This window comes from Labilithrix sp., assembly GCA_019637155.1.
Taxonomy (GTDB): domain Bacteria; phylum Myxococcota_A; class Polyangia; order Polyangiales; family Polyangiaceae; genus Labilithrix.
In genome coordinates, this window is sequence record JAHBWE010000023.1 from 114,148 (window position 1) to 170,854 (window position 56,707).

49 protein-coding genes (1 of these 49 cut by a window edge) are annotated in these 56,707 nt (G+C 70.8%); 18 read left to right on the forward strand and 31 right to left on the reverse strand.

Annotated elements, in window-relative coordinates; genetic code table 11:
* Together KF837_38235 and KF837_38240 are read left to right on the forward strand one after the other, a co-directional pair.
* Nucleotides 1-1,120: the final stretch of a tetratricopeptide repeat protein gene (locus tag KF837_38235; protein ID MBX3233226.1), read on the forward strand. 2,567 nt of this gene lie to the left of the window's left edge; only the last 1,120 of its 3,687 coding nucleotides appear in the window; its start codon lies beyond the left edge, outside the window; the stop codon is at nucleotides 1,118-1,120.
* A gap of 7 nt (nucleotides 1,121-1,127) precedes the next feature.
* Entirely contained in the window at nucleotides 1,128-1,910 is a 783-nt protein-coding gene (locus KF837_38240; protein MBX3233227.1) for a Nif3-like dinuclear metal center hexameric protein, read from the forward strand.
* Nucleotides 1,911-2,032: 122 nt separating this feature from the next.
* Here the strand turns inward: KF837_38240 and KF837_38245 are convergent, their stop codons facing one another.
* On the reverse strand, nucleotides 2,033-2,809 hold the full coding sequence (locus KF837_38245; GenBank protein MBX3233228.1) for a nucleotidyltransferase family protein: 777 nt from the start codon (nucleotides 2,807-2,809) through the stop codon (nucleotides 2,033-2,035).
* Nucleotides 2,810-2,963: 154 nt separating this feature from the next.
* Between KF837_38245 and KF837_38250 the strand changes: the two genes are divergently transcribed.
* The 4 genes from KF837_38250 (at nucleotide 2,964) to KF837_38265 (ending at nucleotide 7,859) form a co-directional block, all read left to right on the forward strand.
* Nucleotides 2,964-3,695: a metallophosphoesterase gene (locus tag KF837_38250; protein MBX3233229.1), complete on the forward strand. Its 732-nt coding sequence runs from the start codon at nucleotides 2,964-2,966 to the stop codon at nucleotides 3,693-3,695.
* Nucleotides 3,696-3,861: 166 nt separating this feature from the next.
* Nucleotides 3,862-4,683 (forward strand): WecB/TagA/CpsF family glycosyltransferase, encoded by an 822-nt coding sequence (locus KF837_38255; GenBank protein MBX3233230.1) that lies wholly within the window; start codon nucleotides 3,862-3,864, stop codon nucleotides 4,681-4,683.
* 12 nt (nucleotides 4,684-4,695) lie between these two features.
* The gene (locus KF837_38260) at nucleotides 4,696-6,777 is read left to right on the forward strand and encodes an Ig-like domain repeat protein (protein MBX3233231.1); all 2,082 of its coding nucleotides are present in this window, start codon (nucleotides 4,696-4,698) and stop codon (nucleotides 6,775-6,777) included.
* A gap of 29 nt (nucleotides 6,778-6,806) precedes the next feature.
* On the forward strand, nucleotides 6,807-7,859 hold the full coding sequence (locus tag KF837_38265; GenBank protein MBX3233232.1) for an ATP-dependent DNA ligase: 1,053 nt from the start codon (nucleotides 6,807-6,809) through the stop codon (nucleotides 7,857-7,859).
* Between the two features lie 37 nt (nucleotides 7,860-7,896).
* Here KF837_38265 and KF837_38270 read toward each other — a convergent pair whose 3' ends face one another.
* The 4 genes from KF837_38270 to KF837_38285 are packed head-to-tail and all read right to left on the reverse strand — an operon-like array spanning nucleotide 7,897 to nucleotide 12,552.
* Complete coding sequence (locus KF837_38270) at nucleotides 7,897-8,364, reverse strand: hypothetical protein (protein MBX3233233.1); 468 nt, start codon at nucleotides 8,362-8,364, stop codon at nucleotides 7,897-7,899.
* Nucleotides 8,349-9,647: a DNA primase gene (locus KF837_38275; GenBank protein ID MBX3233234.1), complete on the reverse strand. Its 1,299-nt coding sequence runs from the start codon at nucleotides 9,645-9,647 to the stop codon at nucleotides 8,349-8,351. Before KF837_38275 ends, KF837_38270 begins: the two co-directional genes overlap by 16 nt.
* Nucleotides 9,647-11,413, reverse strand: a complete 1,767-nt coding sequence (locus tag KF837_38280; protein ID MBX3233235.1) for a glycoside hydrolase family 15 protein — start codon at nucleotides 11,411-11,413, stop codon at nucleotides 9,647-9,649. Before KF837_38280 ends, KF837_38275 begins: the two co-directional genes overlap by 1 nt.
* A gap of 20 nt (nucleotides 11,414-11,433) precedes the next feature.
* On the reverse strand, nucleotides 11,434-12,552 hold the full coding sequence (locus KF837_38285; protein ID MBX3233236.1) for a hypothetical protein: 1,119 nt from the start codon (nucleotides 12,550-12,552) through the stop codon (nucleotides 11,434-11,436).
* Nucleotides 12,553-12,581: 29 nt separating this feature from the next.
* Here KF837_38285 and KF837_38290 point away from each other — a divergent pair, with 29 nt between their 5' ends.
* A complete protein-coding gene (locus KF837_38290) occupies nucleotides 12,582-14,570 on the forward strand; it encodes a hypothetical protein (protein ID MBX3233237.1) in 1,989 nt (662 codons plus the stop codon).
* 121 nt (nucleotides 14,571-14,691) lie between these two features.
* Here the strand turns inward: KF837_38290 and KF837_38295 are convergent, their stop codons facing one another.
* The 3 genes from KF837_38295 to KF837_38305 all read right to left on the reverse strand — a co-directional run bounded on the left by KF837_38295 (nucleotide 14,692) and on the right by KF837_38305 (nucleotide 19,137).
* Complete coding sequence (locus KF837_38295; protein ID MBX3233238.1) at nucleotides 14,692-16,035, reverse strand: hypothetical protein; 1,344 nt, start codon at nucleotides 16,033-16,035, stop codon at nucleotides 14,692-14,694.
* A 160-nt stretch (nucleotides 16,036-16,195) separates the two neighbouring features.
* Complete coding sequence (locus KF837_38300; GenBank protein ID MBX3233239.1) at nucleotides 16,196-17,335, reverse strand: hypothetical protein; 1,140 nt, start codon at nucleotides 17,333-17,335, stop codon at nucleotides 16,196-16,198.
* A 17-nt stretch (nucleotides 17,336-17,352) separates the two neighbouring features.
* Nucleotides 17,353-19,137: a DUF4173 domain-containing protein gene (locus KF837_38305; protein ID MBX3233240.1), complete on the reverse strand. Its 1,785-nt coding sequence runs from the start codon at nucleotides 19,135-19,137 to the stop codon at nucleotides 17,353-17,355.
* A gap of 144 nt (nucleotides 19,138-19,281) precedes the next feature.
* On the opposite strand from KF837_38305, the gene KF837_38310 reads away from it, so the two are divergent.
* Nucleotides 19,282-21,672 carry a DEAD/DEAH box helicase gene (locus KF837_38310; protein ID MBX3233241.1) on the forward strand — a complete coding sequence of 797 codons (2,391 nt, stop codon included), beginning with the start codon at nucleotides 19,282-19,284 and terminating at the stop codon, nucleotides 21,670-21,672.
* A 323-nt stretch (nucleotides 21,673-21,995) separates the two neighbouring features.
* Here the strand turns inward: KF837_38310 and KF837_38315 are convergent, their stop codons facing one another.
* Both KF837_38315 and KF837_38320 read right to left on the reverse strand, forming a co-directional pair.
* Complete coding sequence (locus KF837_38315) at nucleotides 21,996-22,508, reverse strand: hypothetical protein (protein MBX3233242.1); 513 nt, start codon at nucleotides 22,506-22,508, stop codon at nucleotides 21,996-21,998.
* A gap of 757 nt (nucleotides 22,509-23,265) precedes the next feature.
* On the reverse strand, nucleotides 23,266-24,024 hold the full coding sequence (locus tag KF837_38320; GenBank protein ID MBX3233243.1) for a hypothetical protein: 759 nt from the start codon (nucleotides 24,022-24,024) through the stop codon (nucleotides 23,266-23,268).
* A gap of 56 nt (nucleotides 24,025-24,080) precedes the next feature.
* Between KF837_38320 and KF837_38325 the strand changes: the two genes are divergently transcribed.
* Nucleotides 24,081-25,919: a radical SAM protein gene (locus KF837_38325; GenBank protein MBX3233244.1), complete on the forward strand. Its 1,839-nt coding sequence runs from the start codon at nucleotides 24,081-24,083 to the stop codon at nucleotides 25,917-25,919.
* A 6-nt stretch (nucleotides 25,920-25,925) separates the two neighbouring features.
* Here KF837_38325 and KF837_38330 read toward each other — a convergent pair whose 3' ends face one another.
* A complete protein-coding gene (locus KF837_38330; GenBank protein ID MBX3233245.1) occupies nucleotides 25,926-27,521 on the reverse strand; it encodes a TolC family protein in 1,596 nt (531 codons plus the stop codon).
* Nucleotides 27,522-27,726: 205 nt separating this feature from the next.
* Here KF837_38330 and KF837_38335 point away from each other — a divergent pair, with 205 nt between their 5' ends.
* Nucleotides 27,727-28,485, forward strand: coding sequence for a hypothetical protein (locus KF837_38335; protein MBX3233246.1), 759 nt, complete (start codon nucleotides 27,727-27,729; stop codon nucleotides 28,483-28,485).
* A 156-nt stretch (nucleotides 28,486-28,641) separates the two neighbouring features.
* Nucleotides 28,642-29,958 (forward strand): hypothetical protein, encoded by a 1,317-nt coding sequence (locus tag KF837_38340; GenBank protein ID MBX3233247.1) that lies wholly within the window; start codon nucleotides 28,642-28,644, stop codon nucleotides 29,956-29,958.
* 72 nt (nucleotides 29,959-30,030) lie between these two features.
* On the opposite strand, the gene KF837_38345 is transcribed toward KF837_38340, so the two are convergent.
* Together KF837_38345 and KF837_38350 are read right to left on the reverse strand one after the other, a co-directional pair.
* A complete protein-coding gene (locus KF837_38345; protein MBX3233248.1) occupies nucleotides 30,031-30,300 on the reverse strand; it encodes a hypothetical protein in 270 nt (89 codons plus the stop codon).
* A gap of 190 nt (nucleotides 30,301-30,490) precedes the next feature.
* Entirely contained in the window at nucleotides 30,491-31,369 is an 879-nt protein-coding gene (locus KF837_38350; GenBank protein MBX3233249.1) for a phytanoyl-CoA dioxygenase family protein, read from the reverse strand.
* Nucleotides 31,370-31,559: 190 nt separating this feature from the next.
* Between KF837_38350 and KF837_38355 the strand changes: the two genes are divergently transcribed.
* From KF837_38355 to KF837_38375, 5 genes are all read left to right on the forward strand, one after another.
* Nucleotides 31,560-33,044, forward strand: a complete 1,485-nt coding sequence (locus KF837_38355; protein ID MBX3233250.1) for an asparagine synthase — start codon at nucleotides 31,560-31,562, stop codon at nucleotides 33,042-33,044.
* 350 nt (nucleotides 33,045-33,394) lie between these two features.
* The gene (locus tag KF837_38360) at nucleotides 33,395-33,844 is read left to right on the forward strand and encodes a hypothetical protein (GenBank protein MBX3233251.1); all 450 of its coding nucleotides are present in this window, start codon (nucleotides 33,395-33,397) and stop codon (nucleotides 33,842-33,844) included.
* A complete protein-coding gene (locus KF837_38365) occupies nucleotides 33,841-34,131 on the forward strand; it encodes a PqqD family protein (GenBank protein ID MBX3233252.1) in 291 nt (96 codons plus the stop codon). Before KF837_38360 ends, KF837_38365 begins: the two co-directional genes overlap by 4 nt.
* Nucleotides 34,132-34,228: 97 nt before the next feature.
* Nucleotides 34,229-35,200, forward strand: coding sequence for a hypothetical protein (locus KF837_38370; GenBank protein MBX3233253.1), 972 nt, complete (start codon nucleotides 34,229-34,231; stop codon nucleotides 35,198-35,200).
* Between the two features lie 48 nt (nucleotides 35,201-35,248).
* Nucleotides 35,249-36,220 carry a nucleotidyltransferase family protein gene (locus KF837_38375; protein MBX3233254.1) on the forward strand — a complete coding sequence of 324 codons (972 nt, stop codon included), beginning with the start codon at nucleotides 35,249-35,251 and terminating at the stop codon, nucleotides 36,218-36,220.
* On the opposite strand, the gene KF837_38380 is transcribed toward KF837_38375, so the two are convergent.
* Together KF837_38380 and KF837_38385 are read right to left on the reverse strand one after the other, a co-directional pair.
* Nucleotides 36,201-37,292: a 50S ribosomal protein L11 methyltransferase gene (locus tag KF837_38380; protein ID MBX3233255.1), complete on the reverse strand. Its 1,092-nt coding sequence runs from the start codon at nucleotides 37,290-37,292 to the stop codon at nucleotides 36,201-36,203. The two genes, KF837_38375 and KF837_38380, sit on opposite strands and share 20 nt — an antisense overlap.
* 190 nt (nucleotides 37,293-37,482) lie before the next feature.
* Complete coding sequence (locus KF837_38385; protein ID MBX3233256.1) at nucleotides 37,483-37,656, reverse strand: hypothetical protein; 174 nt, start codon at nucleotides 37,654-37,656, stop codon at nucleotides 37,483-37,485.
* A gap of 51 nt (nucleotides 37,657-37,707) precedes the next feature.
* Here KF837_38385 and KF837_38390 point away from each other — a divergent pair, with 51 nt between their 5' ends.
* The gene (locus KF837_38390) at nucleotides 37,708-38,982 is read left to right on the forward strand and encodes an ABC transporter ATP-binding protein (GenBank protein MBX3233257.1); all 1,275 of its coding nucleotides are present in this window, start codon (nucleotides 37,708-37,710) and stop codon (nucleotides 38,980-38,982) included.
* Nucleotides 38,983-39,160: 178 nt separating this feature from the next.
* Entirely contained in the window at nucleotides 39,161-40,030 is an 870-nt protein-coding gene (locus KF837_38395) for a glycosyltransferase family 2 protein (GenBank protein MBX3233258.1), read from the forward strand.
* 6 nt (nucleotides 40,031-40,036) lie between these two features.
* Here KF837_38395 and KF837_38400 read toward each other — a convergent pair whose 3' ends face one another.
* The 16 genes from KF837_38400 to KF837_38475 form a co-directional block, all read right to left on the reverse strand.
* Nucleotides 40,037-41,545, reverse strand: coding sequence for a hypothetical protein (locus KF837_38400; protein ID MBX3233259.1), 1,509 nt, complete (start codon nucleotides 41,543-41,545; stop codon nucleotides 40,037-40,039).
* A gap of 15 nt (nucleotides 41,546-41,560) precedes the next feature.
* Nucleotides 41,561-42,031 carry a preprotein translocase subunit SecG gene (secG, locus tag KF837_38405; protein ID MBX3233260.1) on the reverse strand — a complete coding sequence of 157 codons (471 nt, stop codon included), beginning with the start codon at nucleotides 42,029-42,031 and terminating at the stop codon, nucleotides 41,561-41,563.
* Between the two features lie 46 nt (nucleotides 42,032-42,077).
* Nucleotides 42,078-42,851, reverse strand: a complete 774-nt coding sequence (gene tpiA, locus KF837_38410) for a triose-phosphate isomerase (GenBank protein MBX3233261.1) — start codon at nucleotides 42,849-42,851, stop codon at nucleotides 42,078-42,080.
* A complete protein-coding gene (locus KF837_38415; GenBank protein MBX3233262.1) occupies nucleotides 42,848-44,065 on the reverse strand; it encodes a phosphoglycerate kinase in 1,218 nt (405 codons plus the stop codon). The genes tpiA and KF837_38415 overlap by 4 nt, the downstream gene beginning before the upstream one ends.
* A 15-nt stretch (nucleotides 44,066-44,080) precedes the next feature.
* Entirely contained in the window at nucleotides 44,081-45,097 is a 1,017-nt protein-coding gene (gene gap / locus KF837_38420) for a type I glyceraldehyde-3-phosphate dehydrogenase (GenBank protein MBX3233263.1), read from the reverse strand.
* A gap of 72 nt (nucleotides 45,098-45,169) precedes the next feature.
* The gene (locus KF837_38425; GenBank protein MBX3233264.1) at nucleotides 45,170-46,066 is read right to left on the reverse strand and encodes a hypothetical protein; all 897 of its coding nucleotides are present in this window, start codon (nucleotides 46,064-46,066) and stop codon (nucleotides 45,170-45,172) included.
* A gap of 27 nt (nucleotides 46,067-46,093) precedes the next feature.
* Nucleotides 46,094-46,798: a hypothetical protein gene (locus tag KF837_38430; GenBank protein MBX3233265.1), complete on the reverse strand. Its 705-nt coding sequence runs from the start codon at nucleotides 46,796-46,798 to the stop codon at nucleotides 46,094-46,096.
* A gap of 345 nt (nucleotides 46,799-47,143) precedes the next feature.
* Nucleotides 47,144-47,395: a hypothetical protein gene (locus tag KF837_38435; GenBank protein MBX3233266.1), complete on the reverse strand. Its 252-nt coding sequence runs from the start codon at nucleotides 47,393-47,395 to the stop codon at nucleotides 47,144-47,146.
* A 965-nt stretch (nucleotides 47,396-48,360) separates the two neighbouring features.
* Nucleotides 48,361-48,963: a sigma-70 family RNA polymerase sigma factor gene (locus KF837_38440; GenBank protein MBX3233267.1), complete on the reverse strand. Its 603-nt coding sequence runs from the start codon at nucleotides 48,961-48,963 to the stop codon at nucleotides 48,361-48,363.
* A gap of 9 nt (nucleotides 48,964-48,972) precedes the next feature.
* Entirely contained in the window at nucleotides 48,973-49,905 is a 933-nt protein-coding gene (locus KF837_38445; GenBank protein MBX3233268.1) for a hypothetical protein, read from the reverse strand.
* A gap of 118 nt (nucleotides 49,906-50,023) precedes the next feature.
* Complete coding sequence (locus tag KF837_38450; GenBank protein MBX3233269.1) at nucleotides 50,024-50,647, reverse strand: DUF99 family protein; 624 nt, start codon at nucleotides 50,645-50,647, stop codon at nucleotides 50,024-50,026.
* Nucleotides 50,644-52,533, reverse strand: coding sequence for an ATP-dependent zinc metalloprotease FtsH (ftsH, locus tag KF837_38455; GenBank protein MBX3233270.1), 1,890 nt, complete (start codon nucleotides 52,531-52,533; stop codon nucleotides 50,644-50,646). Before ftsH ends, KF837_38450 begins: the two co-directional genes overlap by 4 nt.
* Nucleotides 52,534-52,648: 115 nt before the next feature.
* Nucleotides 52,649-53,389, reverse strand: a complete 741-nt coding sequence (gene tilS / locus KF837_38460) for a tRNA lysidine(34) synthetase TilS (protein ID MBX3233271.1) — start codon at nucleotides 53,387-53,389, stop codon at nucleotides 52,649-52,651.
* 101 nt (nucleotides 53,390-53,490) lie between these two features.
* Nucleotides 53,491-54,756, reverse strand: coding sequence for a class I SAM-dependent RNA methyltransferase (locus tag KF837_38465; GenBank protein ID MBX3233272.1), 1,266 nt, complete (start codon nucleotides 54,754-54,756; stop codon nucleotides 53,491-53,493).
* On the reverse strand, nucleotides 54,744-56,432 hold the full coding sequence (locus KF837_38470) for a hypothetical protein (protein MBX3233273.1): 1,689 nt from the start codon (nucleotides 56,430-56,432) through the stop codon (nucleotides 54,744-54,746). The genes KF837_38465 and KF837_38470 overlap by 13 nt, the downstream gene beginning before the upstream one ends.
* A 33-nt stretch (nucleotides 56,433-56,465) precedes the next feature.
* Nucleotides 56,466-56,707, reverse strand: a 242-nt coding sequence (locus KF837_38475; protein ID MBX3233274.1) for a hypothetical protein, incomplete at its 5' end; no start/stop codon positions are given.

Genomic DNA, 56,707 nt, shown 5'->3' on the forward strand with positions numbered 1-56,707 from the left:
GATCATCCTCCGCGATCGCGTCGGCGACGCGCAGGGAGCGATCGAGGCGATCCGCGCCGCGACGAAGCTCGTGCCGGAGGACGACGAGTCGCAGGCTATCCTGCGCGAGCTGCTCTCGCACACGGGCCAGGCGCAAGGCGCGGTCGCGATCACGCTCGAGCGCGTGCTGAAGGAGCCGCTCGACCCGCGGCCGTACCCCGCGCTCTTCGATCTGCTCCTCACGCAGGGCCAGCGCGACCGCGCGCTCTGCGTCGCGAGCGCGATGACCTTCCTCGACGTGAACCATCCGAGCGCGACGGCGTGGCGCCAGACCTACGCCCCGCCGCCGATCGAGGCGATCGTCCGCGAGCTCGGCCCCGAGGGCTACCGCTACCTCCTCCACCCCGAGCTCGATCCCACCCTCACCGAGATCCTCCAGATCTGCGCGCCGGCCGTGATCGACATCGCGCTCTCCCGCCTCTCGCTCCGCGAGCGCATGAGCCACCCCGGCTCGGCGCTGAAGGGGCAGGACTGGCTCGGGAAGGTCGTCGCCCGCGCGGCGCAGATCCTCGGCGTGCCGGCGCCGCCGAAGCTCTTCGCGCGCAAGACGCCCGGCCCCGCGATCGCCGCCGCGCCGACGAAGCCGCCGAGCCTCCTCGTCTACACCCAGTCGCTCGCGGGCGTGAGCCGCGAGGCGCTCGCGTTCATGATCGGCAAGCGGGTGATGGAGCTGACGCCCCCGCTCCTCGCGCGCGCGCTGTGCCCCTCCATCACCGAGCTCAAGGCGCTCGCGTCGTCGGCGGCGCGCATCGCGACGGAGCAGATCGAGCCCGGCGACCAGCCGCTCCGCGAACGCCTCAAGCGCGACGACGTCGCGCGCATCGGCGCAGCCGTGCGGCGCTCGATGATGGGCGGCGGCCGGATCGACGTCGTGCGCTGGTCCCAGCTCGCGGACGTCTCGGTCTCGTGCGCGGGCCTGCTCCTCGCCGGCGATCTCGAGGCCGCGCGCGCCGCGATCGCGATCGAGCCGCAGGCCCCGGGCGACCTCAGCCCGCGCGACAAGATGCGCGAGCTCGTCGCCTGGTACCTCGGCGACGCGTGCGCTCGGCTTCGCCAAGGTCTGGGGCTCGCGATCCTATGAGGTGCTCATGAAGCTCGACGCGTTGTTGAAGGTCCTCGATGAGCTCGCGCCGCTGCGGTACGCGGAGGGCTGGGACAACGTCGGGCTCCTCGTCGGCGATCCCGACGCCGACGTGACGCGCGTGCTCGTCACGGTGGACTACTCGAAGGAGGTCGCGGAGGAGGCGCGCGCGAAGGGGGTACAGCTCGTCGTCGCGTACCACCCGCCGATGTTCGCAGCGGTGAAGCGCGCGCCGCACGCCGCGCTCTGGGTCGACGCGGTCCGCCGCGGCATCGCGCTCTACAGCATGCACACCGCCCTCGACGTCGCCGCGCAGGGGACGAACGAATTCCTCGCCCGCGTCGCCGGCGTCGACCTCGCGTCGATGAAGCCGCTCCGTCCCTTCGTCGGGAAGCCGGGGCGGCCCGAGCCGGAGGGGATCGGGCTCGGACGTGTCGGCGACGTCGCGCCGGCGCCGCTCGGCGATCTGGTCGCGCGCCTCAAGACCGCGCTGACGCTCGAGCGCGTGCTCGTCGCAGGATCGCTCGATCGCGTCGTGCGCCGCGTCGCGGTCGCGGCCGGCGCCGGCGGCGAGCTCCTCGGCGACGCGATCCGCGAGCGCGCGGACGTCTTCGTCACCGGCGAGCTCCGCCACCACGACGCGATGCGCGGCTGCAGCGTCGTCGCGACGCTCCACTCGAACAGCGAGCGCGCGGCGGTGAAGGAGCTCGCCGGCCGCATCGCGGCCGCGCTCGCCGGCGTCGAGGTGACGTTCAGCGAGCGCGACGCGGACCCGTTCGCGTTCGTCTGAGTCTCTCAGGTTCGAGAGGGGCCAGCCCCTCTCGAGCTCTCCCCGCCGGGGCCTCTCCGCGCGCGGGGCGCGCTGCGCCGCCCCGGGCCCCCGAGAGGGCGACCCGCAGCGTCTGCTCTGACCTAGGGGCGCCGGCCGATCGCGTCGGTCCAGATCTCGAGGTCCTTCGGCGCGACGTTGCCATGCGGCGCGACGCGCGCGTCGGCGTAGCCGCGCTCGCGGAGGTCGACGAGGTACTGCTCGCGCGAGAGGAGCGTGCCGCGGCAGACCTCGACGTCCTCGGGGCGGTGCTCCGCCTTCGCGCGCTCGAGCAGCGCGTTCATCACGTGCCTCGGGACGCAGTGGCGCTTCTGCGGGTACACGAACGAGAAGAAGACGAGGTGCCCGAGGAGGACGCGCCAGTGCTCGCCGAAGTGGGAGAGGAGGCGGCTCCAGTCGAGGTCGGGGCCGCACGCCTCGAGGAGGTGATAGATGTCCGCGCCGTCGAAGCGCTCGCGCTCCATGACGAAGCACTTGCTCGCGATCATCTCCTCCGCCCCGGAGACGAGGACGGGGACGCCCCACAGCGTGCACCCTGCAGCGTGCTCGAACCAGCGATCGTCGACCGCGCAGAGGCCGTTCGCCGACGCGTAGATGAAGTCGACGAAGTGCGGGCCCGACCACGCCTTCGCGAGCCAGTGCGGGAAGCACTTCTCGACCTCGAAGCCCTCGTCGGCGAGGACCTCGAGCGCGCGGTCGACGTCGCGCGCGCGGAGGAAGATGTCGAGGTCCTTCGTGTCGCGTGCGATCCCCGCGAAGTGCTTGAGCGCGAGCGCGCCGCCGACGAGGAAGGGAACGCGGCGGCGGACCAAGGTCCGCAGCGTGTCCTCGTAGAACTGCCGCGCGACGGGGCGCACCATTCGACGAGTGCTGAGAGGCTCATGCGTACGGTGCGAGGGATGGGCGGCCATGCGATCGAGATCGCCTGCGAGCGGCGGGCCACCGGGCGGTACGTGCGTTGCTCTGCTCGCGCTCATGACCGACTCCGCCGTCCCCGCGCCGCGCCCGCTCCGCATCGCCGCCGTCGGCGATCTCCACTGCACGAAGGAGTCGAGCGGGCTCTTCCGTCCGCTGTTTCAGCAGGTCGAGACGCATGCGGACGTGCTGCTCCTCTGCGGCGATCTCACCGACTACGGCACGGCGGAAGAGGCGCACGTGCTCGCGAGAGAGCTCGCGGTGGTGAAGCACCCGATCATCGCCGTGCTCGGCAATCACGACTTCGAGTCGGGCACGCCGGAGAAGGTGAGCGAGATCCTGCACGACGCCGGAGTCCGCGTGCTCGACGGCGACAGCGTCGTGGTCGGCGACGTCGGCTTCGCGGGGGTGAAGGGCTTCTGCGGCGGTTTTGGTCGAGGCACGTTGGGACCTTGGGGCGAGGCTGCGGTGAAGGCCTTCGTCAAAGAAGCGCTCGACGAGGCGCTCAAGCTCGAGTCTGCGCTCGCGCGTCTCCGCACGCCGCAGCGCGTCGCGCTCCTCCACTATTCTCCCGTCGCCGACACCGTCGCGGGCGAGCCGGAGCAGATCTACGCGTTCCTCGGCTGCAGCCGCCTCGAAGATCCGCTCGAACGCTACCCGGTGACGGCGTGTTTCCACGGCCACGCCCACCGCGGCACCATGACCGGAAAGACGCGCGCGGGGATCCCCGTCTACAACGTCGCGCTGCCGCTGCTCCGCCGCGAGCTCGGGAACGATCTTCCGCTCCGCATCGTCGAGCTCGACGTGGACGTGCTCGTCGCGGCGGAGTAGTCGCCGCCGCATCCCGGTCCACGCGTCAGGCTCGACGCCCGTACCATGATGCCGTCGAGGGGCAGGATGCCACGGAGCGCGAGCGCGCGAGCAGCGCGCAAAGCGAGCCACGCGCGCGTCAGGATTGTGAGGCACGCGCCTCGCAATGGCCGAGCGCGAGACAACCATGGCTGCCACCGCACAGATCCTTTCGCTTCCGTCCCGCGTCTCCGTCGATGACCTCACGTTCGATCGCGTCACGATGAAGGACGCCGTCCGCCGCATCGTGCGGATGGCGAGACGTCACGACAAGGCGCGCTACGTCTGCACCGGGAACCTCGATCACCTCGTCCTCGCCGAGCGCGATCCCGAGTTCCGCGCCGCGTACAAGAAGGCCGACCTCGTCGTCGCCGACGGCGCGCCCGTCGTCTGGCTCTCGAAGCTCGCCGCGCGCGCGGCGGCCGGCGTCCTCCCCGAGCGCGTCGCGGGGAGCGACCTCTTCTGGGAGCTCGCGAAGGTCTCCGGCGAGGCGAACCTCCGCCTCTTCTTCCTCGGCGGGGTCGAGGGCGCGGCGGCGAAGGCGGCGGAGGAGGTGCTCCGCCGCCACCCGCGCGCGCGCATCGCCGGCACGTATTGCCCGCCGCACGCGACGTTCGCGACGTCGGAGGAGCAGGCGCGCATCAAGCGCATCGTGCGTCAGGCCGCGCCCGACGTCTTGCTCGTCGCGTTCGGCGCGCCGAAGCAGGAGAAATGGATCGCCGCGCACAAGGACGCGCTCGGCGTGCCGGTGTCGATCGGCGTCGGCGGCTCCTTCGAGATGGCGTCGGGCATGCTGAAGCGCGCGCCGCGCTGGATCCAGGACATCGGCCTCGAGTGGCTCTACCGCTTCACGCAGCAGCCGAAGCGCCTCTTCCAGCGCTACTTCGTGGACGATCTCCCGTACCTCGCCGGCGCCGCGACGCGCGCGCTCGTGCACCGGTTCAAAGGTCCGGCGCGTCTCGCGGGCTGATACCATCGCCGCGTGCTCGGGGCCTCACGACCGCTCTCCCTCTTCTTCGTCGCGCTCGTCGCCACGACGACGTCGTCGATCGCGGGGTCGAGCGCGAGCGCCTCGGCGGTGGGGGAGCCCGTCACCTTCACCGTCCTCGTGTCCGGCGAGGAGACGAGCGGCGCGGTCGCGCTGCACGAGGGGACGACCACGCTCGTCGATCCGTGCACGCCGCGCGCGCCGGGGACGTGGACGTGCACGACGAGCTTCACGACGCCCGGACCGCACGAGCTCACCGCGGTCCATGGGACGTCGACGTCCGCCGTCTTCACGCACACGGTCGAGGAGGAGGCGGCCGGCGGGTCGATCGCGTTCGTCGCGCCCGCCGCGCCGAGCGCGACCCTCGGCGAGGCGGTCACGTTCACGGTGCGCGTGAGCGGCGGAGATCCGCGGCCGAGCGGCACCGTCGCGTGGTCGCTCGTCTCGCAGCCCGCCGGCTCGCCGGAGGTGACGCTCCCCGCGCCGGCGCCCGCGCTCCCGGAGGCGGGGCCGAACGAGGTCTCGCTCACGGTCCCCCCCACCGAGCTCCGCGCCGGCGCGTACGTGCTCCGCGCGACGTACTCCGGCGACGCGAGCTACCCATCGACGCCGTCGGCCACGTTCACGAAGACGATCCTGAGGGCGCCGAGCAGCTTCGTCGTCACGCGCTCGCCGGCCGGCGCGCTCCACTACGGCGACGCCGTGACCTTCACCGCGACGTCCGGCGCGCACGCCTCCGGCGTCGTGCCCGCGGGCGGCACGGTCACGTTCACCGACGCGATCGACGGGGTCCTCGGCTCCGCCGCCGTCGACGCCGCCGGCGTCGCCGCCGTCACGCCGGCGCAGCGCCTCAGCGTCGGCGACGGGCACGTCGTGACCGCGACGTACGACGCGACGAACGATCCGAACCTCGGCCCCGGCGCCGCGGAGCTCGGGCCGTTCGCGGTCGCGCCCGCGGAGCTCGCGGTGACGCTGCTGCCCGCGAGCGTGAGCCCCTCGCGGCCCGGCCACGCGGTGACGTTCAGCGTCGCCGCGGTCCCGACCAAAGGCCACGGCCAGCCGAACGGCGTCGCGACGATCGTCGACACCTTCGACGGAACGGCGACGACGCTCTGCGGCGGCGGCGGCGCGCCTGCGTGCACGCGCACCGTGACCGGCGCCGACGACGGCGCGCTGTACTCCGTCACGACGAGCGCGCTCGCGCTCGGCACGCACGCGATCAGCGCGACGTACGACGTCGCGAACGATCCGCGCTTCGCGTTCGCCGGCGCCGTCGCCGAGAGCCCGCGCACGCACGCGGTCGATCCGACCGTGCCGTCGATCGTGATCACCTCGTCGGTGAACCCATCCGTCATCCGGCAGAGCGTCACGTTCCGCGCGATCGTGTCGGTCACGAGCGGGCCGCTCGCGACCGGCGACGTCACGTTCCAGGACGGCACCACCGTCCTCGGCGCCGCGCCGCTGACGCCGGAGTCCGCCGCGTCGTCGGCGAGCTTCAGCACGACCGCGCTCGGCGCAGGACAGCACGGCATCACCGCGCGCTTCGGCGGCGCGACCGCGACGATCGCTCATCTCGTCGTGAAGGCCTCCACGAAGACGGACCTCGTCGCGGCGCCGGACCCCGCGCCGCTCGGCGAGCCCGTCGTCCTGACCGCGCGCGTGACGTCGGGCCTCGCGGAGGCGATCGGCGGGACGGTGACGTTCAAGGACGGCGCCGTCATGATCGCGACCACGAACGTCGGCGCGGACGGCGTCGCGAGCTACGTCGCGCCGAGCCTCGCCGCCGGCGAGCACGCGCTCACGGCCGAGTACGGCGGCGACGCGGTCTTCGCGTCGAGCGCGGGCGCGCTCGCGCTCACCGTCGGAGCGACCGCGCCGCCGCCGCCGACCGTCACGCCGCCGGAGGAGCCGGTCGTCCCGAGCGACGCCGGTCCCGCGAGCGCGCCGTCGACGTCGAGCGGTGGCTGCTCCGCGGCGCCGGGGCGCGCGGGCGCGGGTCCGTCGGCGCTCGCTGCCGCCGTCGCGATCGCCGTCGCCCGCCGCCGGCGAAGGCGCGGTGCTAACCTGCGCGCGTGACGCTTCCTTTCAAGCCTCCGGTCCCGCCGATGCTGGCGAAGCTGGAGAACGAGATCCCGGAAGGGGACGAGTGGCTCTACGAGCCGAAGTGGGACGGGTTCCGCGCGATCGTCTTCAAGGACGGCGACACGGTCCAGACGCAGAGCCGTGACCTGAAGCCGCTCGATCGCTATTTCCCCGAGCTGGCGAAGCCGTTCGCGGAGCAGCTGCCGGAGCGCTGCGTGCTCGACGGCGAGATCGTCATCGCGACGGACGACCACCTCGACTTCGACGCGCTCCTCCTCCGCATCCACCCCGCCGCGTCGCGCGTCGCGATGCTCGCGGAAGAGAAGCCGGCGTCGTTCGTCGCGTGGGACCTCCTCGCGCTCGGCGACGAGGACCTCCGTGCGCTCCCGCAGCTCGAGCGCCGCGAGCGCCTCGAGGAGGTGCTCGCGCACGTGAAGGCGCCGCTCCACGTGACGCCCGCGACGCGCGACAAGGCGATCGCGCAGGACTGGTTCTCGCGCTTCGAAGGCGCGGGCCTCGACGGCGTGATGGCGAAGCCGGTCGGCGCGCCGTACCAGCCGAACAAGCGCGCGATGGTGAAGGTGAAGCACGCGCGCACCGCCGACTGCGTCGTCGCAGGCTTCCGCTGGTACAAGGAAGGGAAGGGCACACTCGTCGGCTCGCTCCTCCTCGGCCTCTACGACGGCGAGGGCGTGCTCCATCACGTCGGCATCTGCGGCTCCTTCACCCGCGCCCGCCGCGCCGAGCTCGCGCAGGAGCTCGCGCCGCTCCGCGAGGGCGCGCGCGAGGGCCACCCGTGGCAGAAGTGGGCCGAGTGGCAGGACTCCCACCACGAGGGCGGGCAGCGCCGCCCGGGCGCGACGAGCCGCTGGAACCGCGGCAAAGACCTCTCCTGGGAGCCGCTCCGCATCGAGCGCGTCGCGGAGGTGGGCTACGATCACTTGCAAGGTACACGCTTCCGCCACGCGACCCACTTCAAGCGCTGGCGCCCCGACAAGCCGACCGCCGAGTGCCGCTACGACCAGCTCGACGCGACGCCGGCGATCGAGATCCGGAAGATCTTCGGCCGCGACTGACCCAGGCCGCGTCGCGCAGGAGGAGCGCCTCCTCGATTCAGTCGCGCGGGACCGCTCGGCGCGCGTGCTCCGCGAGGAGCGCGCCGGCGAGCTCGAAGAGCGCGATCGCCGCTGAATATGCGTCGGGCGGGGCCTTCGCTGCGAGCTCCGGCGCGCTCGCGACGAGCTTCGCCACCTGATCGCTTCGCATCTCGTTCGTCCAGAGGCTCTTCGTGCCGCTCGTCTGGCCGACCGTCCACGTGAGCCGCGCCTGGTGGTTCGTCGTGGAGCGGCTTCCGTTCGGGACCTCCGGCCGGAGCGCCGCTTCGACGACGCGCGCGACGATCGCGCGCGCCTCGGCCGACGAACGCGGGAGCTCGTGCCCGCCGGCGGAGATCGATGCCTCCTCGTTCGACCAGCGCACGACGATGGTGCGCGCCGCGCCGCTGAAGCAGGCGCCGACCTCGACTTCGAGGCGGAGCTCGCCCGCGGGCGCGGTGGGGAGATCCTCTAGCCGTGCTGCCATTCCTGGATCGGATCGTAGTCCGGATCGGGCGCTTCTTCCGCGGGGCGGAGCTCCTCGGGGACGTTCTTCAGGTTCACGCGGACGCGGTACCACGCCGACGAGCGGCCGCGCATCGCGTCGACGAGGTACGCCTCGGGCGGGAGGTACTCGAGGATGGCGGCGTGCTTCGCCTTCCAGCGCTCGAGGCCCGCGAGGCCCTCCGGCTTGTGCTTCGCCTTCGCGATCGTGATGACGGGCAGCTTCGGACGCGGCGGCGGCTTCGCGCCCTTCGCGCCCTTCGCTCCTTTCGCGCGGGAGGGCGCGACGCGCGGCGCTTCGCCCGGCGCCTTGCCGAAGTGCGGCGGCCACGGCGCGTCGCCCTGGCCCTCGGTCTCGAAGCGCTCCGCGAGCTGCAAGAGCGGCTCGATCGAGTAGCTCCGCGCGTCGATCGCCGCGTGCGCGTCGCCGCGCTCGGCGAAGATCGCGGGCACCGTGCGGAGCGTGAACGACGCGGGATCGGCCGTCTTCAGGTCCTCCCACGAGAGCGGCATCGACACGCGCGCGTCCTGCGTCGGCCGCACCGAGTACGCGTTCGAGGTCGTGCGATCGCGCGCGTTCTGGTTGTAGTCGATGAAGACGCCGTGCCGCTCCTCCTTCCACCACTTGCTCGTCGCGATCTTCGGCGCGCGCCGCTCGATCTCGCGCGCGAGGCCGATCGCGGCGCGGCGCACGACCTCGAACGGCCACCGCTGCTCGATGCGCACCCAGACGTGCACGCCGCGCGAGCCGCTCGTCTTCGGCCAGCCGACGAGGCCGACGTCGGCGAGGACCTCGCGCGCCACCATCGCCACGTCGATGATCTGGCTCCACGGCACCCCCGGCACCGGGTCGAGATCGACCCGCAGCTCGTCGGGGTGGTCCATGTCCTCCGCGCGGACGGGGTGCGCGTTGAGGTCGATGCAGCCGAGGTTGATGACCCACGCGAGCTGGGCGACGTCGCGGACGACGAGCTCGTCGGCGTGACGGCCGGACGGGAACGTGAACGTCGCGACTTCCGTCCAATCCGGACGTTTCGGGGGAGCCCGCTTCTGGAAGAACGGCTCCTGATCGACGCCGTTCGGGAAGCGCTTCAGCAACATCGGGCGGCCGTAGACGCCGCGCACGGCGCCCTCCGCCACCGCGACGTAGTACTGCACGAGGTCGAGCTTCGTGATCCCGAGCTTCGGCCAGAAGAGCTTCGTCGGGTTCGTGATCGTGACCTCGCGCCCCGCGAGCTCGAGGACGGCGGGCTTCGGCGCCGCCACTACAACGCCGCGAGGTTGACGGCGGAGTGCACGAGCGCGACGTGCGACAGCGCCTGGGGGAAGTTGCCGAGCATGCGCTTCGCGGCAGGGTCGTACTCCTCGGCGAGGAGGCCCACGTCGTTGACGAGCGCCATCAGGCGATCGAAGTGCGCGCGCGCCTCCTCGTGACGGCCGAGGAGCGTGAGCACGTCGACGTACCAGAACGAGCACGCGAGGAACGCGCCCTCGCCCGGCGGCAGGCCGTCGACGCCGGGACGCGTGACGTAGCGCGCGACGAAGCCGCCGGAGAGGAGCCGCCGCTCGACGTCGAGGACGGTGCGGATGATGCGCGGATCGGTCGGCGGCAGGAAGCCGACGATCGGCAAGAAGAGGAGGCTCGCGTCGGGATCATTCGCGCCGTAGTACTGCGCGAAGCCTCCCGTCTGCGGGTTATAGCCTTGCGCGCAGACCTCGGCGTGGATCTCGTCGCGGACGGCGCGCCACCGATCGAGCGGTCCCTCGAAGCCCCAGCGCTCGATCGACTTCACCGCGCGGTCGAAGGCGACCCAGCACATGACCTTCGAGTGCACGAAGTGGCGCTTCGGTCCGCGCACCTCCCAGATGCCGTGATCGGGCTCGCGCCAGGCCTTCTCGAGGTGGAGGAGGAGCTGCCGCTCGAGCGCCCAGCCCGCTTCGTTCGGCGTCGCGGCGAGGCCGCCGAGGCGCGCCTCGTAGAGGGTGGCCGCGACCTCGCCGTAGACGTCGAGCTGCGTCTGCTCGCTCGCGAGGTTGCCGACCCGCACCGGCGCGCTCCCTTCGTAGCCGGAGAGCCACGGCAGCTCGACCTCGGTGAGCCGCCGCTCGCCCGCGATGCCGTAGAGGATCTGCAGTTGATCGGGCGCGCCCGCCGCCGCGCGGAGGAGCCAGTCGCGCCACGCGCGCGCCTCCTCGAGGTAACCGGCGCGCAGGAGCGCGTAGAGCGTGAACGTCGCGTCGCGCAGCCAGCAGAAGCGGTAGTCCCAGTTGCGGACGCCGCCGATGAGCTCCGGGAGCGAGCTCGTCGCCGCCGCGACGATGCCGCCGGTCGGCGCGAACGTGAGCGCCTTCAGCGTGATGAGCGATCGCTTCACGATCGCGGCATGCGGACCGTCGAGCGCGCAGCGGCTGCTCCACTCCTGCCAGATCGCGTCGCAGCGCGCGAGCGCGGCCTCGGGATCGAGCGTGGGGATCGGGTGCGACGCGTACGACGGGCTCCAGCGCAGCACGAAATGCGCGCGCTCGCCGGGGCGCACGACGAAGTCGGCGACGGTGCGGAGGTTCTCGCCGTGCATCGGCACGCTGGCCCACACCCGCACGAGGTCGGGGCCGGCGACGGCCTCGACCGCGCCGTCCTTGCGCGTGACCCACGGCACCGTCTTGCCGTAGTTGAAGCGCAGCGCGAGCTCCGAGCACATCGGGACCTCGCCTTCGATCCCGCTGACGATGCGGACGAGCCCCGGGCCGTCGCCGCCGACGGGCATGAAGTCGGTGAGGAGGATCCGCCCCTCCGCGCAGGTGAGCTCCGTCTCGATCGTGAGCGTGCCGTCGCGGTACGAACGACGCGCCGCGGTCGTCGGCGTCGCCGGCGCGATCTTCCAGAAGCCGTTGTCCTCGCTCCCGAGGAGCGCGGCGAAGCAGGCCTCCGAGTCGAAGCGCGGGATGCAGGCCCAGTCGATCGATCCGTCGATGCCGACGAGGGCGGCCCCTCGGCAATCGCCGAGGAGGGCGTATTCCTCGATCCGTCGCATGTGCGGTAGAGCCTAGCGCGCTACCTCGCGTCCGCGCAGCAACGGAAGCCGGTCGAATAGTCGTGGTAGTCGTGCGCGTGCGCCTTCGTGCGGTACTTGCAGCCATCGCCGTTGATGCTCGTGTCGAGGTAGTAGCCGCCCGCGAACGTGCCGTGCGCCGCCGAGGCCGGCGTGCGCACCCACTCGTGGAGGTTGCCCATCATGTCGAGCGCGCCGTACGTGTTCGTGCAGTCCTCGTGCGCGCCCGTCTTCGCGAGCGCGCCGTCGACCTGCCCGAGGCGAGGATCGTTGAGCTGATGCCAGACGCTCGCCTCGACCGACGACGGCCGCGTGCTCGCCTTCGCCGCCGCCGGCGGCTTGCCTTTGGTCTTCGGCTTCGGCTTCGGTTTCGTCGTCGCCTTCTTCGTCGTCGGCTTCGACTTCGACGTGGCCTTCTTCGCGATCGTCGCGGTCGGCTTGCCCTTCGTCTTCTTGTCCGCCTTCGCGCCCTTCTTGGCCGGCGCCGCCGCGACGCGCGCCGGATGCGGTTGCGGCGGCGCGCTCGCGAGCGCCTTCAGCCCGAACACCGCGCCGACCGCGCTGCGGCCGCTGTCGTGGCAGGCGGTCGGCCGGCGCGCGTCGCCGTACGGGAACGTCGTCTTGTCCGGGCCCACGCACGCGGTCATCCACTCGACCTCGGTGCAGAGCCGCTTGTGCGACGCGGCGCACGCGTCCTCCGCTTGGACCTCGCTGATGTAGCCCTGCGGGTACACGTCGGGCACGCTCACCGCGCGCACGGTGTGGCCGTCGACCGGGAGCCAGTGCGGGTACGGCTTCTCGTTGCCGTCGGCGTCGACCTCGACGAGCGACGCCTCCCAGCGATCGACGCACACGCGCACGTCGTCGCTCTCGACGAGGACCATCTCGGCGGGGCAGGGGCCTTCGTCGTCGGTCCCGAGCGCGATCTCGCCGGAGGTCCCCGCGTCGTCGGCCTCGTCGTCGCCCTCGTCGTCGCCGTCGCCGCCGTCCGGCTCTTCGCCCGCGTCGATGTCCGCCGGCGCGGCGTTCGCGGCGACGGTGGCGGGCGCGCGGGCGGTGCTCGCGCACGCGATGAAGACCGCGGCCGCGAGGGCGACCGTCGTTCGCACCTGCCAAGACATCGGCTCGTCTCTTAGCGTAAGGTGCTCGCGTGTCCAGGCTCTCGACGCAAGTCTTGCTCGTCCCGCTGTTGATCGCGCTCCCGCGGCTCGCCGCGGCGGACACCGCGCCGAGCGGGCTCGAAGCGATCTCGGATCACGCCGCGCGGCAGACCGCGGAGACGATCGCGTGCACCTCGCCCCCCGCGCGCCGCTACCTCCGTCACGCGCTCCGCGACATCGACGCGCGGCGATGGGGCACGGTGATGACGAGCCTCCAGGGCGACACCGTCGACCTCGTCGCGGACGCGGTCTACGCGGGCGTGCCGCTCCGCGCGTACGTCGGCGAGCCCGCCGCGACGTGCAGCGCGAACGGGCGCGCCGCGGCCCGGAGCGCGCTCGACGAGGCGGAGGAGAGCGGGATCCCGACCGAGGTCGATCGCTGCCTCGCGCGTCCGTTCCCGCAGCGCCGGCACGATCCCGCCTGCTCCCTCGCCGCCGCCGTGCGCGGCGCGCTCGACGGAGATCCCTCCGCCGCCCGCACCCACGTCGCCGATCTGGTCGCGACGATCACGTTCGACGTCATCTACACGGGCAAGGACCTCCCCGCGGCCCAGGTCGACGCGCTCTACGAGCACGTCGCGTACGCGCTGCGGCAGGTGATGCTCACGCGCGAGAACGAGGACACGATCGAGGAGGACGTCGCGCGCGCGTTCGGCGACGTCGATCTCGACGCGGTGCGCGGCTGGCAGTGCGACGACGCGGCGAAGCCCGTCGCGGGCGACGACCTCGCGACCTTCTGCGCCGCGACGCGTGCAGACTACACGCCACCGGTCGCGAAGGTCGCCGACCAGCCGGTCGATCTCGAGACGCTCGCGCGCGCGGCGAGGGCGGCGCCGGCGCCGGACCGCGACGCGAAGATCGCGGAGGCGCTCCTCGGCAAGCCGGACCCGAAGGCGGCGCCGGCGAAGATCGAGCTCGGCGATCGGACCTTCACCGCCGCGAAGCCCGCCGGCCTCGGCGACGCGATCGACGCCGCCGTCGACGTCGCGCGCCTGCGCGGCGATCTCGTGGTGCTCGTCCGCGATCAGCTCCTCGGGACCGAAGTCGCGCCGGAGCGCCTCCGCGATCTCGCCGTCGTCGCGCTCCGCCTCCGCCGCGTCGCGCACGTCCTCGACGACGCGATGGGCTCGAGCGACAGGAACGCCTACGTGCTCGGTCCGCTCGAGGTCCTGCCGACGCTCCTCCCGCGCTTCAGCGACGCGGCGGTCTCGGTGCGCGGGCCGGTGCTCCGCGCGACGTCGGGCGAGCTCCGCGCGACGGTGATCGCGGCGGAGGACGGTCACCTCCGCGAGCTCGCGACGAGCGTCGCGGCGCTGGTGGGTCCGCGCGATCGCACGAGCTGCATCGCCCCCGCCGCGGCGGGCCTCCTCGACGCGTTCGCGGCGAACGTCCCCGAGGTCCGCTCGCACGAGGACGCGTGGGCCGGCCACGAGCAGATCCGCGGCGCCGCGCGCGAGGTCGCGACGTGCACGACCGCGACGCGCGCCGATCCGGTGCTCAAGCTGAGCATCCTGCCGAGCCCCGCCCTCCGCGCGTCGTGGAACGGCGCCTACCGCAACGCGGTCGGACCGGACGGCTTCCGGCTCGTCCCGTCGCTCGACCTCCTCTCCGCGCGGATCCGCCTTACGCCGTCCTCGGCGAAGGTGCGCGCCGCCGCGATCGTCTCCGTGCTCGACCTCGCCGCGCCGCTCGCCGAGCTCGCGATGCGCGATCCCGATCTGAAGTACGACCGCCAGGCGACGTTGTGGCTCGACGCGATCCGCCCGCGCCTCGACGTCGCGTTCTCGGTCCCTTCGATCTCGAGCCACCTCTCGGTGGTCGGCGGCTTCGCGCTCCGCACCGTCGCGCCCTACCGCGGCGGCGGCGGCAAAGGCAACGACACCGCGACCTACCTCGCGGTCGGCACCCCCGGCGGCGCCGCAGCCGAGGCCTTCGCGTCATACGTCGAGTACAGCCTCGGCGCGAAGTACGTTTTCTAGTCGAGAGGGGCCAGCCCCTCTCGAGCTCTCCCCGCCGGGGCCTCTCCGCGCGCGGGGCGCGCGCTCCGCCGCCCCGGGCCCCCGAGAGGGGACGCGCGGCGTCTTCAATGCCTGTTCGGGATCAGTTGCCGCGCAGCATCGCGTGGCCTTGGAGGTAGCGGCGGAGCTCGGTCGTCGTGGTCTGCTTCTTCGTGTTCTTCGGGCGGCAGTCTTGCGCGCGCTGATCGGCGCGGCACGACTTGCTGACCCACACGCACGACTTCTTCTGCGGCGCGCCGCCGGCGTAGTCGCAGCGGAGCTTCTGGTCGCAGCCGGTGAAGCTGCACTCGTGCGAGTAGTCGTTCGCCCACCGCATCGGTGAGAACGGCGCGTTCGAGGAGGCGGCGGCGAAGAGGTTCCGCTTGCACTCGTCGAACCACGACGCGTCGCCGTTGCCGTTGCAGAAGAAGTCCGCGAGGACCTCCTTCACGTCGGCGTCGGAGGAGCGGCGGTCGATCGGGCGCGTCGACGGGAAGCCGTAGAGGCTCTCCGCCATGCCGCGCGTGCACGCCGCGTCGCCCTCGAAGTTGCAGAAGAACTTGTAGAAGCCGAGGCCGTACTGGAAGCCCGTGTCCTCGCGGGACCACACCCCGCGGTACGGCGAGTCCTGCGGCTTCATGCGGACGCACGCGCCCGCGCTGCACGTCGGCGTGAGGCCGGGGCCGAAGGAGGCGGTGTTGGCGCGCGCCTTCGTCGTGCCCGCGGGCGAGTAGCCGTCGTCGTTGAAGTACCAGCGCCCGTCGCTCATCAGCTCCTGGAAGTTCGAGCCGGTGAGGGCGGCGGAGACGGGGACCTTCCACAGCGCGGAGAGCTCCTGCGCGACGCCGGCGCCGCCGTTGCAGCCGTTGAGCGTGACGAACGGGTTGGTGTCGCGCGCGAAGTTGTCGGCGAGGATGGCGGCGTTGCCGGGCACGCTCGCGGAGAGGACGCGGTCTTCGGTGTCGACCTCGAGGAGCGCGCCGAAGGGCGAAGAGTGACCGAAGAACTCGAGGCTCGCGATGCGGGGGAAGCGATCGAGCGCCTTGACGAGCTTCGTCGCCGAGAGCGTCTGCAGGTCGGCGAGCCGCACGCCGCTCCCGAACGGCTCGTTCGTGACGAGCGTGGAGCCGGTGCGCGCGACGTCGCGCTTCGCGTCCTTCGTGACGAAGAGGACGATCTGATCGTTCGGGTAGAGCTGCGTGTAGCGCCGCGCCTTCGTCGTCGCGGAGAAGAGCGGCAGCTCGCCGAGGTGATCGGAGTTCCCGATCAGGAGCACGCGCGTCGTCTTCGCGAGGTCGATCCGTCCGGTCCGATCGAACGTCGCGACGAGCTCGTCCTCCGCCGCCTCCGTCGTCGGGTCATCGGCGTCGTCCTCGCTCGGCGCCGCGCACGCGAAGAGGGAGCCCACGGCGAGGCCAGCAACGACGATCGAGCGAAAGAAAGACATGCCAGGAAGTAGCATGTAGGAAATTGCCTACATCTGAAATCGCGCTGAAATGGGGGCATTCACGCCCGCCGCCCATCCCGCCGCCCCATCCTCCCGTCGCCCAATCCCCAGACGCTGTCGCCGCGCGCCCGCGATCCGGTGCCCACCCGCTCGCTCTGCGTTACTCGAGAGGCTGGGTGGTGCGTTCTTCGAGGGTGGCGAGGGCGGTCGTGCGGTCGATCTTCGCGGCGGTGCTGGAGGTGCCGTGGGCGAGGACGAGCGGGCGGGCGGCTTCGGGATCGAGCTTGGCCATCGCGAGGAGGGCGGCTCTTCCGAAGTCGCCGGTCGGCGAGCGCTCGTAGGTCAGCTTCGCGAACGCGAACGCCTTCGCCCTCTGTTCGCGCGCCACGTTCGTCGCCCAGCCGAGGTCGCCGAGGTAGTCGATCCAGCGATCGGTGAGCCCACCTTCCTCGAACCGCCGCGGGTAGGCCGCGAGCGCGGCGTCGATGACGTCGGGCGGGCACCAGTTGTGCGCGTCGCCGTCGGGGCGCCCGCGGACGAAGGCGTCGTCGTATTGCTTCCGCCCGCTCAGGATCTTCTCGACCGCGGCCTCGATGACGCTCGCGCGCGACGCGGTGAGGTCACGCGCCCAGTCGTGGCACTCCTCCACCGTCGGCGGCTTCGACGTGAGCGCGCTCGTCGCCGCGCGGCGCACCAGCTCGTCGGGCGATCGCTGCGCCTCGTCCGCCAACGAGCGGAGCGCGGCGTCGTTCGGGCGCGCGCGGAGGAGGCACGAGACGAGGCCGGCGCGGAGCTCCACGCTCGGCGCGTCGCGCGCGAGCTTCGTGATGCGCTCGCCGAGCTGCGCCTTGTCGCGATCGACGCGGCAGAGGATGCCGGCGAGCTCCGGCGCCGCCGCGTCGTTCGGCGGGCGCATCCCTTCGCCGATCGCGACGAGCCGCTGCGCGAGCGCCGCGTCGTCGCGGAAGAAGTCGCGATGGCGCGCGGCGTGGTACGCGCCGAACGCCGCGACGCCGGGATCGGCGTCCTCGAAGAACGCGACGAGCGTGGGCGCGTCGGCCTTCGTGACCTTCAGCGCGCGGTACGCCCGCGCCGCGTCGCAGTCGTCGTCGTAGTCGCCGATCGCGGCGGTGCACTTCGCGCGGATCTCCTTCACCGCCGCGACGAGCCGCGGCGCGTTCGCCGGATCGTGGAGGCCGACCGGCCGCGGCGCGGAGGCCTCCGGCGCCGGCGGCGCGCTCTTCCTGCACGCGACGCTCGCGAGGACGAGGGCGACGGCGACCGAAGCGACGACGCGCATCGCTCCTTCGTAGCAGGTCAATCCGCGTCGCGGCGGCCTTCGTTCACCGTCACGTCCGAGCGCGCGGCCGGGATCGCGAGGAGCTCCTCGAGCGAGCGGTCCTCGTTCGCGCCGCGCGAGATCTCGAGGAGCACGCGCTTCGCGTCGGCCGGGCTCGTCGAGCCGAGCGTCCGGGCGATCTCGGCGTCGTGCGCCTCGAGCGTCGCGAGCGCGCGCGACGACGCGACGTCTCGCTCGCGCCAGGTCGTCGACGCGCGCGCCCGGGCGCGGAGCTCGTCGCGCTCGTCGGCGAGCAGCGCGGCGACGCCCTGGCGGACGCGGACGTCCGAGTGGTGGAGGAGCGGGAGGAGGCTCGGCGCGCTCTCGGCGTGACGCGACTGCGCGAACATGTGGAGGAGGGGGCGGTGCTCGCCGGCGGAGACGCGCGCGACGTTCACCTCCGCGCCGAGGAGGTGTGTCGGCACCACCGCGTAGACGACGAGCGTGAGCGCGAGCGCGTCGAGCTGGCGGCGGAGGAGCCAGAAGAACGTCTTCTGCCGGTAGAGCTTCCACGCGACGAGCACGACGCCCGAGACGACGACGGTGGTGCCGAGGACGCCGACGATGCGGAGGTCCGAGAGGCCGCTCCGCGCGACGTGCATCGCGATGCGACGGTAGCTGCCGGCCGCGAAGCCGATGCCCTGCGCCATCCACGCGTACGCGAGGATCCGCGCCGTCTTCGCGCGCGCGTCGTACGCGAGCGGTCCCTTGAACATGACGCCGATGACGGCGGTGAGGAGGAGGAGCGCGACGGTGAGCCAGAACGCGCCCTGATGCGCGTACTCCTGCGTCGTCATGCCGGCGGGCGTCTTGCCGGTCCAGAGGTAGCCCGCGTCGAGGAGGTTCTCGACGGCGAAGAGGACGTTGAGGCCGGCGAGCGCGTTGCGCGCGACGAGGAGCGACGTCGGCGTGGCCTCGACGTCCGTCTTCGCCGCCTCGCCGCCCTTCGCGAGCCAGAGCTTCGGGCGGAAGAACGCGGTCGCGAGCGCGAGCGCTCCGAGCCAGAGGAAGACGCGGCCGAAGGAGGGGAGCGGGATCGCGCTCGCGATCGCCTCGGCGACGGCGCTCACGCCGCTCGCGACGACGGGGTTCGCGAGCGAGAGCACGCCGAGGAACATGGCGATGAGCGCGGCCGGGATCGCGATCGGGAGGATCGAGACCTCGCCGATGCGGGTCCGCGCGGTGAGGGCCTTCACGCCGCGGAGCGCCGCGCCGACGCGCGAGGGCAGCCCGATCGGACCGTTCAGCGCGGAGAGGAACGCGTCGGGGACGAAGAGCTGGCGGCGGCGGAGCGCGAGCGCGATCACGCCGACGAGCGCGACGCCGGAGGCGACGACGCCGAAGGTCGGCTCGAACGCGCAGCGCAGCGCGACGACGGCGCCGAGGACCTCGAGGATCGCGAGGCGCGCGGTGAGCACGCGCGGCTTCGCGGCGACGAACATGGCGGCGAGCACCACCGCGAAGAGGACCGCCGCGCCGTAGCCGCCCGCGGCGAACCCGTCCTCGTGCCAGAGCGTGACGTCGACCGCGATCGCGATCGCGGCGAGCATCGCGAGCTCGATCGGCCGGAACGCCCTCGGCTTCGCCGCCGCGCGGCGCGCCGCCTCGACCGACCAGCGCGGGGCGGCGCGGTAGGGCGGGCCATGGGGGTAGCTCGGCGCCGTCGCGTGCGCGCCGGGCGTCCACTCGGGTCCGGGAAACGGGTGCGCCTGCGGGCCGGCGCCCGGGCCGGGGAAGGGCGGAAAAGGACGAGTCGGCTGCATGGGACGTACGACGCGTGGGGGCGGTCCTTCATTGCCTCCACCACCGCTGGTAGGCGACCGTTCGCCCCGCTTCCGCGACCATCCAAATCGTTGATCGATTCGGAGGGCTGTGATCTAAGGGGCCTCGTGCGTTTGGTCGATGACGTGACGGCTTCTCGTAGCGAGCCCGTCCCCGAGCCGCCGAAGAGCGAGACGCGACCGGTCGCGGTCGCTCCGAACGGCGGCCCCGTGCCCTGCCTGCGGCTCTTCGCCGACGAGGTCGTCATCCATCGCACCGAGGGCCTCGGCTCGACGTTCGACAACGAGCTCGTGCCGCTGCTCGAGCTCTCGTTCGAGTACGAGGGCGTGAAGGTGCTCGCCGCGGACGAGGACGACGAGGTCATGATCGACCTCGACCGCTTCGTGCCGCGCTCGCAGGTCGACGAGGCCCGCGCGCGGCGCATGCTCGAGAGCTTCGGCGCGGTCCCGCTCGAGTGCCTCGACGACTACGCGTGCGACGCGACGGCCGACTACGTCGTGCGCTGCGAGGGCAACGTCCACGACTTCTGCGGCTTCAGCGCGTACGTCGTCCCGCAGCTCCGCGGGATGGGATGGAAGGTCGACGTCGATCCGAAGTACCCGTTCAAGGTCGTGCAGGGCGAGCCCGCGTGGCAGGCCACCGTCACGTCGGGTCCTTCGCGCGAGGGCGACGCGGAGGGCGGCGAGAAGGAGGCCCTTCGCCCCGACTGGTTCGGCATCCAGCTCGGCGTCGTCGTCGACGGCAAGCGCGTGAACCTGCTCCCCGCGCTGCTGGAGCTCCTCGAGCGCTCGAACGGCAAGCCGCTCGCGGAGCTCGCCGCGACGACGTCGCGCAAGTGCCTCGCCCTCCCGGTCGGCGACGGCCTCTACCTCCCGATCCCGGCCGAGCGCGCGCGCGCGATCCTGCGCGTGCTCGCGGAGCTCTACGACGGCACGTCACCGAAGGGCGAGCTGCGCGTCCATCCGACGCGCGCGGGCGCGGTCCTCGCGCTCGACGAGATCTTCGCGAAGAACGGCGGCGAGATCAGCTTCGGCGGCGACGCGCGCGCGCTCGCGGTGGTGGAGGAGCAGAACGCGCCCGTCGTCCGCGTCGAGCAGCCGAAGGGCCTCCAGGCGACGCTCCGCGACTACCAGATCGACGGTGTCTCGTGGCTCCAGAACCTCCGCCAGCGCGAGGTCGGCGGCATCCTCGCCGACGACATGGGGCTCGGGAAGACGCTCCAGACGATCGCGCACGTGATGGTCGAGAAGGAGGGCGGGCGCCTCACGACGCCGGCGCTCATCATCGCGCCGACGTCGCTCGTGATGAACTGGCAGCGCGAGTTCCGGAAGTTCGCGCCCGAGCTCCGCGTCCTCGTCGTGCACGGCAGCGATCGCGCCTCCGCCTACGACGGCATCCGCGACGCCGACGTCGTCGTGACGAGCTACCCCATCGTCTGCCGCGACGAAGAGAAGTTCGCGGAGTGGGAGTTCCACCTCGTCATCCTCGACGAGGCGCAGACGATCAAGAACATGAAGAGCCGCGCCCACGTCGCGTGCCGCTCCATCGTCGCGACGCACCGCCTCGCGCTCTCCGGCACCCCGGTCGAGAACCACCTCGGCGAGCTCTGGTCGCTCCTCGACTTCGTGAACCCGGGCCTCCTCGGCGACGAGCTGCACTTCAACCGCTTCTACCGCGTCCCGATCGAGCGCCTCCGCAACGAGGACCGCCTCGCCGCGCTCCGCGAACTCGTTGCACCTTACATCCTTCGCCGCAACAAGCGCGACGTCGCGAAGGAGCTCCCGAAGAAGACGGAGGTGATGCGTCCGGTCGAGCTCCACGGCCAGCAGCGCGAGCTCTACGAGTCGATCCGCGTCGCGGCGCACGCGGAGGTACGGAAGCTCATCAAGAAGAAGGGCCTCGCCGCCTCGACGATCCCGATCCTCGGCGCGCTCACGAAGCTCCGTCAGGTCTGCTGCGATCCGCGCCTCGTGCGCATGACGAACGTCGCGCTCCCGAAGGAGTCCGCGAAGTACCGCATGTTCTTCGACCTGCTCGACAAGCAGCTCGCGGGCGGCCATCGCGTCCTCGTCTTCTCGCAGTTCACGAGCATGCTCGGTCTCCTCGAGCAGGGCCTCGTCGAGCGCAAGGTGAAGTACGCGATCCTCACCGGCTCCACGGCCGATCGCGCGGAGGCGGTCGACCAGTTCGAGAAGGGCGGCGCGAAGGTCTTCTTGATCTCGCTGAAGGCAGGCGGCACGGGCCTCACCCTGACGAGCGCCGACGTGGTCATCCATTACGACCCGTGGTGGAACCCGGCCATCCAGGCGCAGGCGACGGACCGCGCCTACCGCATCGGCCAGAAGAAGCCGGTCATCAGCTACCAGCTCTTCGCCGCCGGCAGCGTCGAGGAGCGCATCCTCGGCCTCCAGCGCTCGAAGAAACACGTCGCCGACGCAATCCTAGGTCAGGGCCCCGCCGGCAACCCCCTCGGCGAAGCCGAGCTAGACATCCTCTTCGCTCCGCTCGGCGCGTAACCGCATCGCGCGCTCGTCGTGCGTCGGCGACGCGGTGCGGGCGCGGGTTGCGCTCGTCCTGCGTCGTCGTGCGTTGCGGTCCGGGCACGCGCGTCGCCCGCTCGCCCCTGCGTCGGCGATGCGGGGTCGCCCTGCGTTGTCGGCGCGGGTTGCGCGCTTCGCCTGCGTCGTCGCCGCAGGTTGCGCTCGCCTGCGTTGTCGGCGCGGGGCGGTGCGCGTGGGTTGCGCGCTCTGGGTTGGCAGTGCGGGCGCGCTTCGCTCTGCGTTGTCGGGGCGGTAGTGCGAGCGGGCGTCGTTGGGCGGCTTTGCCGAGCGTGTGGGCGTTAGCGATAGATGATGGGCGCGCGAGCGGGGATTGCGGCGGCGGGGGATGGGGAGGCGTACGACGAAGGCGGCGGTTGCGCGGCGCTTGGTGTTGGGGATGACTGGCCCTGGTACGGAGTGGTGGGGTGGGGCGTGTAGGACGGGGCGTAGCCGTAGCGGGGGGCGCGGTAGCCGTAGCCGCCGCGCGGGAGGCCGTAGTACGGCTCGTGATGGGCGTGTGGTGGGAGCAGCGCGTCGGGGGCGTTCCAGGGGCCGCCACGCGAGGGCGTTTGTGTGAGCGGCGCGTCGCCGATGAAGCCGAGCGACTTGGTGCGGCGGATGGGCTGGCCCGGCGCCTCGTCCGGCAGGACGATCTGGGCCTCCGCGTCGTAGGTCGCGTCCTCGGGCACGGTGACCTTGCTGCCTGGCGGCGCGGTGATGTGGAGCCCGTCGTCCGAGCAGCCGCACCGCACCGTCCGCGAGGTCGCCCGCGACGGCGGCGCGATCCGGTTCACGGTCTCCGCCCGCACCACCTCGCCTGGATCAGCAGCCTCCTTGTCGGCACACCCGACCGCGAAAACCACGAGCGGGGCCAGCAGCAGAGCGCGCATCCCCGGCGCTCCGTGCAATCGCCCGGCCAGCGCGGAGCCCAGGCGCTTGCCGTGCGAACCATGCTACGCGTGAACGCCGGGACCGCCGCGCCGTCGCACCTCGCAACGCCGCCGCCGCCCCCGCGCCACGGTTTCGCGGACTTGCGGCGGCGTCGCGGGCGCATGGTGAGGACCTCCGCGAGCAAGACGACCTCGCAGCGCCCCACGTGAGGACGCCGAAGCGAAGCGACTCCGTCGTGCGGGCCCAAAAAAGAAAAACGCCATGCCAAGGACGTAGCGAGCTCGCCCGAGCCTCGTCGTCGAGCGCGGCGCAGCTGAGCGGAAGAGCGGGGCTCGTGTCAGCGGCAGGTGAAGCCGTCGGCCTTCGTGGCGCGGCGGGCGAGGATGGGCATCGCGGGGCGTGGATCGTTCGGGGCGCGGAAGAGGGTGCCGGGGCCTCGCTTCAAACGTGTAAGGTACATGCGTGTAATGCGGGCATCGAGGGCGGTGAGGCGGACGAGGAACGCGGCGCCGCAGGCTTGCTGCGCGTCGTCCGGGGCGGCGGGCGGCGGTCGAGAACTGGCCGACGCAGACCTCGTTGTCCCAGAGCTCCACCTTCGACGAGCTGCCGCTCATGCGCTCGTGCCTCCGTGGAGGTGCAGTCGCCGTGCCTCCCGCCGCTCGCGCAGCGGTCCGCGCTTCAGAGCGCGTTGAGCTCGACGATCATGGGCTGGACGAGCGCCTTCATGTCCACGCCCGGATCGACCGTGAACACGTGAACGAGGACGCCGATCAGATTCGGGGCTCCGACGCAGGTGACGGAGACGGTGGTGCCGGGCCGCCCTCCGACGGCGCCGATCCGCACGCCGCCGTCGAACCATCCGCCCTGCGCCGCGGGGAAGAGGCCCTTCAGCTGCTCCGCCGCCGTCGCGAGGCACTTCGCCGCCGTGCTCGCGCGCGTGATGGAGGCGTCGTGGCTGCGGAGCTCCGGGTACGTCATCCCGTTCGGCGTCGACACCTCCACCGCCGTCTCGTTCTCGCCGAGGCTCTCGAGGCGCCGGCCGTCGACCGACGCGTCGAGCGCGAACTCGATGCCCCACGCGCCGGTCACGAGGAGCGACCCGCCGTCGAACGGGCGGCACGTCGCGTACAGCGCCGCGCCGTCGCGCTTCGAGAAGAAGGTGTTCGGCTCGTTCGCCGCCGCCGCCGCCGAGTAGCGCCCGCCCATCTTGTCGAGCGCGGCCTTCGCGTCGTTCGCGCACTGCTGCTCGCTCACGCCCTTGCGCTCCGCGACGCGCAGGTCCCATCGATCCAGGAGCGGGAGCGCGGGCGGCGCGTCGCCGCTGTCCACGGGGCCCGCGTCACCGCCCGCATCGGCGGAGGTGGGCGGCTTGATCGACTCGCCGGGACGATCGTCGATGCAGGCCGCGAGCACGAGCATGAGAGGCGCGAAGCGCATGGCGAAGAGGGTAGCCGAAACATTCTCGGGGTGAGCGTGTCATGATGAGAGGCCCGATGAAGATCGCCCTGATCTACCCGCCGCCGTGGAAGATCGCAGCCCCCGGCGAGCCGCGGTACGCGGCGGACGGGCCGCCGGAGGGCTACCGCGAGGGCGACCTCGACGCGGACTTCCACCAGACGCCGTACGGGCTCTTCGCGATCGGCGCCGAGGCGCTGCGCGCGGGGCACATGGTCAAGGTCGTCAACCTCTCGTCGTTCCCGTGGACGAAGGTCGAGGAGGTGGTCGCCGCGCTCGACGCCGACGTCTTCGGGATGTCGTGCTGGACCGCGAACCGCCGCGGCGTGCGGCTCGTCGCCGACCTCGTCAAGCAGAGGCACCCGCGCGCGACCGTCGTCGTCGGCGGCCCCCACGCCACGCCGCTCGGCCCCGAGCTGCTCTCGCACTTCGAGAGCGTCGACCTCGTGTGCACCGGCGAGAGCGACGTCACCTTCCTCGAGATCGTCCGCCGCCTCGAGCGCGGCGAGCCGCTCACGAAGATCGCCGGCACGGTGTACCGCGACGGCGGGGAGGTCGTGACCGCGCCGGAGCGCAAGAACGTCGCCGACCTCGACGCGCTCGCGTCGCCGCATCACTTCTTCGACACGCACATCTTGATGACGTCGCGCGGCTGCCCGTGGGCCTGCACCTTCTGCGGCGCGGAGACGTCGTGGGGTCGCGGCTTCCGCGCGAACTCGATCGACTACGTGCTCGACGCGATGGAGAGCGTCAGCAAGCGGCTGCCGGTGAAGATGATCCAGATCAAGGACGACACCTTCACGACGAACAAGAAGCGAGTCCTTGCATTGTGCAAGAAGATGCAGGAGCGGAAGCTCGGCTTCTTCTGGAGCTGCGATACGCGCGTCGATCTCCTCTCCGACGAGCTCCTCCGCGAGATGCGGCTCGCGGGGTGCCAGCGCCTCTCGCTCGGCGTCGAGAGCGGCTCGCAGCGCATCCTCGACCTCATCGACAAGAAGATCACGCCGAAGGAGATCCTCGCGTCGACGTTGCTCGCGAAAAAATACGGGATCAAGGTCCGCTACTACATGATGCTCGGCAACCGCGGCGAGACGCGGGAGACGTTCGCGGAGACGCTCGCCTTCCTCGACGAGGCGGCGCCGCACGAGTACGTGTTCTCGTGCCTCTCGGTGTACCCCGGCACGCGCGACTTCCACGACGCGGAGAAGGCGGGCTGGCTCGATCGCGAGCAATATTTCAGCGGCGACTTCCAGGAGCTGAAGACGCCGTTCGACGCGTCCGACGAGGACGTCGCGTGGATGAACGAGTGGTTCTTCGCGAACAAGGGGCTCCGCGTCGGCTTCCGGGACGGCGTCGCCGAGTACCGCGCCATCCTCGAGCGCCTCGGCGACTACCACGCCGCGCACATGGACCTCGGCGCCGCGCTCTACCACGAGGGCGATCTCGAAGGGGCGGAGCGCCACGTGCGGCGCGCGCTCGAGCTCGGCTATCCGTGCCCCGGCCTCGCGTACAACCACCTCGCGTGTTTCGCGAAGGCGCGCGGCGACCTCGACGCGATGATGGACCTCTTCACGACCGCGGCGAAGACCGACCCGCAGCACTGGACCCTGATCCAGAACGTGAACCGCGCGCGCGCGTGGTTCAAGGAGAGCGGCCCCGCGCGCGGGTTGCCGCTCGAGCTCGACGTCCGCCACGACTTCCAGCTCCTCGAGCGCACCGCGCAGCCCACCCTCCCGGGCCCGCTGCCGGAGGACTTCGCGGTGTGGAAGGAGACGCCGCTCAAGGGCGACGCCGCTCCGCGCTGGCTCAAGACGCCGGAGCAGGAGGGGAGCGGCAAGGGTATGGGCAAGAAGCGGCTCGACGTGGTGCGCGATTGAGCAGGCTCAGGGACCGCCGCTCTTCACGTCGCGGCCGAGCGCGTGGTCGAGGCGGATGCGGGCGAGGCGCGCGTCCACCTTCGCGTTGAGGTGCTCGAAGCGGGACTGCGCGAGCGCGGTCTCCGCGTCGATGAGCGTGGTCGAGGTGCCGCGGCCCGCGTTGAACAGCTCGCGCGCGACGCGGTAGGCCTCCTCCGCGCTCTCGAGCTGGCGCGTCGTGGTCGTCACCGCGACGTCGGCCTCGAGGACCTCCTGGTACGTCTGCGCGACCTCGATCTCGATGCCGTCGCGCACGGTCTGCTTCTGCGCGTCGAGCGCGTTCGCGCGGGCGATCGCGTCGCCCTCGGCGGGGCCGGCGGTGAGGACGTCGTTCGGCGACCAGGTGATCTGCGCGCCCGCGGTCCAGGTCGGGAACCACTCGTCGCGCTGCGGGAAGCGGCGCTGGTTCGGGTTCGCGTACGTCACGTCGCCGAAGGCGGAGAGGGAAGGGTACTTGCCGCGATCGGCGACCTTCGCGAGGCGCCGCGCGGCCTCGGCGTTCTTGTCGAGGCTCTTCAGCTCGGGGCGCGCGCCGTGCGCTTCGCTCACGAGCATCTTGAGGTCCTGCGGCGCCGCCGGCACCGGGCTGTCGAGGCTCTCGCCGGGCACGAGCGTCTCGTCCTCCTTCGCGTGCGTCGCGACGCGGACCTGGCGCTCGGTGATGAGCGCGCCGTTCTTGCCGCGCTCGACCGCGAGCTCCGCGGCGGCGACCTGCGTCTCCGCGCGGAGGACGTCGGCCTTCGACGCGTTGCCGACCTTGAACTGGTTCTCCGCGTCCTTGAGGTGCGCCTTCGCGACCGCGAGCGACTGCTCCGCGACGACGGCGGCGCTGCGGGCGCGGAGCCACGTGTAATATGCAATCTTTCCGTCGGAGTACGACTTCGCGCGCGCGGTCGCGACGTCGTGGCGGGCGGCCTCCTCCTGCTTCAGCGCGGCGGTGTAGCCCTCGTTGATCTTGAGGAAGTAGTCGCTGATCGGGACCGAGATGGTGGCCTGCGCGACCCAGTTGTCGAGGATCATCGGGAACCTGATCCCGTTGAACGACGGCGGCAAGAACCCGCTCAAGCGCGTGTATCGGCCGAGGAGGCCGACGCGCGGGACGAAGTTGTTCCGCTGGCCGTCCGCGCGCGCCTCCGCGGCCTGCGCGTTGTCCGCCGCGGCCTTCGCCTGGTAGCTCGTCGCGGCCGCGCGCTGCGCGACCTGATCGGCGGTGATGCCGCCGGCGACGGTCGTGCTGAGGTCGGGGACGCCGCTCGTCGCGCCTTGCTGGGTCACAGTGTCGCGCGGGGCTCCGGGCGCCATCGTCGGCGGCGGGGGCGAGTAGCCGGGCTGCGCCGGCGTCACGGTCGGCGCGGGGGCGGGCCCCGCGGTCGGCGGCGCGGGGGCGGGCGGCGGCGTGTACGTCGGGACCGGCGCCTGCGTCTGCGGGATCGTGTACGGCGTCGTTCCCGCGTTCTGGTTGTTCGGGTTCTGCTGCGCGGCGGCGGTCGCCGCGGTGAGCGAGCTGCCGAGGGCGAGCGCGCACGCCGCGTACGACGCGGGGCGCGTTCCAAAGCTACGCATGGGAGTCCTTTCTCGCGGGCTCTTCGATGCCGTTCGAGGGTCGGTCGTCACGGCGGCGTTTCTACTTCGCTTCTTCACAAAAACCTGGACGAAAATGCGCGGCTTCTAGAAGGATTCTGTGCACGCGATGGCATTCCAGCGGCCGGCGAGGGGCCAAACCTCGACGTATGGGACCCGCTGGGGACTGCGGCGTCTGCTGCTCTTGATGTCGGGGCCCGGCATCCCGTTGCTCTTCGCGCTGCTGCTCGGGTGTCCGCCGCCGTATCAGCCGAAGAAGCTGGAGATGGAATCGATCGGCACGACGAAGGACGTGCCGACCACGACCCTGGACGATCCCGGCGACGGCGGCGTCGTCGCGCCGAACAGCGGCACGCCGTCGCCGGGCAGCAGCGGAGGCGTCAACACGCTCTGCAGCGGCTCCGAGTTCGAGGACCTCGCCGACGCGCTTCGTTCCTGCGAGGTGCCGATGCCGAAGGCGTCCGAGGTCGGGTCGATGAGGGACAAGGTCGAGGTGAAGGTGACCGCGAGCACGTCGACGACGTCGCCGGGCGGTCGGATCGATCTCCAGATCACGCTGCGGAACAAGTCGTCGAGCGATCCGGTCACGGTCTACTTCACCGGCGACCCGTACCCGCGGTTCGACGTCGAGGCGACGGACTCGCGGGGCCGGCGCGCCGATCTCCCCGACAAGCGCTGGCCCGGCTATCCGAAGGGCATGAAGCCCGAGGCCCGGGAGACGAAGGCGTCGCGCGTGACGCTCGACAAGAACGGCACCGCGAAGGTGAAGATCTCGTGGGACGCGGTGAGGACGAAGTGGGCGCCCGACAAGGCGAGGAGCTGGGAGGGTCGCGGCTACCCCCGCGTCCCGTCGGGGCCGCTCCCGAAGGGGAAGTACTCGCTGAAGCTCATCCTCCCGATCTTCGGGGACGTCGAGGTGCCGAAGGTCCCGGTCGAGGTCTCGTGACGCTGGATCGTGCGTTACGCACAAGGTGGGTAAACCCACGTGCTGCCGGCCGACCGCTGGAAAATGAAACAACTTCGTTTTCGCGTGCTTACGTCGGGGACGTTGCGCAGTAGGCAGCTCACCTACATTGGCCTACTGGTTGCTCTCGGACCGAACATGCTCCGTCGGTCCCTCTTCGCGTCGCTCTTCTTCGTCGGCTCTCTCTCGTTCGGCGCGGGCTGCTCCGGCAGCGAGGCGGGCGACACGCCCGAGAACAAGGACGACGACTTCGCGTCGGACCAGGCGACGCTCCTCGACTTCGAGTTCGACGGGGCGCTCACGACCGACTTCTCGTGGAACGACGAGACCACGATCCAGTCGCAGCTCCTCTACACGGTGGGCCACCTGAACTGGGACAACTCGGTCGGCCGCCTCGACGCCCTCGAGCTGACGAACATCCAGAAGAAGAGCCTCGGTGGCGACAAGATCGAGATCTCCTACCACGCGAAGCTCCCGGTCGCGTGGGGCAGCAAGACGAACCTCCCGAAGACCTACGAGCTGAAGCTCCCGAAGGACGTGAGCCACGAAGGGCTCGAGGCGTTCGTCGACGCGCACAAGGACCGCTGCGTCGACCGCGGCGCGCACGACCTCGACGCCGGCAGCATGTGGTACTACTACCGTCCGCAATCGGGCGGTTGCACGTTCCAGAGCGGCGAGCTCTCGACGCCGACGGCGAAGGTCACCGTCTCGAAGCTCAACACGAAGGACAAGTACCCCGAGTACCACGAGGTCTGGAAGGACGACCGCCTCGAGGTGGTGGCGATCTTCGGCAAGTACGAGGCGACGGGCGGCGCGTGGGACGCGGGCGTCCAGGCCTTCAACGGCTTCGCGCAGAAGATGAAGGAGACGCTCGGCCCGAACAAGCTGAAGACGACGCCGGCGAACGTGGGCGATCGACCGGCGCCGGAGACGAAGGACATCACGTTCGAGGCGACGCTCCCCGACGGCAAGCAGGTGAAGGTCACCGCGCTGATGGTCGACGCGATCACGAGCGTGTGGGACGGCTTCGACGAGCGCTACGAGGAGGTCGCCGGCAGCGCGGACGTCATCGCGTACAACGGCCACGCGGGCCTGGGCCAGAACGTCCGCGCGCTCGCGCGGATGGGCAAGTGGCAGAAGCAGAAGTACCAGATCTTCTTCATGAACGGCTGCGACACGTTCGCGTACGTCGACGGCTCCCTCGCGGAGACGCGCGCCGCGATCAACAGCGACGACCCGAACGGCACGAAGTACATGGAGTTCGTGACGAACGCGATGCCGAGCTTCTTCCACTCGATGGCGGAGGCGAGCACGACCATCATCACGAGCCTCCTCGACTACCGTTCGCCGAAGACCTACGAGCAGATGTTCAAGGGCATCGACCGCGCCGAGGTCGTCCTCGTCACGGGCGAGGAGGACAACGTCTTCAAGCCAGGCATGAAGATCGGCCGCTGACGCGCCGACGGCCGCACGCTCCGGAGGGAGCGGCGGCCGTTCGTACGTCAGGCCAAGGAAGCGAGGGCGCGCTCACTTCTTCTTGTGGTGCTTGCCCTTACCGTGCCCGCCGGCGCGAAGCTCCTTCGAGATCTGCCGTACGGCCTTGGCCTCGTCTTTCGTGACGGTCCCATCCGCCGTCGCCTTGGCGACCTCGGCGTTGACCTTGGCGACCCCGGCATCGAACTTGGCGCGAAGCGCCTTCGCGTCGTCCGCCGACAGCTTCGACGCCCGCTTCTCCATCCGTTCCCGCGCCTTCGCCTGCCGCGCCGTCACCTTCTGCTGAAACGCCGCCGCCGGCATCGGAAAGCTCGCCCCACCTTTGTGCTCCCCCGCCATCGCCGGCGCCGCCGCAAGGAGGGTAGAGATCGCAAGAACCGCAGCCGTGATCGTGGAACGCATCGTCATCCTGTTCTTTCTGTCGAGGAAGTGGGGGCCCGTCCTGTCAGGCCTGGGAAGATAGACGGCCCTCCCAATCGCTCGATAGGTCGGTTTACCGTTCTTTACGGGCCGCGAAGTGCTGCGCCGCGACGATTCGGAGCTGCTGTGTCGCACGGGCCCAATCGCGCACCGCGGGCTGCAGCTCCGGCGCTTCGGTTTGGTAGGTTACAACCTGAGCTGCGATGAGATCGAGGCGCTCTTCCACTGTGAGGGTGGGCGGAAGGGGGGCGACGCCGTGTTTGCCGCGCGCATCCATACGCCCAAGCGATACGGAGAGGCTGATACGACGCCCCTCGGCCCGAGGCGAGCAAGCGCCGCCCCAGTGAAGAACATTCGCGTTCCAGACGACGGTTGTGCCTGCCGTCACCGGCACGGCGCGCACGGAGGCCAGCGGCGCGTCCGTCGAGTCGAGGGCGTTCGGGTAGTGCGGATCTTCGTCGAGCGGGACCACATGCATACACGCGCGCTCTGCGGTGACGTCGGAGAGCGCCGTCCACGCCGTGAGCAGCTCGGGCGCTTCGCGGTCGAGGAGGACCGAGCCGCCTCCGCGATGCGGCTTCCAACCACGCTCCCCCGGCGCGATCGACCAGGCCCAGGCGTCTTCGAGGAGCTCGTACGTATGGCCGAGAAGGAGGCTCACGGTACGTTCGATCTCGCGGGCATGGCGCCACACGTCGTCGAGCATGAAGACGAACACCGGCGGCCACCGCGCGGCATGCAAAGTCTCCATCGCGCGGCACAGGCTACGCGCTCGCGCGCTCGTGAGCGCGCCGGCAATGACGGCATATCCCTCGGTTCTCAGCCACGTCAGCTCCTGCGTGTCCGCGGCCGGGCAGGCGTCGTCGGCTCCTGTTCCGTCCATCAGCTCCGTGAACGCCGCTGCGAGCTCACGGGGGGAGCGAAGAAGCTCGGGCGCGAGCGAACGCATCATCGGAAGATAGCGAGGCTGGTCGCCTGGTTGCTACCCAGTGGGCGTTGAGCTACAAGCTTGGTGAATGAGATGCGAGCCGCTCGCATCTGGAGATGGAGATGAGCGCCGAACCGAAGGCCCCGAGCGAGATCGAGACGCCATCCGCGGCGTCAGCGAGGGAGCGTCGTCCCTACCATCCTCCGAAGCTTCGTTGTCTGGGTTCTGTTCGAGACCTCACTTATGGAACCGGCGAGATGTTCCCCGACTTCTCGGGTGGTCCGGCTGGGGCCATGGCCGCGCCGATGTGACCGAGGCGCCGTACCTCGTCTTCTCCAGCCGCCTCTGTCGCAGCGAGCGCCTCACGGACGTCGTCCGCGGCGGTATGATCCCGCCGAATCCGGACGTGTATGCGGCCTACGCGAGGTGGTCGCTTCTCGTCGACCATGAAGCGACGCCGTATCGCGGCGTCGTGTCGACGCTCGTCGAGTCGAACGGGGCGCCGTCGAATGCAGAGCCAGACGTTCCGGTGCCCGCCGATGAAGAAAGCGCGGCACGCGCGCTGCGCCAGAGCCTCGAGGCGGCGGTTCAGGCGTCGATGGGCGATGCGCGCCGGGTCGCGGTGTCCACCGGCGGCGGTCTCGACTCCGGCGTTCTCCTTGCGCTCGCCGTGCACGTCGCGCGGAGAGCGAAGAAGGAGGTCGTCGCCGTCGCGCTCGACTTCGGCGGCGCTGGCGATGATCGACCTTACCTCGCGGATCTCGAGCGCGAGCTCTCTTGCGAAGTCGTGCGCGTTCCGCCCGAGCGCGGTGCCGACCACGTTGCGTTGCTCGACGGCGTCGACGCAGCGCCCTTCTATTGCCCGACAGGGCCGATGGAAGCGGCCGTGATGGAGCACGCCCGTGCCGCCGGCGCGGAGCGTGTGCTGACGGGAGCCGGCGGGGATCAGCTCTTCGACGGGCGCGCGACCGATCTGGCAAGCTTCCTCCGTCGCGGTCACGTCCTCGAGGGGATTCGGCGGGCGCAAACGCTTCGTGGCTTCGAGCAGCCACGCTCTCCGATCGTTACCTGGCTCGTGCGCCCGCTCCTCGCGAGCCTCCTTCCGCCTTCGATCCGAGCTCGCCGCGCGGGACGGTCGAGCGGTTTCGTCCCGGCGTGGGCAGGCCCCGCGCTCGAGGACCTGGAGGCGAGGCGGCGCCGTCAGACGACGGCCATGCTGGAGAAGTGCCTTCCCGATCTACGGCCATTCGAGGATCGGATCTTCGTCGCGCAACGTGTTCAGTTCGCGTGGCTTCGTCATCAACAGACGCTGACGAGCGGCATTCGTAGAGTCGACCCGTTCCTGCGCCCAGACCTCGTGCAACGGGTCCGCTCCCTCCCGCGCGAATGGCTCCTCCATGGCGGCATTCGACGAGGTCTCTTGCGCGCCGCCGTCCGCGATCTGATCCCGGCCTCGTTGGCTCGTCGTGAGGACAAGGCCTCCGTCGAGCCTGCGCTCGTCCGTTTCCTCCGCGCCATCGGAGGGCGCGCGGCGCTGCGACCATATGCGTCCGTCGACGTGCTCGCTTCGCTCGGTGTCGTCGACCGCGCTCGCTTCGCCGCGGCCTACGAGGCCTTCGTCGACCAACCCGCGCATCCGGCTGGATGGCTCGGCGCGTGGTGTGTCCTCGCGCTCGAGCGCTTCGCGAGGACCGCGTGAGCGTGCGGTGGTTGGCTCATCACGAAGTCGACGGAGCGCTCGCCTTCCGCATAGGAGCGACCGGATCCGACGGGCTCGTGGCCGAGTGGATGGGGATCGGCCGACTCGTCTCCGATCGGGCGGGGTGCAACGCGCGCTTCGAACCCGAGCCGGGGGCTTCGCCGGAGCTGCTGGCGAAGGTCGAACGTGGCGGTGCCGCGATGCTGCTCCGTCATCTCTCCGGCGGCCTTGCGCTGCACGGCGCGTGCGTCGCGATCGGTCGACGCTCGGTCCTCCTGACCGGCCAGAGCGGAGCGGGCAAATCCACGCTCGCGGCCTGGCTCGTCGCGCGCACGTCCGACGCGGAGCTCGTGAGCGACGATCTCACGCCCCTCGAGCTCGACGAACGAGGGTGGGCTGCGCTTCCTCTGGAGCGCGATCATTGGCTCGACGCGGTCGCGGTTGAGGCGCTCGGGAGCGCGTCGATGGAGTCCGCGAACAAGCGGCCGTTTCCGGCGCCCCGTTCGGCGCGCGGGGCGACACACCTCGCCGCCATCGTCTCGCTCGAGTTCGCCGACGCCGACGCGCCGATCTTGTCGACCGTGAGCGGCGTCGAGGGACTCCACATCCTCTTGAAGCAATCGGTCCGCTTCGCGATCGACGAGCCTGAGCGACATCGTCGCGAGCTGGACGTGCTCGTCGCGCTCGCCTCGGACGTCGCCATCCTCCGTCTCTCGCGACGCCGGGACCTCTCGGCACTGAGTCACGCCGGCGAAAGGCTTGAGACGTGGCTGCGAACGGGTAGGGTCGATCAGCCATGAACGTGCCCGAGACCATCGACGCCGCGACCTCGGTAGAGGCATCGGACAACGTGTACGCGAGGCGTTTCGGCGACGAGCTGATCCTCCTTCATTTCGGGCGTGGTGAGTACTACGGGCTCGACCCCGTCGGTGCGTGCATATGGGAACGCTGCGCTGCCGGTGAGACGCTTGGCGACATAGCGCGCGAGGTCGTGCGATCGTTCGACGTCGACTACCGGCAGGCGCTCGCGGACGTCGTGGCGCTCGTGGGCGAGCTGCGAACGGCAGGATTGGTCAAGGAGCGTTGATGCCACGGGATGTCGCGCTCGACATGGTTTCTGGTATATAGCTCTCATGAAGTCCCTTCGCTTGATCATCGGGGCGTCCGTTGCGCTCTCCGCGAGCATGGCTCTGCTCGTCGCTTGCGGCGATGACGCAGGCCTCGTCCTCGACGTCGTAGACTCCGGTACCGACGGAACGGTAGCGGACGTGAACCGTCCAGACGCGGTGGGCGATGTCGACGTGCCCGACGTCGACGTGCCCGACGCCGACACGCCCGACGTCGACGTGCCCGACGCGGACGCGGGAGTGGACGACGGCGGGCCGACGTTCTTCGATGCGGCGACGTTCGATGCGGGTCCCGACGCCGGGTTCGTGCCTGACTCGGGGGGAGCCGCGGTCCAGCTCGGGGAGGTCTTCTGCAGTACCGTCGCGCGTTGCTGCTTCGGCGACGCCACCCTCCAGCAGGGAGCTCCGCTTCCGGGCGGCGGCACCTACAACCGCCAAAAGTGCCTGAACAACTACGCGAACAACGGGTTCGAGCAAGCGAGCAACGGCTCGGCGGTGAATCCGAACCACGTCATCGTCAGTCAGACCAACAGCGCGGACTGCGCGCAAAAGCTCGAGGCGCTGACCTGCAACGTCGGGTTCGACGAGTTCAAGGCGGTCCGAGCTGCCTGCTATGGTGCGCTCCTCGGCACTCAAGGGCCGGAGCAATCGTGCTCCGTCAGCGCCGAGTGCCAAGCCGGTCTCTTCTGCAACAACCCGACGAACGGCAACGATACGGGTAAGTGCGAGCTCGTTCGCGCGACGGGCGCGAACTGCGGCGACTTCACGACCAACGCCAATACCTCTCAGCACGCCTGCTCGTATCGCTACAGCGGTGACCCGCCTCGCTACTGCGAGTGGTTTGACTTTACCGAGCTCAAGGCGCTCCCTCCCGCGGAGTGGAAGTGCAGGGACGCGAAGCCGAACGGCTCCGACTGCGTCTCTTCGGCCTGGTGCTCGGCCGGTATCTGCAACTTCGACACAGCGAAGTGCGAGACTCCGACGACGTACTTTACCACGGACGACTGCTCCCAATACCGGACGCCCTAGATCGCGCGGGTCATGCGAGAGCCTCTGGCGCGAGCGGACGAGGCGCTCGTGAGAGTTCTGCGCGGCGACGTGCCGGCCTGGCTCGACGACGTCCACGCTCTCTTCGTCCGCGCGGAGGTGCATGGTCTTGCGGGGGTCGTGGACGCGAAGCTGCGAGGACGGCCCGAGCTCGACGAGTCGCTCCGCGACGTTCGGCTTCGCGAGCTGGCACGGGCGCTCGACCACGCAGCTCATCTCGATCTCCTCCACCGTATCGATCACGCGTTGGTGAGCGCGGGCATCGGCGCGATCGCGCTGAAGGGCGCCCTCCTGGCCGAGAGGCTGTATGCCACGCCGTCGTCTCGGGTAACGAGTGACGTCGACCTCCTGGTCGCCGAAGCCGACACTCTTGCTGCGATCGAAGCGCTGTCCACGATCGGGTACTCGCACGACGACAACGAGACCGAGCGGCGCTATCGGCGCGAGCATCACCACCTCCACCTCTCGCATGCGGCGTCGCTTCCGCTCGAGCTCCACTTCCACGCGTATCGTGGTTTTGGCTCGACGTTGCGGAGCGAGCCGCTTCTGCGCCGGAAGGAGCGTGTTCGCGATTTCGAGGCTATCGGCGTGCTGTCCGCCTCGGACGAGCTCGCTTACCTTGCCGTGCACGCGGCCGCTCATCGGTTTGGGCGCATCGCCTGGCTCTACGAGCTCGCCCTCCTCGTTGGCCGAATGTCGGGCGAGGAGGTCGCCCTCGCAGCTCGTCACGCGGCCGATGCCGGGTATCGCCGGGTGGTCGGCTTCGCGGCGGATCTCCTCGTCGACGTGTTGGGAGTCGATCCTGCGCGCGTCGCGCCTCTGCGACGACTCGGGAGCTCACGAGGGCGTGTTGCTCGTGCCCTCGTGCGCGAACCCGCGCATCCGCGTATGCGCTCGCTGTCACGCTTCGTCTATTCGCTCGCGCTCTGCGACGATCCCGCCTCGACTGTGCGCTACGCGAGACGAGCGGTGCTCGGATACATCACCGCGCGTAGCGCATGACGAGCTCGCGCACCTGCCGCGCGAGCGAGGCGCGCGGGTGTTTCGGGAACGCTGCCGCCGTCCGCTCCTCGATGTCGTGGAGAGATGCGGTGCCATCCATCGCGGAGAGGACGAACGACGCGAGCGCCGCGCGCGGGCCACGCTCGGGGGCGAAGGACGAGGACGCCTTGCGCAACGTCTCGATCCCGACAGGCATACCGAAGAAGCTGGCCTGACGGAGCGCGATCTCCTTGCGGTCGACGTCGGTCGCGCTGACGTTCCAGGCCCATTGCACCGCTTGCTCGTCGACACGGAGCGTCACTTCGATCCGAGCACCGCGCGCGACGCGGATCGGGCGGAGGAGCGGCAAGACGGTGCGTGGGTACGCCATCGTCGTTCCCGGGCGGTTCTCGTACTCGATGTCATCGTCGACGCGGGCCTTGAACCAGACGACGAGGCCGTGCATCTCGGCGTCGCGCGTGGCCTCGAGCGCCACCGTGCCCGCGATGACGCCTCCTTGCCATGACCCATAGTCGACCGCACCCCAGGACGTGGAGGTGGTCACGACGTCGCTCGCGGTCACCTGCAAGAGATCGCGTTCGGAGTGCCGGGTATTGAGGGTCGAGAAGAGCGCGGCCTCGCCGCGAAAGCCGAGGCGCTCGAAGCTCTGGGCCGTCAGCGAGAGACGATGCTGGAGCTCGAAGGACTCGAAACCGGCCACGAAGAACTCGTCGGCGACGGGGAACATCACGCCTCCGGGGCGCAGGAAGCGCGCGCGTGCGTCGCGTACGATCTCCGCGTGCTGGTCGTGCAACGCGAAGGCGCCGCGCAAGTCGGATACTACGACGTCGGCCTTCTCCGAGAGCTCGACGTCGAACGAGCTCGCGGCGTGAACGTGGATCTTCGACGCGAGCCCGTTCTCGGCCGCCAGGTCGCGAAGGAGATGGACTGCAGGATTGATCTCGATCGCATGAACGGCGCGCGCGCCGAGGCGCGCCGCGATTAGCGCCGCGATGCCTGTACCGGATCCGATGTCGACGACGACGGAGTCTGCGGTCACACGTCGCGACAGGGCGCGAGCGTAGGCGTCCATCCGGACACCGTCCCGCATCATCGCGGCATAGCTCAAGACCGAATACATCGCTCGAGTAGACCAGAATGGTCCTAGCATCGCGAGGTTGTCTCCGGTGGACGTCGCTCACTCGCGGTTGAGTCTCCGGAACCTACTCGTTCTCGTTCGCAGTTGTACGACTGCGAGGACACGGCGTCTCCTTCTCCTGCTCTTACTCCTCTGCCTTGGCGCGCGCTTCGGCCTCGTCGGCGTCGCTGTCGCTGTCTCGGCGCAGCGCTACGACGTCGCCGGCATCGTCAGCGTCGCGGCCGTCGCGCTCGGCTTCGCCCAACGGATCGCCGTCTCGCACCTCCGCGTCGCGATCGAGTGTGACGCGCTCGTGCACGTCGCTCGACGTCTTCTCGGGTCCGACCTATTCGAGACGTCCGAGTTCGCATTGCGGCTCGCGGTCGAGAACGGGATCTGGGACATCCAGGAGTTGCTCCTCATGGCGCCGAGCGCGATCGCCGATGCGATCGTGACGCTCGGTTTGCTGCCCGTCCTCGGGGCGGTCGTTCCACCGCGGTTACTCGCGCTGGCCGTCGTCGCGCTCGTCGTCGTGTTCGGTGCGAGCCTTGCGTTTCGGCGCACGGCCTTCCGTCTCCATGCCGAGACGATGGAGGCTCGCATGAAGGTCGCCGACACCTTCTCGCTTGCGGTCGAAGGACGGCTAGAGATGGTCGCGATGGGCGCGGAGGAGCGCTTCGAGGAACGGTTCGCTCGTGACATCGCCGAGTACGCCCGCCGGAACCGCCGCAGCGCATTCGGGACACTCACGATCGGTCGTGCACCGCTCGTCGCAGCGGCAATGCTGATCGCCCTCGTCATCTTGCTCGACGTCGGCACACGCGCTGCGCTGACGGAGGCGCTCGCGCGCTGGGCGCTGCTGCTCGGCGCTTCGTTGCCGTCGCTGCTCGGCGTTTCGCTCGGGGTTCAAGGGCTCCTTCGTGGGAGCGCGAAGGTCCAGCCGCTTGCGGAGGTGATGTCCAGCCGACTGCGCGAGCCAGGCGGGACGCAGACGCCGGTGCTCCCGGCCGCTGTGCGCGTCGACGCGCTGAGCTTTGCGTACGGCGGTGCGAGCGCTCCGCCGCTCCTTCGTGACCTCTCGTTCGAGTGGAGCCCGGGGCGCGTCCTCCTCCTCAGCGGTCCCAACGGATCGGGCAAGAGCACGGTCCTCCGTCTCCTGCTCGGACTGCGACGGCCGACGTCCGGTTCCATCCGCGTCGATGGCACCGATCTCGCGCGCCTCGATCTGCGCGCGCTCCGCGAGCAGGTCGTCTTCCTTCCGCAGCGGCCCTACCTCGGCGAGAGCCACGTCAGCGTTCGCGCCGCGCTCCTCTTCGGGCGCACGGCAAAGACGGATCGAGAGTGCGAGGTCGCGCTCGAGCGGGTCAAGCTCGACCTCGGCGCGCGTCCGCTCGATCGAAGGCTCACTGAGCTCTCGGGTGGGCAGAGGCAGCGTCTCGCGCTCGCGCGTGTGCTGCTTCAGGACGCGCAGGCGTTCTTGCTCGACGAGCCGGACGCAAACCTCGACCGGGCAGGTGTGCATCTCGTGATGGCGCTCGTTCGTGAGCTGGCGGAGGAAGGAAAGCTCGTCGCGATGGCGGCCCACTCGACCGAGCTCGCCGAGGTTGCCGACGAGATCGTTGCGGTCAAGGCGCCGGGCGGGTGACAGCGCGGCGCGTGACGGCGATAACCGCTGGTCGTGTGACACCGTCGAACGGGGAGCGCGAGAGCGTGGCGAGGTTCAAGCCGGTCCGGGCATAGAAAGGAGCGAGTCGATCGCCGCATCGACGAGGATCGGACGTCTGGGGAATCCCTGCAAGGTGCTACGTTGGGCAGACCACGCGATGGCGACGGCGCCGCTCCTCAGCGTTGGAATCCCGTTCCTCGACGAGGAGCGCCTGCTCGCGGCTGCGATCCGCAGCGTGCTCGCGCAGACGATGTCGGACTTCGAGTTGCTCGTCATCGACGACGGCTCGACGGATCGCTCGTTGGAGATCGCCCGCGGTTTCGCCGATCCTCGCATCATCGTGCGCTCCGATGGCCGGAGGAGGCACCTCGCGACTCGACTCAATGAGGTCACGCGGCACGCGCGCGGGCGCTACGTGGCCCGGATGGACGCTGACGACGTCGCGCATCCGCGACGTTTCGAGGAGCAGCTCCGGCTGCTCGAGCGCGACCCTGCGTGCGACGCAGTCGGGACCTGGGCTGGCATGATCGACGAGCACGCGGAGCCTCTGGCGATAATCGAAGCGTCGGAGCACGGCCTCACTCCGCGGCGCGTTCTCGAGCATGGGGTCATGCCGCACCCAACGCTCCTCGCTCGCCGCGAGTGGTTTCTCGCCCATCCCTACGACGAGACGCTCACGCGGACGGAGGATCGAGAGCTCTGGTGCCGTACCGCGGCACGGACGCGTTTCGCGATCGTGCCGTCGCCGCTCTACGTTCTTCGTGTCCGACCGACCGAGCCGTCGTTCGTCTCCGACTACGTCGAGACACAGCGGCAGAACTGCGTGCTGTTTCGTCGGTACGGCCCGCAGATGATCGGGCGCACCGGCACCGCGCGCGCGTGGTTGAGCGCGCATGGCAAGTCTCTGGTGACGCGCGCGGCCGTCGCGCTCGGAGCCGGCGACCGTCTGGTTCGCCGCCGCGGGCGTGCACCGACGGCGCCGGAGCGCGCGCTCATCGACGAAGCGGTGGCGGCAGCGCGCGGGTGACGGGCGTCACGGCGTCTCCACCTTCGGGCACTCCTGGTCGAAGTGAGCCGGGTTCACCGTGACCTGCTCGGGCGCTCCGTAGGCCGCGACTAGCGCGAAGTGCTCGTAGCCGCATGGGGTCACGGTGAGCGGTTTTACGCCGTCTTTTCGGAGCTTGGTGCCGCGTTCGATCTGTTCGGTGCGGGCTTCGCTTGGGTGCATGCCTGGCGTCGTGCCGTCGGCGCGGAGGAGGGAGATGAGCCAGGCGATGGCGATGAAGCCGCCGAATGCCTTCTGTGCCTTTGGGATGGCTGGCTTCGTTTCGCCGTTCTTCGTCGTGCGGATCCATGGGGTCAGGACCACGTCGGCGAGGAAGAGCGCGAAGATCACGAAGCCCCCTAGCAGGGCGCGCTCTGCATGGTGTGCCGGGGCGCCGTCGCGGGCGTTGCCGATGGAGAGGAACGCTAGCTGCGCGAACGCCGCGAGGAGGGGGAGGCCCCAGCGGCGGCGGACCTGTCGATCGACGAAGGCGAGCGGTGAGAGCACGAGGGCCGGGAGCGTGACCTCCGGGCGCACCGCGAAGAGGAGCTTCGGATAGAAGAACAGCGCCGACGCCCAGCTCGTCGCGCCGTCGCCGATCGCGCGCTTGTAGGTCGAGACGCGGCGGAAGAAATGGAGCGGGCCGTCGTGCGCGTGCGCGTTCCATGCCATCCACATGAGCGGGCCCGCCACGCAGAGGGCGACGGCGGCGACGATGAGACGCGGGCGCTTCGGCGAACGCCGGAGCGTGACGCCGACCCAGATCGCCGCGACCGCCGCCGCCGGCCACGCCTCGTAGCGCGAGAGACACGCCGCGAAGAGCGCGGCGCCGAAGCCGAGCGGCGCGGCCTCGCGAAGGGCGGTCTTCGCTGTCTTCTCGCGCGCGAGGTCCGTCGGCGAGGCGCCGTCGCGCGCGCGCGCGGCCACCGTCGCGAGCCCCAGCACGCCCGCAGCGGTGAGCGCCGCGGTGAAGGACTCGGGCACCGTCGTCGCGCCGGACCACAGCATCCACGGCGTCCCGAGCGCGAAGACGAGCGCGACGAACGCGCGCGGCCACGGGACGCCGGAGAGGCGCAGCGCGACGAAGGGGAGAGGCGCGGCGAGGCTCGAGAACAGGATCGAGAGGGCGCGCGCGGTGGCGAGGTCGCGGCCGAGGAGCTTCATCCCGAGGCCGAGGATCCAGAACGGGAAGGGGAGCCAGCTCGTGCCGCTCGGGTCGAGACGCGCGTGATGGGCGAAGCCCTGCGCGATGACGACGCGCGAGAAGTCGTCGTCGGAGATGTGGTCGAACCCGAGGTTCCGCAGCCACGCGCACGCAAAGGCGTGAAGGAGCGCGATCGCACACGCCGCGAGGAGGAGCGAGCGCGTGCTCGCCGCCGGCGATTCGACGATGCGCTCGGGCCCCGGCTCGGCGATCGCGGCTCCCTCCGGTGCGGCCGCGGCTGCGTTCGGCCGACCGTCGTCGTGACGCGGCCGCGCCTTCTTCCGCGCCGCCATCGCGTGAACGCGCGCTCAGGGCGTGGGCGCCGGCTCGGTCGGGGTCGGGGCCTGCTCGGGAGCGGGCGTGGGCTCGGGCGCCGGGGCCTGCTCGGGGGCGGGCGCCTGCTCGGGGGCGGGTGCGGGCGCCGGTTCGCCCGGGGGCGCGCTGCTCGGAGCGGCCGAGTCCGCCGGTGGGGCTTCCCTCTTCTTGAGCTCGCCCTTGTCCTTCTTGCGGCCGGCTTCCATGGCGACCTTTGCCTTGAGGGCGCGGTCGCCGGCGCTCGACATGTAGGCGAGAGAGACGCTCGTGAGCATGAAGATGGCCGCGGCGATGGCGGTCATGCGCGTGAGGATGTTGCCGGCGCCGCGGCCGCCGAAGACCTGCGTCGTCGCTCCGCCGAACGCTGCGCCCATGCCGCCGCCCTTGCCCTGCTGCAGGAGGACGACGCCGATGACGATCAGGCAGACGAAGACGTGGACGAAGCTGATGAAGGTCTGGAGCATGGGTCTTCGGTGTGGCGCGGGGTGCAGGGGCAGAGCCCCGCGTGACTCAGGATGCCGCGGAGGGCTGCGCGGCCCGTGCGATAGCACTGAACGAGCCGGCGTCCAAGCTCGCTCCGCCGACGAGGGCGCCGTCGACGTTCGGACAGCCCAGGAGCGCGGCCGCGTTGTCCGCCTTCACCGAGCCGCCGTAGAGGATGCGCGTCTTCGTCGCGAGCTCCGGCGACTTCTTGGTCAGCCACTCGCGGATCGCGGCGTGGACCTCCTCCGCTTCCGCCGGGCCCGCCGTCTTGCCGGTGCCGATCGCCCAGACCGGCTCGTACGCGATCGCGACGGCCTCCTTCGCCTGCGCGATGACGTCCAGGAACGCGTCGACCTGCTGCTTCACCACGCGGAGCGTCTCGCCGCCCTCGCGCTGCTGCAACGTCTCGCCGACGCAGATGATGGGGAGGAGCCCGGCGCCGAGCGCGGCGGCGGCCTTCTCGGCGACGAACGCGTCGGTCTCGGCGAAATACTGGCGGCGCTCGCTATGGCCGACGATGACCCAGGTGCAGCCGCAGTCCTTGAGGAAGGGGGCGCTGACCTCGCCCGTGAAGGCGCCTTCGTTCTTGGGGTAGAGGTTCTGCGCCGCGAGCCCGACCTTGGAGTGCTCGAGCTCGCTCGCGACGGCGGCGAGGACGGTGAAGGGGGGCGCGATGACGACGTCGACCTTCGGCAGGTCCTTCGCGAACGCGATGACCTCCTGGGCGAGCTCGATGCCCGCCTGGGAGCCCTTGAACATCTTCCAGTTGCCCGCGATGAGCGGCCTGCGTGCGGCGTTCATTGAGCGTTCCGACGCAGAACCTCGATCCCGGGCAGCTTCTTCCCCTCGATCAGCTCGAGAGAGGCGCCGCCGCCGGTCGAGATGTGCTTCATCTTCTTCGCCACGTCGCCGGGGGCTTCCTTCACCGCCGCCGCGCTGTCGCCGCCGCCGACGACCGTGAACGCGCTCGAGTCCGCCATCGCCTTCGCGATCGCGAACGTGCCCGCCGCGAACGGCGCCTTCTCGAAGAGGCCCATCGGTCCGTTCCAGAGCACCGTCTTCGCCTTCGCGACGAGGGCCGAGAACGCCTCGATCGACTTCGGGCCGATGTCGAGCGCCATGTGGCCCTCCGGCACGGCGTCCGCGGAGACGGCGCGGCCCTCGGCGGCCTCGAGGCTCTGCGCCACGACGACGTCGGTGGGGAGCGCGACCTCGACCTTCTTCTCTTTGGCCTTCTCGAGGATCGTGCGCGCGAGGGCGAGCTTGTCCTCCTCGATCTTCGACTTCTGGAGGTTCTTGCCCTGCGCGGCGAGGAAGGTGTTGGCCATCGCGCCGCCGATGACGAGCGCGTCCACCTTTTCGATGAGATTGTCGAGGACGGCGATTTTGTCCGAAACCTTGGCTCCCCCGAGAATAGCGACGAACGGCTTGTCCGGCGCGGTGATGACCTTGCCGAGGGCCGCGATCTCCTTCTCGAGGAGGAAGCCGCAGCCGCGCTCGCGCATGCTCTTCGGGAGCGCGTGCACCGAGGCGTGGGCGCGATGGACCGCGCCGAACGCGTCGCAGACGTAGACGTCGGCGAGCTCGGCGAGCTTCGCCGCGAACGTCTCGTCGTCCTTCTCTTCCTCCGCGTGGAAGCGGAGGTTCTCGAGGAGGCAGACCTGGCCGCCGCGGAGGTCGTAGACGACCTTCTTCGGCGCGTCGCCGATGCAGTCCTCCGGCATGTGCACCTCGACGCCGAGGAGCTCCGCGAGGCGCGCGCCGACCGGCTCGAGCGAGAGCTTCGGATCGGGCCCCTTCTTTGGGCGGCCGAGGTGGCTCGCGAGGATGACGCGCGCGCCGCGCTCGATCGCGTGCTTGATCGTGGGGAGCGCCTCCGTGATGCGCGCGTCGTCGGTGATGACCTGCTTGCCGTCCTTCTCTTCGAGCGGGACGTTGAAGTCACAGCGGATGAAGACGCGCTTGTTCTCGATCGGGAGCTCCCGGATCGGCGTGATGCGATCGAGCGTGGTCATGGAGGTCCTCCTCGATCAGAGCTTGCCGCCGACGAGCTGCGCGAGCTCGATCATGCGGTTCGAGAAGCCCCACTCGTTGTCGTACCAGGAGAAGACCTTCGCGAAGTTGTCGCCCATGACCTGGGTGACGGTCGCGTCGAAGATCGAGGAGCGCGGATCGCCGATGTAGTCGGACGAGACGAGCTGCTCCTCGGTGTAGCCGAGGATGCCCTTGAGCGGGCCGTCGGCCGCCGCCTTCATCGCCGCGTGGATGGCGTCCTTCGTGAGCGCTTTCTCGGTCTCGAAGGTGAGGTCGACGAGGGAGACGTCCATCGTCGGCACGCGCACCGCCTGGCCGTCGAACTTGCCCTTCAGCGCGGGGATGACCTCGCTGAGCGCCTTCGCCGCGCCGGTCGACGACGGGATCATGTTCTGCGCCGCCGCGCGCGCACGGCGGAGGTCGCCCTTGCGGTGCGGGATGTCGAGGACGGCCTGGTCGTTCGTGTACGAGTGGATCGTCGTCATGAGGCCGCGCTTGATCCCGAAGCTGTCGTTCAGGACCTTCGCGACCGGCGCGAGGCAGTTCGTGGTGCAGGAGCCGCACGAGATGACGGTGTGCTTCGTGCCGTCGTAGAGCTCCGTGTTCACGCCGAGGACGATCGTGGCGTCGTGGTTCTTCGCCGGCGCCGAGATGATGACCTTCTTCGCGCCCGCGGTGAGGTGCGCCTCGCACTTCTCCTTGTCGGTGAAGAGGCCGGTGCACTCGAGGACGACGTCGACGCCGAGCTCCTTCCACGGCAGCTTCGTCGGCTCCCTCTCGGCGAGGATCTTCGCCTTCTTCGCGCCGAAGGAGATGGTGCCTTCGCCGGCCTCCGCGCGATGCTCGGCGCGGCCGTGGACGGTGTCGTAGTTGTAGAGGTGCGCGAGGGTCTTCGCGTCCGTGAGGTCGTTGATCGCGACGACCTCGAGGTCCTTCACTCCGCGCTCGTTGAGCACGCGGACCATGCAACGACCAATACGACCGAACCCGTTAATCGCGATCTTCGTAGCCATGGCGGGCACGCTAGTCCCGGCGAGGGGGCGCGGCAAGGTCGGTCTGAGGCGCCTTTAAAGGCGCTATTTCGCCTACTGGCAGACCTTGTCGACGCACTTCGGCTCGGTCGGCGGGACGCACGGCGGGACGATCAAGGTGCAGCCCTGCTTCTTGTACTCCTGGCAGTTGCTGTCGTTCACCGTCTTCTTGATCATCTCGAGCTCGGTGGCGCCGGTCTTGTTCATCGCGCCGGTGCACTGGTCGACGCAGTCGGCGTTGATCGCGACGGTCGTGCAGTCGGCGTCGCCGTTGCACGCCTTGTGGCGCGCGACCGCGTCGGTGAGCAGCTTGCCGACGTAGCTCTCGATCGCCTGGCAGGACACGGCCGGACAGATCTGCTCGCAGCCCGGGCCCATCGACGCGGGGGTGCCGTCGGCGCAGATGCGTTGGATGGCGGGGCAGGCGATCGGGATCTCGCCCGGGCAGGCGAACTCGCAATTCGGGCCGGTGCGGCCGACGAACGAGCCGTCGGGGCACTTCTTCGCGTCGTCGGTGCACACGGTTTGACCGGGGCACCTGAACTCGCACTTGGGGCCGGAGCGGCCGACCGTGGTCCCGTCGGGACAGAGGAGCGCGTCCGCGTCGCAGACGACGGGGTCGCACGTCTTCACCGTGCACATGATGCCGCGCGCCGCGCACGTGCAGGAATTGCAGCCGTCGATCGAGGTGAAGTCGTCGCCGAGCTTGTAGGTCGGCACCGGTGCGGTCGGAGACGATGCCCTCACCTGATCGTAGAGCGCCGTGTCGGCCCATGAGCACGTCGAGCCGTCGCCGGTCGGGGAGCCGTCCTTCTTCGTTTGCAGCTGCTGATCGGAGGTTTCGGTCTTTCCGACGGTAACGGCGCTTCCGCCGCAAGCGACGATAACGAGGGCGACGGACGAAGCGACGGCGGCGCGGCGCGTGGGGCTCACGAGGCTCATGGGGCTCATGGGGCGGTTCATCCTCTTACTGCTTCGTCACTTCGGGCACACGAACTCGCATTTGGGTCCGGTGCGACCCACGTAGGTCCCGTCCGGGCACTGTTTCGCGTCGTCGGTGCAGGGCACCGGGCGATCCTCCGGACAGATGAGCTCGCACTTCGGTCCGAGCTTCGCGTTGGACCCGTCCGCGCACGTCCGCGCGATGGCGGGGCACGCGATCGGCTCGTCGCCGGGGCAGGCGAACTCGCACTTGGGACCGGAGCGGCCGACGTACGATCCGTCGGGGCATTTTTTTGCGTCGGCGGTGCAGATCGGTCCTTCGCCCGGGCAGGGCGCGAACTCGCACTTTGGTCCTTGGCGTCCGACGGAGCTGCCGTCCGGGCAGACCTTCGCGTCCATCGTGCAGCCGTGCTCGGGGGGCTGCGGCTGCTCGCACGCGCGAAGCGTGCACATGATCCCTTTGTCGGAGCACGTGCAGTCGTTGCAGCCGTCGATCGATTTGAACTCGTCGCCGAGCTTGTAGGTCGGCACGGGGGCATCGGGCGCGCTGGGCGCGACGAGGTCGTAGGTGGTGGTGTTGGCCCAGGAGCATGACGCGCCGTCGCCGGTGGCGGTCCCGTCTTTTCGGGTCTGGAGCTGCTGCTCGCCGTTCGTCCCGGGCGACGGAATGGACGCCTCGCTGCCGCCGCACGCGACGACCACGGACACGAGCGCAACGGAGGACAGGATGATCGAACGCATGGGCAAGCTCCTCGAAGCCGCGGCGCGACCCAACGTCGTGCTCGCTGGTCCGTGGGTGGCCGCCGCGTCGCGGTTCCGTGAGAGATTCTTTCGTTGTCGTGTCGTTTCACTCGTCGTGCTCCGTCGCGGACTGCCGAGCGGTGTTGGGGCGCGGCGCGACGAAGGGCGAGGGGCACGTGGTCGAGTGGTGTTGTGGCTCCGGGGCGGCGGTCGAGCATGCGCGTCGGACCTGCGCGACGAAGGGGAGCGCGCGGCTGCATGTGGTCGAGTGGTGTGGGTTCAGGGCGCGTCGGACCGGTGCGACGAAGGGGCGAGGGACACGTGGTCGAGTGAGTGTGTTGTGGCTCAGGGCGCGGCGGTCGAGCACGCGCGGCGGACCTGCGCGACGAAGGGGGAGCGCGGGTTGGCTGCGACGAACGTGCTCGCGTTCGCGCGCGCCTCGGAGGCGCGGCCGCTGGCGCAGAGGGCGAGGACGCGCGCGGCCTCGCGTTCTTCGGTCAGCGCTCCGCGTGGGAAGCGGGTCGCGTGCTCGTCGAGGCGGCGAAGCGCGGTCGCGCCGTCGCCGGCCGCGAGCGCGGCATTCGCGGAACGCAGCAACGCGGCCTCTTCTGCGACGAGGTCGCGCGCCGGCCGCGCTGGTGCCGCGGCAGCTCGGCCGGTGGACGCGCTTGCACCCGCGCCGGCCGAGGCCGCGCTCGAACCTGCACCTGCACCTGCACCTGCGCCGGTGGCGCCGGCGCGGGCCGAGGCCGCGCTTGCGCCGCTCGAACCTGCACCTGCGCCGGTGGCGCCGGCGGAGGCCGCGCTTGCGCCGCTCGAATCCGCTGCGCCTGCCGAGGCCGCACCTGCGCCGCTCGGGCCCGCGCCGCTCGGGCCCGCGCCACTCGAGCCTGCGCCGCTTGTGCCCGCACGCGGGCCGCCCGCGCTTGGGCCGCTCGCGGCGTTCGAGCCCGCGCTCCGGCCGTCGCCCGCGCTGTTTGAGCCTGCGCCAACGCCGTTCAGGCCTGCGCCGCTTGCATCCGCGTTTGGGCTTGCGCCTGCTGCGCTCTTCGCGTCGTCGTTTGAGGGCGCGCTTGGTGCGCTGCTGCCGCTGTCGTTCGAGGTCGGGTTTGCGATGTGCGAGCTCGAGCCGTTCGTGCCTGTTGCGCCACTTGCGCTGCCGTTCGCGCCTGCGGCCGCGCCGTTCGGTGCCGCGTTACCGCTGGCTCTCGCGGGCTGGGCTGCTGCGCCGCTCACGCCGGTGGTTGCCGCTGCTTGCGAGACGACGGGCGCTGGCGCTCGCTCTGCGGTCATCACCGCTGCGGTGGTCGCTGCTGCGCTGCCGACGAGGACGACCGCGACGACCGCCTTCGTTCCGACGAGTGAGCTCAGGAACGAGCCCGACGCCGTCGCGCCCGCGGTCGCCGTCTTCGTGACCGTCGCGGCCGTCGCGCCGGCGGCGGCGCCGACCGCGATCTTCGCCGCGACGCGCGCGCGGACGCGGGCGGCGTCGGCGGCGGTGGGGTCGTCGCCGCCCTCCGCGGCGTCGAGGAGCGCTCGCGCGTCGGGGCCGAGGCCGTCCGTCATCGACGCCCTCCACGGGAGGAAGAAGGAAGGGAAGGATGCGCCTCGCGCGCGCGATGGCGCGCGAGGGCGTCCTCGAACGAGAGGCGGGCTGCGCGGAGGCGGGCGTAGGCCGTGTTCACGTTGAGGCCGAGGGTGCTCGCGATGTCGGGCATCGTCATCTGTTCGAGCTGCGCCATCACGAAGACCTCGCGCTTGTCGTCGTCGAGCTCGTCGAGGAGCGCATGCAAGAGCGCGATCGCCTCCGCCCTCTCCATCGACTCGCTCGGGCCCGGCGTGGTCGCGCGGAGCGAGTCGGGATCGACGGAGCCGGCGGGGCTCTTGCGCGCGAGGCTGCGGCGATGGTCGCGCGCGACGCGGAGCGTGATGCCGAAGAGCCACGTGCGCAGCGACGAGCGCCCCTCGAACTCGTCGAGCCTCCGGTGCACGATCACGAAGACCTCCTGCACGACGTCGTCGAGCGAGCCGTCGCGAACGCCGAGACGCTTCGCGCTGCGCCAGACGAAGGCGAAGTGGTCGCGATACACGTCGTCGAAGCACGGGACTGCCGAAAGCGCTGCTTCGGAGACCAAGAGCTTCGGGAGGTGAGTGGAAGCCGCCACGATGACCCGTTAAAGAAAAAGCACCTCGGCGCCGAAATAGGCGCCGGCGCCGACCGCGGCGGGCTCGTGGACCGAGCCCGTACCTTCGACCACGAAGTTCGGGCGATAGAGCGGCACGAGCCCTTCGACCCGCGCCCGCAGCGCGAGCCAGCGCGAGACCTCGAAGCGCGCGAGCCCGCCGAACGCCACGTTGCCCCACGCCTTGCTCGGCGAGAGGTTCGTTTCGGCGCCGAAGCCCGCCGCCGAAGCGACGTCCACCCCGCCGCCCACGCACGGCGACGCCTCGAAGCTCCAGAGCTGCACGAGCGCGAAGCAACCGCGCGCGCCGACCCCCACCACCGAGATGTCCGCGCCACGCCCCGTGCCCGGCACGCTCCGCCGCTGCTCGAGGACGATCCGGCCCAGCGCCTCCACCCGGAAACGCCCCGGCATCCACGCCACGTGCATCGCCCCGCCGAAGCCAGGGCTCGGCAACACCCCGAGATCCCCATGCACCGCGACGCCCGCCGCGAACGCGTGCGGGCCGCCGGCCTCGCGCGGCGCGGGAGGCGCGGGAGGCGCCGGTGCGGGAGGCGGCGGCTGCTCGTCCGCGAGGGTCGCCGGCGGTACGAGCGCGAGCGCGAGGACGACCGCGGTCGCGTCCGCGACGCCGGCGCAGGTCGCGGCCTCGATCTCGCGCTCACCGACGATCGCGCCGCGCCGCGTCTTGAGGAAGACGCGCCAGCTCGACGGCGTCTGCTGCTCGACGTGCGCGTCCGCCTCGAGCACGCCCGGCGCGAGCGTCGCATCGACGTTCCGTAGCGCCGCGGCCTTCACCTCCTCGCTCGATGGACACCCCGACGGCGCGAACCACGTGAGGCGCAGGTTGCCCTCGTCCGCGCGCGCACGCCCCGCGACGAGCATCGCGCCGACGAGCACGGCCGCGCACGGGACAAACCTCACCGGTGCCACTCTATCAACGTGTGTGCCGCGCGAAATCAGTCGAAATCAGTAACGATTCCGCGGACGCTGTGTCAGCGGCCGCGGGGAGGCTGGCACACGTCGAGCCGCGGGCGTCATGTCATGCGCGGCCGCGGCTCTTGCCGGTCGTGATGCCGCCCGCGATGAGGTGCGCGAGGCGGAGCGGCTCCGGGATGTTGCCGTGGAGCGTCGTACGCGCGACGACGCGGCGGGCCTCGTCGATCGTGAGGCCCGCGCGCTGGATCCAGAGGCGCTGCGTCGTCGCGAGCCCGGTCGGCTCGCGCTTCAACGAGCGCCGCGACACGCCGAGCGGCTCGAGCGTCCCCGCGCGCTCGATGAGCCCCCACTTCCGCGCCGCCCCCGGCACCGCGGGTCGATCGTGCGGCGTGCGGCTGAAGAGCGCGCGCTTCACCGCCGCCATGTCCGGCGGCCGCCGCACGACGACGAGGACCGGGATCTGGAGCGCGAGCGAGAGGCCGTGGATGTCGATGACGTTGAACCCACCGACCGCGATGCCCTGGAACATCACCGCCTGGATGTGCTGCCCGAACTGGCTCGCGCGCACGAGCTCCACCACGCGGCGGGTCGAGTCGATCCCGTCGCGGCGGATGCGCCCGCTCACGATCCCGTCGACGCGCGTCGCCGAGCACACGACGCCCACGAGCAGGACGTCCCCGCGGTGATCGCGCGGGAACGGGCCGTCGTCGAAGCCGATGACGTTCAGGACGTCGCGGGCTTCGGCGGGCCGCCGAAGATGCTCGCGCCCTTGCGCTGCGCCGCCTTCGCCTTCTCCTTCTCGGCGTAGGTCGGCACGATGACGCGCTCGCGCGGCGGGATCTCGCGGCCCTCGAAGATCGCCTTGAGCTCCTCGGCGTCGAGCGTCTCGCGCTCGAGGAGGTACTTCGCGATCGCCTCGACGCGATCGCGCTTCGACTCGAGGAGCTGCCGCACGACCACGTACTGCTCGTCGATGATGCGGCGGACCTCCTGGTCGATCTCGCGCGCGGTCTGCTCCGAGTAGTCCTGGCTCCGCTGGTTGTAGTCGCGGCCGAGGAACACCGAGCCCTCCTCGCTCCCGTAGGAGAGGGGGCCCATGCGGCTCATGCCGTACTCGCAGACCATCGCCCGCGCGATGGTCGTGAGCTGCTTGATGTCGTTCGACGCGCCGGTGGTCAGCTTGCCGAAGAAGATCTCCTCCGCGATGCGGCCGCCGAGCGCCGACTGGATCTGCGCCTCGAACTGCTCCTTCGTGCGGCCGAGGACGTCGCCCTTCGGGAGCGGCATCGTCACGCCGAGCGCGCGGCCGCGCGGGATGATCGTCACCTTGTGGACGGGGTCGTGGTTCGAGTTCGCGATCATCATGACCGCGTGGCCCGCCTCGTGGACGGCCGTGTTCCACTTCTCCTCTTCCGTCATCACCATCGAGCGGCGCTCGGAGCCCATGAGGACCTTGTCCTTCGCGAGCTCGAAGTCCGCCTGGCTCACCGCGTCCTTGTCCTGACGCGCGGCGAGGAGGGCCGCCTCGTTGACGAGGTTCTCGAGGTCCGCGCCGGCGAAGCCGGGCGTGCCGCGCGCGATCGTCTCCATGTCGACGTCGGGCGAGAGCGGGACGCGCTTCGTGTGGACGCGCAGGATCTGCTCGCGGCCGCGGACGTCGGGCCGGTTCACCGTGATGCGACGATCGAAGCGGCCCGGACGGAGGATCGCGGGGTCGAGGACGTCGGGGCGGTTCGTCGCCGCGATGATGATGACGCCCTCGTTCGACTCGAAGCCATCCATCTCGACGAGGAGCTGGTTCAGCGTCTGCTCGCGCTCGTCGTGACCGCCGCCGAGGCCCGCGCCGCGGTGACGGCCGACCGCGTCGATCTCGTCGATGAAGATGATGCAGGGTGCATGCTTCTTCCCCTGCTCGAAGAGGTCACGGACGCGCGAGGCGCCGACGCCGACGAACATCTCGACGAAGTCCGAGCCCGAGATGCTGAAGAAGGGGACCCCCGCCTCGCCCGCGATCGCGCGCGCGAGGAGCGTCTTGCCGGTGCCGGGCGGGCCGATCATCAGGACGCCCTTCGGGATGCGGCCGCCGAGGCGCTGGAACTTCTTCGGGTCCTTGAGGAAGGCGATGATCTCCTCGACCTCGTCCTTCGCCTCTTCGACGCCCGCGACGTCGGCGAACGTGATCTTGTTCTGCGAGTCCGAGAGCATGCGCGCCTTGGACTTGCCGAAGCTCATCGCCTTGCCGCCGCCCGCCTGAAGCTGCCTCATGAAGAGGAAGAACATCAGGATGAGGAACCCCATCGGGATCAGCGTGATGATCGTCGACGACCAGAACGGCGACTGGTCCTCCTTCTCGAAGAACACCTTCGGCGGCGCCGCCTTCGGGTCCTCCGGCTTCAGGTTCTCGAGCATCTTCTCGTCGGCGATGGGACCGGTGGCCTCACGCCAGCCGCCGCCCTTCGTCTGGTCGGCGCCGCGAACGCGGTAGCTGTACTCGTGATCCTTGATCTTGATTTCGTCGACCTTGCCCTGCTTTACGTCGCTCACGAAGTCCGTGAAGGCGACGGGGACCTTCTTGTCCGCGGGCGTCAAGAACTGCCAGATCGTGAGGAACATCACGATCAAGACGACCCACAGCAGAAGCGTTTTGTGCGATTGCTTCACGAGAACCTCGGTCTTCTTAGGCTACTACGTCCGATGCCCTCCATCGAGGGTCCGATGCGTGAGCGCGTCATTTCGTCCGTCTCGGCTCGACCATGGCGACCAAACCGTCCGGTAGCCAGACCCGTGCCTCGGTCGACCTCGAGCGGACGAGCGCGGCGATCGCCGCCTGCGTCGCGCGCGGAAGACCCGCCGTCCAGCCCGCCTCCGCCCGCGCGGAGCCAGCCGCCGTCAGGTCGTCCGCGATCGCGGACAGGTGATGCACGACCGCGGGATCGAGCTCGCGGAGGAGCGGCAGCACCTCGTTTCGCACGCGCGTCCGCAGAAAGCGGGGATCCGCGTTCGACGGGTCGGTCGCGGACGGCACGCGATGCCGCTCGAGGTGGGTCACGACGTCGGAACGTAAGGCGCGCAGGAGCGGGCGCACCACCTCGATGTCCGATGCGCCGGCCGCGGGCGAACGAGGCGGCAGGACGGCGAGGCCTCGCGCCCCCGAGCCGCGGAGGACACGCATGAGCACCGTCTCGGCGCGATCCTCGGCGTGGTGGGCCGTGGCGATCGTGGCGCCGTGCGCTCTCGCCGCGCCGGCGAGCGCGGTCCAGCGCGCCGCGCGTGCCCGGGCCTGCAGATTTCCGCCGCGCGGCACGTCGACCTTCGTGCGATCCCACGGCACGCCGTGGTCGCGCGCGAAGCGCTCCGCGAGATCGAGCTCAGCCGCAGCGTCGGGGCGGAGCCCGTGGTCGACGCCGTGCGCCATGAGCCCGAGGCCGAACCGCGGCGCGAGGCGGACGAGGACGGAGAGGAGCGCCATCGAGTCGGGTCCGCCGCTCACGGCGACGAGCACCGTCGTCCCTCTCGCGAGCGCGCACTCGCCCTCGAGCGCGCGCCGCGCGATCGTGGCGAGCGACGGCGTCACGCCGAGCGCCTCTCGAGGAGCGCGACCGTCTCGACGTGGCTCGTGTGCGGGAACATCTCGAACGTCTCCGCCGTCACGAGCGACCAGCCCGCGGCGACGAGCAGCTTCACGTCGCGCGCGAGCGTGGGCGGGTCGCACGAGACGTAGACGATCCGCGAGAGCTTGGTCTTCCCCGCCGCGATCGCGGCGCAAACGTCGCGCGCGCCCTCGCGCGGCGGATCGAGGACGAGGAGGCGCGTCGCCTTCGGGAGCACGAACGCGGCCGCGTCGCCGGCGACGACCTTCACCTTCGCGGAGAGACCTCGCGCCGCGAGGTTGTCGCGCGCCGCCGCGCAAGCGTCCTCGTTCGACTCGACCGCGACGAGCTCACGCCCGGGCGCGAGCATCACGGTGAGGTTCCCCGCGCCGGCGTAGAGCTCCACCGCCGGCGCAGCGTCGCCGGCCAGCTCCGCGACCCGGCGCGCGAGCTCGGCGTTCGCCTCGTCGTTCGCCTGCGCGAAGCCGCCCGGCGCGAGGCGGAGCGGCGCGCCGTCGGCTCCCGTCACGATCGGCGTCGGATCGCCGATCTTCGCCGGCACCTTCACCTCGCCGGCGTACACGCTCGCGCCGGCGATCTCGCCGTTCGCGACCGCGCGCTCGAGCCGCCCGAACGTCGCGGCGGCGAGCTCGCCGCGCCAGCGTAGCTCGATGACGGGCCGCCGCTCGGCGCCGAGCGCGAGGCTCGCTTCGCCGCGGCCGCGCGCGCCGGCGAGGAGCTCCGCCAGCGCCAGCCGCGCGCGATCGAGCGCCGGATCGAGCACGATGCAGGTCGCGACCGCGGCCGGCTCGTGGCTCTTCCGCGCGTACATGCCGGCGACGATCGCGCCGCGCTTCGTCGCCTCGACGTGGACGCGCGCGCGCGTGCGGTAGCCGATCGTCCGCGGCGCGGGGTGGCTCCCGACCGCGACGCCGAGGAGCTTCTCGACGATGCTCGCGTGCTCGGCGCGCTGCGCATCGATTGTAAGATGCATCCAATCGCAGCCCCCGCATCGATCGACGAAGGCGCACGCCGGCGCGGCGCGCTCGGAGGAAGGGGCGAGGACCTGGAGGAGCACGCCGCGGGCCGGTCGCGAGCGCGGATCGATCTCCACGCGCACGTGCTCGCCGCGCGCGACGCCCGGCACGAACACGGCGCGCCGCTCGCCGCCGATCGCGACGTGCCCGACGCCCTCACCGCCGGGGGTGAGCTCCACGATCTCGAGGTCGGCCCTCACTGCGTGCACGCGAACACGGCGTAGCCGCCGGCGGGATCGTTGGAGCCGAGCTCCTTCGCCGTCGTCCACACCACCGCGACGCGGGTGGGGCTCGCCGCGACCGCGACGCTGCCGTCGCGCACGTTGTTGATGCCGGAGATGCGCGTCTGGCGCGAGAAGAGGACGTTGCGGAGCGGCGTCAGCGCCGTCGTCGCGTTGTCGAACACGTGGAGCGCGACCTGTCCTTGCTGCAGCGCCGCGACGTACGCGCGGTTGCCGACGATCGCGACGTCGGCGGCGGTGACCTTGGCCGCGCCCTCGATCGAGTAGCCGTTCGTGTCGGCCTCCTCTTCCTTTCCGAGATCGAAGGCGCGGTACGTGACCGAGCGGCCGGGGCCGGCGCCGTCGGTGACGACGAGGACGCGCTCGCCCGTCGTCGCGAGCGAGCCGAACGTCCCCGGGAACGTGACCGGTCGCGTCGTGCTCGTCGCCACCGTCTGCACGTCGGTGTCGCCCTTCAGCATCAAGAGGCGCACGGTCGTGTCGGACTGGCTCCCGATCGGGCCTTCGCCCGCGTCCGCGCCGGCGTCGCCCGGCGGCGGCGAGCCGGGATCGCCCGGTCCGACCGAGAGGAGGGCGAGGACCTTGTCCGTCGCCGAGACCCACGCGTCGGTGATGTTGTTGCCGCCGAAGGTGCCGCGCGGCTGCACGATGCCCTCCTCGCGCTTGACGGTCGCGATCTTCCCGGCGCCGCCTTCGGTGAACACGATCACGTTGTTGCTCGCGCGCGCGGTGGAGGGGCGCGCGGGGCCGAGGCGGACGTCGGTGCCGTTCGGCGACGGCGAGTCGATGAACTGCGGGAGCGTCATCTTGCCCTTGTCGTCGACGGCGAGGGCGAGCATCTGGAGCGACGGGTTCGGCGGGTCGGCCGTGCAGGAGGCCTTCGAGAGGACCACCGTCCCCGCGCCCGATTCGTTCAAGGCGATGCCGATCCCGTCGCGCTCGACGTCGGCGGAGGCGGCGCAGCGTCCGGGCAGGTTCGGGCGCTCGGCCTTGAGCGCGCCTCCGGATGGGTCGAGCGGCTGGAGCACGAGGCGCGCGGTGCCGATGCCCGGGTCGATCTCGCGATACACGAGGAGGAACCCGCCCGGCGACGCCGCGATCGCGGGCGGGCTCACCACCGTGCCGTCCTGCCCGCTCGAGTTCGCGAGCGGACCGGCGCCGAGCAGCTCGAGCGAGCAGCCGGCGCCGACGCTCGGATCGGCGCTGTCGTTCGCGGGCAGGCACCGCGCCGCCTCGCAGACGCTGCCCTTCGGGCACGCGGCCTTCGGCGTCCCGACCGGGCCGAGCATGATCGCGATGTTGTCCGCGTCGCCGACGTCGACCTCGGAGCAGCCCGCCGCGACGACGGCGCACGACTCGTCGCGCGCCACGCCGGCGAACGCGTACTTCGCGTTCGGGACGCGCCCGAAGCCCGGCGCGGCTGGATCGTTCTTCTGGTACGCGAGCCGCGCGGTGTACCCCTCCGGCAGCCCGCCCTCGAGCATCGGCTGCAGCGTCGGGCACGATCCGTCCTTGAAGGCGCCGATCTCGATCCACTTGATCGCCACGTTCGCCGGCACGTTGACCTCGAGGCCGAGCGGCGATCGCGAGCACGCGAGCCCCATGACGAGCATGAGGCCGAGGGCGCGAGCAGACGATTTCATGGCGCGAGCAAGAAAAGCGAAACGGGCCGAAGCCTACTTGTCCATCGGGATGCGCACGTCCTTGAGCTGCTCGGGGAGCACGTCGACGACCAAGGTCTTCTTTACCCCGTTCGGGGCCGAGAGCTGAAGCGTGTGACGACCCGCGAGGACGGGACGGCTGAAGATGTGTCCGGGCCCGAGCGGCGTGCCGTTGTCGATGATCTGATCGCACTTCGCCGGCATACAAACGACGGTGAGGCTGCCCATCGCGCCCGGCCTCGGCGCGGGAGCGGCGG

Excerpts from the sequence above, each read along its gene's own strand:
- KF837_38240 (MBX3233227.1), top strand. The coding sequence starts at position 1,128 with ATGAAGCTCGACGCGTTGTTGAAGGTCCTCGATGAGCTCGCGCCGCTG.
- tpiA (MBX3233261.1), bottom strand. The coding sequence starts at position 42,851 with ATGAACGCCGCACGCAGGCCGCTCATCGCGGGCAACTGGAAGATGTTC.
- KF837_38270 (MBX3233233.1), bottom strand. The coding sequence starts at position 8,364 with ATGGCAGCACGGCTAGAGGATCTCCCCACCGCGCCCGCGGGCGAGCTC.
- KF837_38300 (MBX3233239.1), bottom strand. The coding sequence starts at position 17,335 with ATGCGCGTCGTCGCTTCGGTCGCCGTCGCCCTCGTCCTCGCGAGCGTC.
- KF837_38425 (MBX3233264.1), bottom strand. The coding sequence starts at position 46,066 with ATGAGCCCCATGAGCCTCGTGAGCCCCACGCGCCGCGCCGCCGTCGCT.
- KF837_38415 (MBX3233262.1), bottom strand. The coding sequence starts at position 44,065 with ATGACCACGCTCGATCGCATCACGCCGATCCGGGAGCTCCCGATCGAG.
- KF837_38245 (MBX3233228.1), bottom strand. The coding sequence starts at position 2,809 with ATGGTGCGCCCCGTCGCGCGGCAGTTCTACGAGGACACGCTGCGGACC.
- KF837_38320 (MBX3233243.1), bottom strand. The coding sequence starts at position 24,024 with ATGCGCTTCGCGCCTCTCATGCTCGTGCTCGCGGCCTGCATCGACGAT.
- KF837_38285 (MBX3233236.1), bottom strand. The coding sequence starts at position 12,552 with ATGTCTTGGCAGGTGCGAACGACGGTCGCCCTCGCGGCCGCGGTCTTC.
- KF837_38380 (MBX3233255.1), bottom strand. The coding sequence starts at position 37,292 with ATGGACGCCTACGCTCGCGCCCTGTCGCGACGTGTGACCGCAGACTCC.
- KF837_38295 (MBX3233238.1), bottom strand. The coding sequence starts at position 16,035 with ATGTCTTTCTTTCGCTCGATCGTCGTTGCTGGCCTCGCCGTGGGCTCC.
- tilS (MBX3233271.1), bottom strand. The coding sequence starts at position 53,389 with ATGGCGCTCCTCTCCGTCCTCGTCCGCCTCGCGCCGCGGTTCGGCCTC.
- KF837_38340 (MBX3233247.1), top strand. The coding sequence starts at position 28,642 with ATGCTCCGTCGGTCCCTCTTCGCGTCGCTCTTCTTCGTCGGCTCTCTC.
- KF837_38345 (MBX3233248.1), bottom strand. The coding sequence starts at position 30,300 with ATGCCGGCGGCGGCGTTTCAGCAGAAGGTGACGGCGCGGCAGGCGAAG.
- ftsH (MBX3233270.1), bottom strand. The coding sequence starts at position 52,533 with ATGTTCCTCACGATCTGGCAGTTCTTGACGCCCGCGGACAAGAAGGTC.
- KF837_38280 (MBX3233235.1), bottom strand. The coding sequence starts at position 11,413 with ATGCGACGGATCGAGGAATACGCCCTCCTCGGCGATTGCCGAGGGGCC.
- KF837_38370 (MBX3233253.1), top strand. The coding sequence starts at position 34,229 with ATGGCTCTGCTCGTCGCTTGCGGCGATGACGCAGGCCTCGTCCTCGAC.
- KF837_38325 (MBX3233244.1), top strand. The coding sequence starts at position 24,081 with ATGAAGATCGCCCTGATCTACCCGCCGCCGTGGAAGATCGCAGCCCCC.
- KF837_38330 (MBX3233245.1), bottom strand. The coding sequence starts at position 27,521 with ATGCGTAGCTTTGGAACGCGCCCCGCGTCGTACGCGGCGTGCGCGCTC.
- KF837_38255 (MBX3233230.1), top strand. The coding sequence starts at position 3,862 with ATGGCTGCCACCGCACAGATCCTTTCGCTTCCGTCCCGCGTCTCCGTC.
- KF837_38470 (MBX3233273.1), bottom strand. The coding sequence starts at position 56,432 with ATGAAATCGTCTGCTCGCGCCCTCGGCCTCATGCTCGTCATGGGGCTC.
- KF837_38395 (MBX3233258.1), top strand. The coding sequence starts at position 39,161 with ATGGCGACGGCGCCGCTCCTCAGCGTTGGAATCCCGTTCCTCGACGAG.
- KF837_38365 (MBX3233252.1), top strand. The coding sequence starts at position 33,841 with ATGAACGTGCCCGAGACCATCGACGCCGCGACCTCGGTAGAGGCATCG.
- KF837_38350 (MBX3233249.1), bottom strand. The coding sequence starts at position 31,369 with ATGATGCGTTCGCTCGCGCCCGAGCTTCTTCGCTCCCCCCGTGAGCTC.
- secG (MBX3233260.1), bottom strand. The coding sequence starts at position 42,031 with ATGCTCCAGACCTTCATCAGCTTCGTCCACGTCTTCGTCTGCCTGATC.
- KF837_38430 (MBX3233265.1), bottom strand. The coding sequence starts at position 46,798 with ATGCGTTCGATCATCCTGTCCTCCGTTGCGCTCGTGTCCGTGGTCGTC.
- KF837_38265 (MBX3233232.1), top strand. The coding sequence starts at position 6,807 with ATGCTGGCGAAGCTGGAGAACGAGATCCCGGAAGGGGACGAGTGGCTC.
- KF837_38335 (MBX3233246.1), top strand. The coding sequence starts at position 27,727 with ATGTCGGGGCCCGGCATCCCGTTGCTCTTCGCGCTGCTGCTCGGGTGT.
- KF837_38400 (MBX3233259.1), bottom strand. The coding sequence starts at position 41,545 with ATGGCGGCGCGGAAGAAGGCGCGGCCGCGTCACGACGACGGTCGGCCG.
- gap (MBX3233263.1), bottom strand. The coding sequence starts at position 45,097 with ATGGCTACGAAGATCGCGATTAACGGGTTCGGTCGTATTGGTCGTTGC.
- KF837_38305 (MBX3233240.1), bottom strand. The coding sequence starts at position 19,137 with ATGCAGCCGACTCGTCCTTTTCCGCCCTTCCCCGGCCCGGGCGCCGGC.